The 46,426-nt window shown below is 66.0% G+C and carries 48 protein-coding genes and 1 pseudogene; 28 read left to right on the top strand and 21 right to left on the bottom strand.

The window, feature by feature from the left end:
* Positions 1–150: 150 nt before the first annotated feature.
* From NMQ14_RS18125 to NMQ14_RS18115, 3 genes are all read right to left on the bottom strand, one after another.
* Positions 151–1,059: an alpha/beta fold hydrolase gene (locus NMQ14_RS18125; protein WP_257098272.1), complete on the bottom strand. Its 909-nt coding sequence runs from the start codon at positions 1,057–1,059 to the stop codon at positions 151–153.
* Positions 1,056–2,039: an SLAC1 anion channel family protein gene (locus NMQ14_RS18120; protein WP_257098271.1), complete on the bottom strand. Its 984-nt coding sequence runs from the start codon at positions 2,037–2,039 to the stop codon at positions 1,056–1,058. Before NMQ14_RS18120 ends, NMQ14_RS18125 begins: the two co-directional genes overlap by 4 nt.
* A 73-nt stretch (positions 2,040–2,112) precedes the next feature.
* Entirely contained in the window at positions 2,113–2,757 is a 645-nt protein-coding gene (locus NMQ14_RS18115; protein ID WP_257098270.1) for a peroxiredoxin, read from the bottom strand.
* A gap of 510 nt (positions 2,758–3,267) precedes the next feature.
* On the opposite strand from NMQ14_RS18115, the gene NMQ14_RS18110 reads away from it, so the two are divergent.
* The gene (locus NMQ14_RS18110; RefSeq protein ID WP_257098269.1) at positions 3,268–3,948 is read left to right on the top strand and encodes an MBL fold metallo-hydrolase; all 681 of its coding nucleotides are present in this window, start codon (positions 3,268–3,270) and stop codon (positions 3,946–3,948) included.
* Positions 3,949–3,986: 38 nt separating this feature from the next.
* Complete coding sequence (locus tag NMQ14_RS18105) at positions 3,987–4,403, top strand: hypothetical protein (RefSeq protein ID WP_257098268.1); 417 nt, start codon at positions 3,987–3,989, stop codon at positions 4,401–4,403.
* 70 nt (positions 4,404–4,473) lie between these two features.
* Here the strand turns inward: NMQ14_RS18105 and NMQ14_RS18100 are convergent, their stop codons facing one another.
* Positions 4,474–5,388, bottom strand: coding sequence for a nucleotidyl transferase AbiEii/AbiGii toxin family protein (locus NMQ14_RS18100; RefSeq protein WP_257098267.1), 915 nt, complete (start codon positions 5,386–5,388; stop codon positions 4,474–4,476).
* A complete protein-coding gene (locus NMQ14_RS18095) occupies positions 5,385–6,122 on the bottom strand; it encodes a type IV toxin-antitoxin system AbiEi family antitoxin (protein WP_257098266.1) in 738 nt (245 codons plus the stop codon). Before NMQ14_RS18095 ends, NMQ14_RS18100 begins: the two co-directional genes overlap by 4 nt.
* 561 nt (positions 6,123–6,683) lie before the next feature.
* Between NMQ14_RS18095 and NMQ14_RS18090 the strand changes: the two genes are divergently transcribed.
* The 4 genes from NMQ14_RS18090 to NMQ14_RS18075 all read left to right on the top strand — a co-directional run bounded on the left by NMQ14_RS18090 (position 6,684) and on the right by NMQ14_RS18075 (position 9,042).
* Positions 6,684–7,187, top strand: coding sequence for a Panacea domain-containing protein (locus NMQ14_RS18090; RefSeq protein ID WP_257098265.1), 504 nt, complete (start codon positions 6,684–6,686; stop codon positions 7,185–7,187).
* Positions 7,184–7,561 carry a hypothetical protein gene (locus NMQ14_RS18085; protein WP_257098264.1) on the top strand — a complete coding sequence of 126 codons (378 nt, stop codon included), beginning with the start codon at positions 7,184–7,186 and terminating at the stop codon, positions 7,559–7,561. Before NMQ14_RS18090 ends, NMQ14_RS18085 begins: the two co-directional genes overlap by 4 nt.
* Positions 7,562–7,882: 321 nt before the next feature.
* Positions 7,883–8,683: an HNH endonuclease gene (locus tag NMQ14_RS18080; protein ID WP_257098263.1), complete on the top strand. Its 801-nt coding sequence runs from the start codon at positions 7,883–7,885 to the stop codon at positions 8,681–8,683.
* Positions 8,680–9,042, top strand: coding sequence for a hypothetical protein (locus tag NMQ14_RS18075; RefSeq protein WP_257098262.1), 363 nt, complete (start codon positions 8,680–8,682; stop codon positions 9,040–9,042). The genes NMQ14_RS18080 and NMQ14_RS18075 overlap by 4 nt, the downstream gene beginning before the upstream one ends.
* 58 nt (positions 9,043–9,100) lie before the next feature.
* Here NMQ14_RS18075 and petA read toward each other — a convergent pair whose 3' ends face one another.
* The gene (petA, locus tag NMQ14_RS18070) at positions 9,101–9,724 is read right to left on the bottom strand and encodes a ubiquinol-cytochrome c reductase iron-sulfur subunit (RefSeq protein ID WP_257098273.1); all 624 of its coding nucleotides are present in this window, start codon (positions 9,722–9,724) and stop codon (positions 9,101–9,103) included.
* 303 nt (positions 9,725–10,027) lie between these two features.
* Complete coding sequence (locus tag NMQ14_RS18065; protein WP_257098261.1) at positions 10,028–11,371, bottom strand: sigma-54-dependent Fis family transcriptional regulator; 1,344 nt, start codon at positions 11,369–11,371, stop codon at positions 10,028–10,030.
* Between the two features lie 172 nt (positions 11,372–11,543).
* Here NMQ14_RS18065 and cydP point away from each other — a divergent pair, with 172 nt between their 5' ends.
* The 10 genes from cydP to NMQ14_RS18015 all read left to right on the top strand — a co-directional run bounded on the left by cydP (position 11,544) and on the right by NMQ14_RS18015 (position 18,921).
* Positions 11,544–11,741: a cytochrome oxidase putative small subunit CydP gene (cydP, locus tag NMQ14_RS18060; protein ID WP_257098260.1), complete on the top strand. Its 198-nt coding sequence runs from the start codon at positions 11,544–11,546 to the stop codon at positions 11,739–11,741.
* On the top strand, positions 11,731–13,311 hold the full coding sequence (locus NMQ14_RS18055) for a cytochrome ubiquinol oxidase subunit I (protein WP_257098259.1): 1,581 nt from the start codon (positions 11,731–11,733) through the stop codon (positions 13,309–13,311). The genes cydP and NMQ14_RS18055 overlap by 11 nt, the downstream gene beginning before the upstream one ends.
* 13 nt (positions 13,312–13,324) lie before the next feature.
* Complete coding sequence (gene cydB, locus NMQ14_RS18050) at positions 13,325–14,464, top strand: cytochrome d ubiquinol oxidase subunit II (protein ID WP_257098258.1); 1,140 nt, start codon at positions 13,325–13,327, stop codon at positions 14,462–14,464.
* Between the two features lie 25 nt (positions 14,465–14,489).
* Positions 14,490–14,651, top strand: a complete 162-nt coding sequence (gene cydX, locus NMQ14_RS18045; RefSeq protein WP_257098257.1) for a cytochrome bd-I oxidase subunit CydX — start codon at positions 14,490–14,492, stop codon at positions 14,649–14,651.
* Positions 14,626–14,919, top strand: a complete 294-nt coding sequence (locus NMQ14_RS18040; protein ID WP_257098256.1) for a cyd operon YbgE family protein — start codon at positions 14,626–14,628, stop codon at positions 14,917–14,919. The genes cydX and NMQ14_RS18040 overlap by 26 nt, the downstream gene beginning before the upstream one ends.
* A gap of 48 nt (positions 14,920–14,967) precedes the next feature.
* Positions 14,968–16,323, top strand: a complete 1,356-nt coding sequence (locus tag NMQ14_RS18035; protein ID WP_257098255.1) for an NAD(P)/FAD-dependent oxidoreductase — start codon at positions 14,968–14,970, stop codon at positions 16,321–16,323.
* 10 nt (positions 16,324–16,333) lie between these two features.
* Positions 16,334–16,702 (top strand): hypothetical protein, encoded by a 369-nt coding sequence (locus NMQ14_RS18030; protein ID WP_257098254.1) that lies wholly within the window; start codon positions 16,334–16,336, stop codon positions 16,700–16,702.
* Positions 16,699–17,079 (top strand): rhodanese-like domain-containing protein, encoded by a 381-nt coding sequence (locus NMQ14_RS18025; protein WP_257098253.1) that lies wholly within the window; start codon positions 16,699–16,701, stop codon positions 17,077–17,079. Before NMQ14_RS18030 ends, NMQ14_RS18025 begins: the two co-directional genes overlap by 4 nt.
* A gap of 127 nt (positions 17,080–17,206) precedes the next feature.
* Complete coding sequence (locus tag NMQ14_RS18020) at positions 17,207–17,755, top strand: rhodanese-like domain-containing protein (protein ID WP_257098252.1); 549 nt, start codon at positions 17,207–17,209, stop codon at positions 17,753–17,755.
* A 44-nt stretch (positions 17,756–17,799) separates the two neighbouring features.
* A complete protein-coding gene (locus NMQ14_RS18015; RefSeq protein WP_257098251.1) occupies positions 17,800–18,921 on the top strand; it encodes a glutaredoxin family protein in 1,122 nt (373 codons plus the stop codon).
* Between the two features lie 465 nt (positions 18,922–19,386).
* Here NMQ14_RS18015 and lipA read toward each other — a convergent pair whose 3' ends face one another.
* From lipA to NMQ14_RS17995, 4 genes are read right to left on the bottom strand one after another with little or no spacing between them, the layout of a single operon-like run.
* Positions 19,387–20,349 carry a lipoyl synthase gene (gene lipA, locus NMQ14_RS18010; RefSeq protein ID WP_257098250.1) on the bottom strand — a complete coding sequence of 321 codons (963 nt, stop codon included), beginning with the start codon at positions 20,347–20,349 and terminating at the stop codon, positions 19,387–19,389.
* The gene (gene lipB, locus NMQ14_RS18005) at positions 20,346–20,987 is read right to left on the bottom strand and encodes a lipoyl(octanoyl) transferase LipB (RefSeq protein ID WP_257098249.1); all 642 of its coding nucleotides are present in this window, start codon (positions 20,985–20,987) and stop codon (positions 20,346–20,348) included. The genes lipA and lipB overlap by 4 nt, the downstream gene beginning before the upstream one ends.
* Complete coding sequence (locus tag NMQ14_RS18000) at positions 20,984–21,244, bottom strand: YbeD family protein (protein WP_257079264.1); 261 nt, start codon at positions 21,242–21,244, stop codon at positions 20,984–20,986. The genes lipB and NMQ14_RS18000 overlap by 4 nt, the downstream gene beginning before the upstream one ends.
* Positions 21,245–21,253: 9 nt before the next feature.
* Positions 21,254–22,399 carry a D-alanyl-D-alanine carboxypeptidase family protein gene (locus NMQ14_RS17995; RefSeq protein WP_373457210.1) on the bottom strand — a complete coding sequence of 382 codons (1,146 nt, stop codon included), beginning with the start codon at positions 22,397–22,399 and terminating at the stop codon, positions 21,254–21,256.
* 158 nt (positions 22,400–22,557) lie between these two features.
* Here NMQ14_RS17995 and NMQ14_RS17990 point away from each other — a divergent pair, with 158 nt between their 5' ends.
* The 6 genes from NMQ14_RS17990 to NMQ14_RS17965 all read left to right on the top strand — a co-directional run bounded on the left by NMQ14_RS17990 (position 22,558) and on the right by NMQ14_RS17965 (position 30,566).
* Positions 22,558–22,893 (top strand): hypothetical protein, encoded by a 336-nt coding sequence (locus tag NMQ14_RS17990; RefSeq protein WP_257098247.1) that lies wholly within the window; start codon positions 22,558–22,560, stop codon positions 22,891–22,893.
* Between the two features lie 120 nt (positions 22,894–23,013).
* Positions 23,014–24,237: a TolC family protein gene (locus NMQ14_RS17985; RefSeq protein ID WP_257098246.1), complete on the top strand. Its 1,224-nt coding sequence runs from the start codon at positions 23,014–23,016 to the stop codon at positions 24,235–24,237.
* Positions 24,238–24,288: 51 nt separating this feature from the next.
* Entirely contained in the window at positions 24,289–25,443 is a 1,155-nt protein-coding gene (locus tag NMQ14_RS17980) for an efflux RND transporter periplasmic adaptor subunit (RefSeq protein WP_257098245.1), read from the top strand.
* A gap of 48 nt (positions 25,444–25,491) precedes the next feature.
* Positions 25,492–28,593 (top strand): efflux RND transporter permease subunit, encoded by a 3,102-nt coding sequence (locus NMQ14_RS17975; protein ID WP_257098244.1) that lies wholly within the window; start codon positions 25,492–25,494, stop codon positions 28,591–28,593.
* 56 nt (positions 28,594–28,649) lie between these two features.
* Positions 28,650–28,988, top strand: a complete 339-nt coding sequence (locus tag NMQ14_RS17970) for a P-II family nitrogen regulator (protein ID WP_257098243.1) — start codon at positions 28,650–28,652, stop codon at positions 28,986–28,988.
* 249 nt (positions 28,989–29,237) lie between these two features.
* Entirely contained in the window at positions 29,238–30,566 is a 1,329-nt protein-coding gene (locus NMQ14_RS17965) for a hemolysin family protein (RefSeq protein ID WP_257098242.1), read from the top strand.
* Positions 30,567–30,585: 19 nt separating this feature from the next.
* Here the strand turns inward: NMQ14_RS17965 and NMQ14_RS17960 are convergent, their stop codons facing one another.
* The 8 genes from NMQ14_RS17960 to NMQ14_RS17925 form a co-directional block, all read right to left on the bottom strand.
* The gene (locus NMQ14_RS17960; RefSeq protein ID WP_257098241.1) at positions 30,586–31,548 is read right to left on the bottom strand and encodes a DUF6515 family protein; all 963 of its coding nucleotides are present in this window, start codon (positions 31,546–31,548) and stop codon (positions 30,586–30,588) included.
* A gap of 32 nt (positions 31,549–31,580) precedes the next feature.
* Positions 31,581–32,165: a YMGG-like glycine zipper-containing protein gene (locus NMQ14_RS17955; RefSeq protein WP_257098240.1), complete on the bottom strand. Its 585-nt coding sequence runs from the start codon at positions 32,163–32,165 to the stop codon at positions 31,581–31,583.
* Positions 32,166–32,347: 182 nt separating this feature from the next.
* A complete protein-coding gene (locus NMQ14_RS17950) occupies positions 32,348–33,340 on the bottom strand; it encodes a septal ring lytic transglycosylase RlpA family protein (RefSeq protein ID WP_257098239.1) in 993 nt (330 codons plus the stop codon).
* Between the two features lie 4 nt (positions 33,341–33,344).
* Complete coding sequence (rodA, locus tag NMQ14_RS17945) at positions 33,345–34,511, bottom strand: rod shape-determining protein RodA (protein WP_257098238.1); 1,167 nt, start codon at positions 34,509–34,511, stop codon at positions 33,345–33,347.
* A complete protein-coding gene (mrdA, locus tag NMQ14_RS17940) occupies positions 34,492–36,381 on the bottom strand; it encodes a penicillin-binding protein 2 (RefSeq protein WP_257098237.1) in 1,890 nt (629 codons plus the stop codon). Before mrdA ends, rodA begins: the two co-directional genes overlap by 20 nt.
* Positions 36,382–36,837: 456 nt before the next feature.
* Positions 36,838–37,362 (bottom strand): rod shape-determining protein MreD, encoded by a 525-nt coding sequence (gene mreD / locus NMQ14_RS17935; protein ID WP_257098236.1) that lies wholly within the window; start codon positions 37,360–37,362, stop codon positions 36,838–36,840.
* Positions 37,359–38,273: a rod shape-determining protein MreC gene (gene mreC, locus NMQ14_RS17930; RefSeq protein ID WP_257098235.1), complete on the bottom strand. Its 915-nt coding sequence runs from the start codon at positions 38,271–38,273 to the stop codon at positions 37,359–37,361. The genes mreD and mreC overlap by 4 nt, the downstream gene beginning before the upstream one ends.
* 107 nt (positions 38,274–38,380) lie before the next feature.
* Positions 38,381–39,424, bottom strand: a complete 1,044-nt coding sequence (locus NMQ14_RS17925; protein WP_069038948.1) for a rod shape-determining protein — start codon at positions 39,422–39,424, stop codon at positions 38,381–38,383.
* Between the two features lie 237 nt (positions 39,425–39,661).
* Here NMQ14_RS17925 and gatC point away from each other — a divergent pair, with 237 nt between their 5' ends.
* The 5 genes from gatC to gatB are packed head-to-tail and all read left to right on the top strand — an operon-like array spanning position 39,662 to position 43,763.
* Entirely contained in the window at positions 39,662–39,949 is a 288-nt protein-coding gene (gatC, locus tag NMQ14_RS17920) for an Asp-tRNA(Asn)/Glu-tRNA(Gln) amidotransferase subunit GatC (RefSeq protein WP_257098234.1), read from the top strand.
* On the top strand, positions 39,946–41,418 hold the full coding sequence (gene gatA / locus NMQ14_RS17915; RefSeq protein WP_257098233.1) for an Asp-tRNA(Asn)/Glu-tRNA(Gln) amidotransferase subunit GatA: 1,473 nt from the start codon (positions 39,946–39,948) through the stop codon (positions 41,416–41,418). Before gatC ends, gatA begins: the two co-directional genes overlap by 4 nt.
* Positions 41,419–41,424: 6 nt before the next feature.
* A complete protein-coding gene (locus tag NMQ14_RS17910) occupies positions 41,425–41,745 on the top strand; it encodes a hypothetical protein (RefSeq protein WP_257098232.1) in 321 nt (106 codons plus the stop codon).
* Positions 41,742–42,272: a hypothetical protein gene (locus tag NMQ14_RS17905; RefSeq protein ID WP_257098231.1), complete on the top strand. Its 531-nt coding sequence runs from the start codon at positions 41,742–41,744 to the stop codon at positions 42,270–42,272. The genes NMQ14_RS17910 and NMQ14_RS17905 overlap by 4 nt, the downstream gene beginning before the upstream one ends.
* Before the next feature lie 33 nt (positions 42,273–42,305).
* Entirely contained in the window at positions 42,306–43,763 is a 1,458-nt protein-coding gene (gatB, locus tag NMQ14_RS17900; protein WP_257098230.1) for an Asp-tRNA(Asn)/Glu-tRNA(Gln) amidotransferase subunit GatB, read from the top strand.
* 781 nt (positions 43,764–44,544) lie between these two features.
* On the opposite strand, the pseudogene NMQ14_RS17895 reads toward gatB, so the two are convergent.
* Both NMQ14_RS17895 and NMQ14_RS17890 read right to left on the bottom strand, forming a co-directional pair.
* Positions 44,545–45,346, bottom strand: a pseudogene (locus tag NMQ14_RS17895) (integron integrase); the annotation flags it as partial.
* 104 nt (positions 45,347–45,450) lie between these two features.
* Entirely contained in the window at positions 45,451–45,759 is a 309-nt protein-coding gene (locus tag NMQ14_RS17890; protein WP_257098229.1) for a hypothetical protein, read from the bottom strand.
* 91 nt (positions 45,760–45,850) lie between these two features.
* Between NMQ14_RS17890 and NMQ14_RS17885 the strand changes: the two genes are divergently transcribed.
* A complete protein-coding gene (locus tag NMQ14_RS17885; RefSeq protein ID WP_257098228.1) occupies positions 45,851–46,249 on the top strand; it encodes a hypothetical protein in 399 nt (132 codons plus the stop codon).
* Positions 46,250–46,426: the final 177 nt, after the last annotated feature.

Genomic DNA, 46,426 nt, shown 5'->3' with positions numbered 1-46,426 from the left:
GCTGGCTTGAAAGCATCGAGCCAGACGTTAACAGCCTTCTTCCTTGTTTACAATAACTTGCGTAAAAACAAGTTTATCTGCCAGTGCTAACTGAACGGCATTACCGCTCTGCCCTCGCCGCGATGCGCACTTCGCACTGTGATGGTCACCTCACCGATCGCGACGGGGCCGTCGCTCCCACAGCCCTTCGCTCGTGGTCTGGTCGCGAAGCCATGTCAGTGCGCCCTCGTTGTGGGCGTTCCCACCCGACGCGGCCAGAAAGGCCATCAGCGCGGCGCGCGCGTGTGGCAGGGCGGCGCTCAGGTCATGCTCGGCATCGAGGGAAATCAGCGGTGTGCCGGGCCGCGCGGCCACCAGCCGGTGTGCTTCGCTGATCGGAACGGTGCTGTCGCGCAAACCGTGCGCCAGCAGCACCGGGCAGCGGACTTTTGGCAGCGTGGCCAGCGGCGCGATGTCGTCGAATCGAGCACCGATCACGTGCTGCACGTGGCGCGTGATCAGCGCACCGAAGGGGCGCCACGGAATGCCCATCGCCGAGAGGTAGCGCCGCATCATGTCCTGCGGGTGCGCGAAAGCCGACAGGCTGATCACCGCCTGCGCACGCGGCCGCCGGCTGGCTTCCAGCAGCACTGCGGCGGCGCCGACCGAATGCCCGATCAGCGACAGCCGCGCCGGATCGACGTCATCACGCGCGCACAACCAGTCCAGCCCGGCGGCCACGTCGTCGGCGAAGCGCGGCAGCGACATGAAGTCGATGTCATCGCTGTCGCCGTGGCCGCGCGCATCGAGCAGCAGCACGGCGTGGCCGGCCTCGTGCAGCGGGCGGGCCAGCGGCAGCATCATCGACGCATTGGCGCCCCAGCCGTGCATCACCAGTGCGGCCGGTGCGCGCGGTCCGGCGCCGGCCGGCACGAACCAGCCGTGCAGGCGCCGGCCATCGCAGGCCGTCAGCCATACGGTGACCGCCGGCAGTCCGAAGTCTGCCGGCGTGGTCGCATGCGGCTCGCGGGTGGCCGCAAAGCGTCGCAGCAGCCAGCGGCGCCAGGGCGAGGCGCTCACTCGGGTATGCAGATGCGGCCTTGCAGCGCCGCCTGCACGGTTTTCGTCACCAGTGCGACCAGCACCAGCGTGAGCACCGCAAGCAGCGCAAGTGCCAGCACGCTGTAGAAGCCCTGACCGGTGCGCACGCCCATTTCGAAGGTGGCGATGGTCATCGCTGCCAGCGGAAAGGAATACGCCCAGGCAGAAATGAAGAAGGGCAGGCGGACGAAGCGCAACGCATTGCTGGCCAGCAGCAGCGTCAGGAAAAGGGCGCAGAAGTACAGGATGCGCGCGAACGCATCGACCTCGCCGCTCAGCGCGACATACGACAGGAAGCCGACCGACGGGGGCGCGATCAGGATGAACAGCGTCGGCGCAAGACGTGCCGGCAAGGGTTCGTGAAAGAACAGGCGGTACAGCACCAGCGTCATCAGCACGATCCAGAACACCAGACCGATGCTGAAGAAGAACCAGCTCACATCGGCCGGCGCAAAGCGCACGCCCACGATAGGCACCAGGATGTTGCCGACCACCGGGATGAACCAGGCCGGGTTGGCGTGCTGTATCACGTAGTGCGTGTGGTGCAGCCAGCTGCTCATGACGTACAGCGTGAAGCCAAGCTGCAGCGCGGCACCGATGCGCCACATCCAGCTGGCCGCTGCAGGTGCGTCGGGCGCCCACGCAATCGCCAGCAGGATGAGTCCGATCGAGATGGCCGGAAAGAAATTCAGCCGCACCGGGTGCCGCCGCTCCGCCGCCACCTCCGCCGGATGGCGCGCCAGCTTGGCGGCGTACATCGCGAGCAGGAAGAGGTAGAGCGCCGACGCCACCCAGCGCAGCAGCTGCGTGATCTCGACGGGTGCGCCGAGCGCGTGGTGTGCCTTCATCCACGCGATCGCAAGTCCGGCAGTCCCCATCACGATGGCGAACAGCGACACCGGAAAGTGGGCCAGGCGACCGGCGTGCGCCGCGGTTTCGTTGAAGGTGGCATCACTCATGATTGTTGATCTCCGCGCGTTGATCGTCGGTTCCGGCAGCCACGCGGTGGCTGGTCGGATACCTGTTTTTTGCCTACAGCGTCCTGGTCGAGAAGTACCAGTCCACCGTGTCGTAGCCTTCGGAGGCGCGCTTTTCAGCGGCTTCGGCGGTTTTCGGTGGCGGCACGATGACCGGCTGGCCCGGGCACCAGTTTTCCGGCGTGGCGACGCCATTGGCATCCGAGGTCTGGAGTGCCGTCAGCAGCCGCACGAATTCGTCGATGCTGCGGCCGTTGCTCATCGGGTAGTACACCATCGCGCGCAGCACGCCGTTCGGGTCGATGAAGAAGGTGGCGCGCACGGCCTGCGTGTCGGCGGCACCCGGATGCACCATGCCGTAGGCGCGGGCGACGTCCATCTTCAGGTCTTCGATGATCGGAAACGGAATGTCGACGCCGAACTTCTCCTTGATATTGCGCACCCAGGCGAGGTGTGAGAACAGGCTGTCGATCGACAGGCCCAGCAGTTCGCAGCCCATCCCGGAGAATTTCGGTGCCGCCTTGGCGAAGGCGATGAATTCGGTCGTGCACACCGGCGTGAAGTCGGCCGGGTGCGAAAACAGGATGAGCCACTTGCCGCGGTAGTCCTCCAGCTTGCGGTCACCGTGCGTGGTACGGGCGCTGAAGGCCGGAGCCGGTTCGTTCAGGCGCGGGAAGGTCGATTGCTGGGTGTTGTCCATTTCAGTTCTCCATGTCTCGAATGCATGTGCCGGTGCGGTGTCGTCTGCCCGGCGGATCAGGTCGACCACGCAATGCGCGGCCGGCATGTCGTGTTATCAAGTTGTGTGCCACCTGTCTGGCTCCGATGAATATCTGGAGAAACAAAATAATTTCAATAACTTGAATATATTCCCCAGCGTGTGACAAGGTCATTTCGGGCTGCCAGGGCAGCATGCGGCAGTGGCCCCGACTGCCAAACATGGCGCTCCTGCCCGTCATGTCGGGCACGTCTGCCGTGTCACCGCGGCTGGCGCATCGAAGCAGGATCGGAACGGCGCGACGGCGCGCCCTGCCAACGCCGTCAGTGCGATGGCAGCCTGGCTGCCAAAGGCAGCCGGATCCGCCGGGTGCTGCCGCATGCGCGGCCCTGCATCCCACTGATTCAATGGATGTTCTGCACTGGTGAACGCGGCTGGCACGGCGCTTGATAGGGCAGTGCACGACATCTTTCGCGCACTGCCGAGCCCACCGTGTATTTCCACCCGATCGAAGACCCTGACGCCGGCCAAATCGGTTATCTGCTGGCCGATGCCGGCTCGCTGGACGCGGTCATCATCGATCCGCCGCCGCGCAGCACCGAACTGCTGCTTGCGCTGCTGGCCGAGCGCCGATTCCGGCTGAGCCACGTGCTGCGCACCCATGTCCATGCCAGCCAGCCGCTGAACTGCAGCGCGCTGAGCGAGCTGACCGGTGCCACGCTGGTCATCGCCGATGGCGTCGGTATCAATGCCGCCTGCCCGGCAAAGGTCGAGCGTGCGGTGCACGGCAGCACGCTGGTGTTCGGTCAGGAGGTGCTGCGCGTGCTCGCGACGCCCGGGCACACCGCGCACTGCGTGAGCTATCTGTGGCGCGATCGCCTGTTCTGCGGCGATGCCTTCGATCTGGGCAGTTGCGCCGATGGCGACGATGACGCCGATGCCGGCCTGCTGTACGACAGCCTGACCTGCCGCCTTTTCATGCTGCCGGAACAGACCCTGGTGTTTCCGGCCCATCCGCTGCGCGGGCGCCGCGTGGCCACGCTGGGCGAACTGCGCCTGCGCAGCGCACCGCTGCTCGCCGGCAGTCGCGACGCCTTCATCACCGACATGACATCCAGACGCGCCGCACTGCTGCGGCACGCGCGTCCTTCGCCCCCGGCGAAGCGGCGCTGAAACGCCACGCCTTCCACTCACCACCCGGAGACTCACCCATGAAGAAAGCACTCGTCACCCTCGCACTCGCCACCCTGTCGTCGGTCGCACTGGCCGACAAGCAGGCCGTCACCGTCATCCTCAGCGCCGAAAGCGGCATGACCCAGGGCATGGCCATGGTGCTGGCCAACCAGATGCAGGAACAGGGCGGTCAGGTCGACATCCTGCTGTGCGACAAGGCCGGCGACCTCGCGCTGAAGGGCGCCGGCGGCACGCCGCTCAAGCCCAAGGACGTCACGCCCGCGCAACTGCTGGATGCCGCCATGAAGAAGGGCGCCACTGCCTCCGTGTGCGCGATCTATCTGCCGAACACCGGCCACAAGCCGGACATGCTGAAGGACGGCATCGCGCCGGCCAAGCCGGATGCCATGGGTCGTGCGCTGATGGAGCCGAACCGCAAGGTCGTGGCGTTCTGATCGGCGCGGCGGGCGGTCTGCGACAGGCGGGCCGCCTGCGCCCGCCAGATGTATGGGGGTGCGTCCTTGCTCAGCCGCTCAGCCGCTCGGCGAGCAAGTCAGCCTGCTCGGCAAACTTCTTCGGGTTGGTCTTCTGCAACTGCGCCAGGTTTTGCAGCTTCCACCGTACGCCCGGCAGATGTTCGAGATCGGCGACATCCAGCAGCGCCCATTCGGGCGCGCCAGCCACCAGCGACAACAGGAAGCGCCGCTCGTCATCGTCCAGCCCGCGCTGAATCTCCCGCAGCAGTCGCTCGCGTGTTTCAAGCAAGCCTGCCAGCGGCACGGGCTCTGCTGTCATGCCCTTGAAGTTGTGCTCGAAGTCGTTCTGGATGTTTCGCAACGGCGGGAACAGCACCTCGTGCACCGGCCGGTTGCTGCTGGCCAGATAGACCACAAAGGCGCGCCTGATGCCGGGAGTGATGCCTTCGTGCGCGAAAAGCTGCATCACGTCGAACAGGTCGCGCGGGTGCTGCCGGTCAAGCGCTGCGACCAGCTTGCCTCCGTACAGATCCTCCAGCGATACCAGCGGAATTTCCAGATCGGCCATCAGCACATCGCGCGCAGTCGGCGTCAGCGAGGCACGGCGCACGGGTCTCACGGTGCCCCGCATCACGAAGTTCACTTCGATCTTGACCTGCACGGCGCCACGGCGGACCAGCAGTTTGGTTTCTCCAGCAGCCGCTGCCGGCGCATGGGTCTGGAAGCCCTGCTTCGTCAAACGTTGGGCCGACTGGCGGACAGCCTCGTTGATGCGTGTCAGCGCCTCGTCACGCGGCAATCTGTGGTCAGGGAAGACCAGATCGAGGTCCACCGACAAGCGCGGCATGTCGCGCACGAACAGGTTGATTGCGGTGCCGCCCTTCAGCGCGAAGGTGTCATCCGCGAACACCAGCGGCGCGACTTGCGTCATCAGACGCGCGGTGTCGAGATAAGTCTGGTTCATGCCTTGAGCACCAGCAGGCCGTCGGCTGATCGGGACACCCAGGGCCGGTCGCCGCCCGTCGGCAGCGAAGCGGGATCGAGCGCGGCCGCCCAGGGCATCGAGGCCTCCCGGCCAAGCTGCAGGCACAGGCGTACGGTCTTGACGCTCGTGCAACGCTGCAGCAGTTCGCGCAGCACGTCGGCGCGAAGGCTGTAGCTGCTCTCCACGAGTTCGCGCGCCTCCTGCAGCGGTTGGCGCACGCCCACGTCGCTCAGCAGTTCCAGCAGCGCGCGTTCAGGCGTCGATACCAGCGGTGCCCCGCTGCGCTTCTCGAACGGGCCAGCGTGCAGCAGTGCGTCGGGCTGTTCGTCGAACAGGCGCTTGCGGTGGTACTCGGCCGGGAAGCGCTCGGTGAACCACTCCGGCAGGCGCCCGGCCGCCCAGCCATACAGTTGCAGCACCGGTTGCTGCGCCACGTACTGACGCACGCCGTACCAGTCCAGCGCCGACTTCCCGCCCACGTGCAGACCGGCGAAGCGGCGCTGCAGCAGCAACAGGCTCGGATGCAGCGCCAGCGTGTCGTTCGGGCGGCAGAACACTCCGCGCGTCAAACGCGTGAGCCAGCCTGCGCGCACGTAGTGCACGGCCAAGTCTGCCGAAATGCCCAGACCCGCCAGATCGGCCGAGGTCAGGGGCGCTCCGGACGGCAGGCGGGTATAGAGCGCATTTAGTTTGCTTGTTCCAGTCGTAGCCATACTGCGATTCAAACACTTTATTCAAATGCCCGTCAATTTGATATTTTGAGTTGAATCGTAGTCCGGCTACGGTAGCGATGAACTTTTCAGGCTGCTGGGGGGCGGTATACTGATGTTTGATTGTTGTGTCAGGTATTTTGGTGACAAGGTGCTTGCGCCCATTTGAGCGCACATTGCGTGATCTAGTGGCTGCATACGGAAGGCTTGCCTTCTTTCGCGGCAGGTGGTGCGAGCACCAAACTTACGTCGAAGTGATAACACCACGCATCGGTTCCGGAAGGGCGGGCGGATGATGGCTTCGCTGTGCGCCATCGTCTGACAAGTGTTCAGTGATCTGCGGTAGACAAGTTGCTTACCTATTCCACGATGCGCATACGCGAGAAGCTAGCCGGGCTTTGGGAGTTGCGGTGCCTCTTCTGTTGAAGGTGATGGTAACAAACCTAATCCCGTTGACTGTATAAAAATACAGCTCTATGATAACTGCGTGTCGCGGTTACGGGCTTGCAGCCAGCAAAACCCATGGCCGCACGCGGTTACATGATAAGTAGAGGAGATAGCACCATGCTCTACAGCCCGAAGTCGATAGCGAACTACTTTCTAGATTTGGCGAAGGCAAGTGGGCAGCCCATTAGCCCTATGAAACTTCAAAAGCTTGTGTATTACGCGCACGGGTGGTTTGCCGGTCATACAGGACAACCTCTGATTGACGAAGCCGTCGAGGCTTGGCAGTACGGGCCTGTAATTCCGTCGCTGTACCATGAGTTTAAGCGCTTTGGCGCAAGCGATATCACCGGCAAGGCAACGGACTTTGAAGGTCTTAAGCTTCGAGAGGTGCCGCCTCCCGACGACCCAGCACTCCGCAAGTTTTTGGAGAACGTGTGGAACAGTTATGGGCAGTTCTCTGGCATTCGGCTATCCGAGATGACTCATGCGCCCGATGGGCCGTGGGATCAGACTTGGAAGTCCTCTGCGGGTATGCGTGGTGCTGACATTCCGTTCGATCGAATTGCTGAGCACTTCAAAGCAGCAGCCGAAAGGGTGAAGCAGCGGAGTGCGCAGGCTTGAGCACGATCGATCAGGGGCAGGCGCCGAGCAATGGTGGAATAGGCTCCTTCCCCATCGACCCCAGTGCAGAGCCGCAGCAGAATACTCCAGCCGTAGTAACAGGGCAGGACGAAACCGAGTTCTACAGGCGAACTGGGGCGCAGGAGCGGCTTCGTCACAACGAGCAGAATCTTGGTTACTTGGGGAAGTTCTTTGGCGCGAATTCATCTGCACCCACGAATATCGCGGGCCTTGTGGTGATTTGCTCACTGATCATCTTGGTCATCAGCCTCTTTTTTACAGGCAACAGCGAGATGGCTGAGGCACGCAAGTGGTTGATCGGGCTTATCACTTCCGCGCTTAGCTTCATCTTTGGCGCAGCTTCGAAGCATTAGCCTCACTGGCAGTAGATGCAATTGGCTAGTAGGGATCTGAAACTTAGCTTCATCTCCCCTTACAGCGCTGCTGGTCAATGCGCTGTCTGTACCGCCACGCTGTCAGGCGCACTGCTGTTGCTGGGCATCGTCGTCATCACGCTGTTGCGGCCAGGGTATTGAAGCTTCAGGCGTGGTGGCTTGGTTCGGGAAGACAGCGTCTGCGGCGCGGCGAGCCAAACACTTTGTTGTGTCGATAACCCGCGCCTTGGCTAAACTCATCGCTACGTCATCAGCCCTCGGGAGCCGGCAGCAGCTTCGGTTGCTTTGCCTGAAATCGTCATGCGTGAAGGCCGTTGGACAAGAGATCAACTGAAGCTCGCCTTTCACTTGTATTGCCAGCTTCCATTCGGAAAGCTGCATTCGCGCAATAACGAGGTCATGCAGTTGGCCGGCCAGATCGGCAGAACGCCGTCAGCCGTGGCCATGAAGCTTGTGAACTTCGCCAGCCTCGATCCGGCGATCACGAGTACGGGCCGCAAGGGCCTTGATGGCGCGTCTGCGCTCGATCGTGAGATCTGGGCGGATTTCCATGCTGACTGGGAAAGTCTGGCACTTGAGTGCGAGCGACTGCGCAAGCAATTCGTGGCGGATGCTGCGGTCGACCCGATGGAAGAGGAGACGCTACAGGGCTTAGAGATTCCGGACGATTTCACCGGCGAATCCCGCCGCGTGCTGACCGAACAGCGCATCAAGCAGAACTTCTTCCGCCGCGCTGTGCTGGCCAGTTATCGTGGTCGATGTTGCATGTCCGGTGTTTCCGAACCGCGGCTGCTCATTGCAAGCCATATCGTGCCGTGGAAGGCGGACAAGGCAAACCGGCTCAATCCGGGCAACGGGCTGTGTCTTTCCGCCATTCATGACCGCGCTTTCGACCAAGGGCTCATTTCGCTGAGCGACGACTGGAAAGTCCTGCTGTCGGAAAAGCTGCGCCGATCCGACGAGCCCTTCGTCGAGTCCGTCTTCAAACCGCTCGAAGGCCGCACGATCGAGTTGCCGCATCGCTTTGTGCCTGAGGCCGCTTTTCTTCGAAGGCACCGCAGCGAGGTATTTCTCGACAACCGCTGGGCAGGTTTCGCATGAATGAGTACAGCATTTTCGACTACCTCTACCGCGATGCAGGCAACTACAAATCGTGGCGCAGCCTGTTGCTCGAAGGCCGCGCGACTTCAGCCGACATTGAGGCGGTCAAGGCAAGCCTTGACCGTGGTGAGTTCTTCATCGCCGAACAGCTCGGAATTCCGGCCGCTTATGCGAAGCCGGAGGAAGACAAGAGCACGCCGACTGAGGATGACCACGTCTGGCATGAGTTTTCCGAGCTGCGACCCGCACTGGCAGACGAGATGGCTGGTGAGCCGTGGGGAGCGGTCGCTGAACTCGTGATGCGGTTCAGGTCGGTGACGCGATGGGATGAACGGCTGTCGCCTCATTGGGATCTGTGAGGTCATCCGCAAAAGGGCTGATCGCGCCCACGGCCTTGATCGACTTCGGTCCCCGGCTTCAGGCCGCGATCGCGCCGTCGTCGCCGATCAGCAGCCGCGTATCCGACAGCCACTGGTAGGGCGGCACTTCGAGATTGGTCGGCGCCGGCTGGTTGCGGAACACGCGTCCCGCGAGGTCGAAGGTCGAGCCGTGGCAGGGGCACAGGAAGCCGCCCGGCCAGTCGTCGCCCAGCCCCGAAGTGCTGCCGGTGTCGATCTTTTCGCTCGGCGAGCAGCCGAGGTGGGTGCAGATGCCGATCACCACCAGATAGTCGTCGCGGCGCGCGCGGGCCCGGTTGGCGGCATAGCCGGGCTGCTGGGCCTCGGCCGATGTGGCGTCGGCCAGACGCGCCTCGTGCCGCTCGAGCGCGGCCAGCATGTCGGGCGTGCGGTGTAGCACCCACACCGGTTTGCCGCGCCATTCGACGGTCATCATGCTGCCGGGCGCCAGCTTGCTCACGTCGGCTTCGACCGGCGCGCCAGCGGCGCGCGCCCGATCGGACGGCGCGAAGCTGGACAGGAAGGGGACGGCGGTGGCTGCGACGGCAATTGCGCCGACGCCGGTGGTGGCGATCAGTAGGCGGCGGCGGTCGGCGCACATCGCGTGCGGGAGGAGGGCGGGCAGTTCGGTCGTGTGGGTCATGGCATGGGCTCTGGTGATGCGGAAAGGGACGAAGCCGGCGACCCGGGTCACGGCGGGCATCGGGGCCGCCGCACGGGCTGCGCGCGTGTTGAAGGGCGCGGCCCGCACGGTCGAGCGGGGCGCTGCCTGCCCCCGGTTGCCGGTTTCTGTCACGGGACATTCGCAATCCGCGTGCCACCCGGCCGGTGCGCCGCTGCGCGCCGTTTGCGGCCGATGTACCGGTGGGCATCCACTGCCGCACTGCCAGCGCAGGCAGGGCTGCCTGCCAGCGATGGCGCAGTCGCGCCGCCTGCAGCGCCGCTTTCAGTCCTGCGCGATGCCCAGCGCGCGCAGCCGGCGGTACAGCGTGCGTTCGCTGATGCCGAGCTTGCGGGCGAGCTCATGGCGGCTGCCGGTGTGGTTGCGCACCACACGCGCGAGCATCTGACGCTGCGCCTCTTCCAAATCGACCGCGCCCTCGCCGTCTGCCGGCAGACCGTCTGTCGCGTCACGGCGGGCAGCGCCTGCGCAGCCGATGCAGATTTCCTCATCGAGATGCTGCGTGCCGATCTCTTCGCCGTCGCACAGCAGGCTCGCGCGTTCCAGCACATTGCGCAGCTCGCGCACATTGCCCGGGAAGGCATAGGCCTGCAGCGCGCGCATGGCCGCAGGCGCCACGGTCAGCCGACGGCCCGGTGCGACGCGTGCCAGCAGCGACTCGACCAGCAGCGGCAGGTCTTCGCGCCGTTCGCGCAGCGGCGGCACGACGATGGGGAAGGCGTTCAGCCGGTAGTACAGATCCTGCCTGAAGCGGCCTTCGGCGATCATCTGCTTCAGCGGCCGGTGCGTGGCCGACACCAGGCGGACGTCGGCGCGCATCAGCTCCGTGGAGCCTACGCGGCGATAGGTGCCGGTTTCCAGCAGGCGCAGCAGCTTCACCTGCATGGTCAGCGGAATGTCACCCAGCTCGTCGAGGAACAGCGTGCCACCGCTGGCCGCCTCGACCAGACCCGCCTTGCGTGCGATGGCGCCGGTGAAGGCGCCCTTCTCGTGGCCGAACAGCTCGCTTTCGAACAGCGTGTCCTGCAGGCCGGAACAGTCCACCGCGACGAAGGGGCGGTCGGCGCGCCGGCTCGCGTCATGCACCGCCTGCGCCACCAGTTCCTTGCCGCTGCCGGATTCGCCCTGCAGCAGCACGCTGGCATCCGACGGCGCCACCCGCGCGACCAGTTCGAGCATGCGCTGGAAGGCGGGCGCGCGGCCGATCAGGCCGCTGCGTTCGGATACGCCGCGCGCCACCTTCAGCGGCTCCATCTTTTCGATGAACCACGCGATGTCGCCGCTGCCGTTGCGCACCGGCGTCAGTTCGATGTTCACGTATTCCTCGCCGCGCGGCGTCTGGTGCAGATGCAGCACGCGCTCGCGCTGCTCTGACTCCAGGCTGCGCGCCAGCGGGCAGGCCTCGCCCGCGCGGTCGCACGGCACGCTGTAGTGGTGCGACACGTCGTAACAGGTGCGCCCGACCACGCTGCGCCCGCCGCCGTACTGCGCGCGGTAGGCCTTGTTGGCGGCGATCACGCGGTAGTCGCGGTCGAACAGGATGTGCGGCTCGGGTGCCAGTTCGATGAAGGACACCAGTTCGGGCAGCGGACGCAGTTCGTCTGACATGGCACTGACAGTTCTGACGTGATCGGGCTGTCAGTCTGTGTCGCTGTCAGCCACAAGGTCAAGCACTGCATGCTGACCAATATCACAAGCTACTGATCCGTAAAGAATTTATCAACGCCGGTCCGGCTGGCACGACACTTGATAGGTCATGGCTGTTCAAGCGGAGTGCGCCATGAATCTGGCAGACCGGAAGTTGTTGCGTGAAATCGTCGTGGTCGTCGTCCTCAAGCTGGTGGTGCTCACCGGCCTGTGGTGGGCCTTCGTCCGCGATGCGCACGTGACGGTCGACGCAGCCGCGGTCGCCGCCCAGGTGTCGGCGCCGTCCCGCATTGAATTCCCTTCGACCACCGGAGACCGTCATGGTCAGTGAACAACTCGTCGATCTGTCCCGGCTGCAATTCGCAGCCACCGCGATGTACCACTTCCTGTTCGTGCCGCTGACGCTGGGCATGGTGTGGCTGCTGGTCATCATGGAAAGCGCGTATGTCATGACCGGCAATGTGATCTACAAGGACATGACCCGCTTCTGGGGCAAGCTGTTCGGCATCAACTTCGCGCTCGGCGTCACCACCGGCATCACGCTGGAATTCCAGTTCGGCACCAACTGGGCCTACTACTCGCATTACGTCGGCGACATTTTCGGCGCGCCACTGGCGATCGAGGGGCTGATGGCCTTCTTCCTCGAATCGACCATGATCGGCCTGTTCTTCTTCGGCTGGGACCGTCTGTCGCGCCGCCGGCATCTGCTGGTGACGCTGCTGATGGCGATCGGCACCAATCTGTCGGCGCTGTGGATCCTGATCGCCAATGGCTGGATGCAGAACCCGGTCGGCGCCGAATTCAGTTTCGTCACGATGCGCATGGAACTGACCGACTTCTGGGCCGTGGTGTTCAACCCGGATGCCCAGGCCAAGTTCGTGCATACCGTGTCGGCCGGTTACGTGACCGGTGCCATGTTCGTACTGTCGATCTCGTCCTGGTATCTGCTGCGCGGTCGCGACACCGAATTCGCCAAGCGCAGCTTCCGCATCGCCGCCGCCTTCGGCTTCGCCTCGGTGTGTTCGGTCATCGTGCTCGGCGACGAATCGGGCTACACGGTGGGTGAGGCGCAACAGACCAAGCTCGCGGCGATGGAAGCGATGTGGGAGACCGAACCCGCGCCGGCCGGCTTCAACGTGATCGCGATCCCGAACGAGGCGGAAATGCGCAACGACTACGCGCTGCACATTCCCTACGTGATGGGCCTCATCGGTACGCGCTCGCTGGACAAGGAGCTGCCGGGCCTGAAGGACATCCTGGTCCGCAACCGCGAACGCGTGGTGACCGGCATCGAGGCGGTGAAGCTGCTCGACACCCTGCGCGCCCATCCGGAGAACGCCGACGCACGTGCGGCCTTCGACAAGGTGAAGGCCGATCTCGGCTTCGGCCTGCTGCTGAAGAAGTACGTCGCGTCGATGGACGACGTGACACCGGCGCTGATCGACCGTGCCGCCCGCGACACGCTGCCGCGCGTCACACCGCTGTTCTGGACCTTCCGCATCATGGTCGCGCTCGGCTTCGCCATGCTGGCGCTGTTCGGCCTCGCGCTGTGGTCCTCGATCAAGGGCGATTTCGCACAGCGGCCCTGGTTGCTGAAGTGGTCGCTGTGGTGTCTGCCGATGCCGTGGATCGCGTCGGAAATGGGCTGGTTCGTCGCCGAGTACGGGCGTCAGCCCTGGACCATCTACGGCGTGCTGCCGACCCATCTGTCGGTATCGACGCTCAGTGTCGAAAGCCTGTACGGCTCGCTGGCCGGCTTCGTCACCTTCTACACCGTGCTGCTCATCGTCGAGATGTACCTGATGGTGAAGTTCGCCCGTCAGGGCCCGGGCAGCCTCGGTACCGGCCGCTATGACCACGAGGCGTCCCACGCCACCTCCGCCCCGCCCGCACACGCCTGAACGGAGAACGATCATGTTCGACTACGAAACCCTGAAGATCATCTGGTGGCTGCTGGTCGGCGTGCTGCTGATCGGCTTCGCCATCATGGACGGCCATGACATGGGCGTGGGCACGCTGCTGCCCTTCGCCGGGCGCAACGACGAAGAACGTCGCGTCATCATCAACACCGTCGGTCCGCACTGGGACGGCAACCAGGTGTGGTTCATCACCGGCGGCGGTGCGATCTTCGCCGCCTGGCCGCTGGTGTACGCGACCGCGTTCAGCGGCTTCTACTGGGCCATGCTGGCCGTGCTGTGGGCGCTGTTCTTCCGCCCGGTCGGCTTCGACTACCGCAGCAAGATCCACAACGCGACCTGGCGCAGCACCTGGGACTGGGGTCTGTTCATCGGCGGTGCGGTGCCGCCGCTCATCTACGGCGTGGCCTTCGGCAACCTTCTGCAGGGCGTGCCGTTTTACTTCGAAAACACGCTGGTGTCGCACTACACCGGCAGCTTCTGGCAGCTGCTCAATCCGTTCGCACTGCTGTGCGGCGTGGTGAGCACGGCGATGATCACGATGCACGGCGCCATCTATCTGGCGCATCGCACCGAGGGCGACATCCAGCGCCGGGCGCGCACCGCTGCGCTGCTGTTCGGCCTCGTCATGCTGCTGGGTTTCACCGCTGCAGGCATCTGGATTGCAGCGGGCGATTTCGGCTACGCCATCACGTCGGTCGTCGACGCGGCGGCACAGCCCGATCCGTTGGCCAAGACGGTGGTGCGCCAGCCGGGCGCCTGGCTGGCCAACTACGCCGCCGCACCCGCGACGCTCGTCGTGCCTGCGCTCGCCTATGCCGGCGCGGCGCTTGCCCTGTTCGCCGTGCTGCGCGGTCGCACGCTGAGCGCCTTCGTCGCGTCGTCGTTTGCCATCACCGGCGTCATCGGCACCGCAGGCGTGTCGATGTTTCCCTTCGTCATGCCGTCCTCGACCGTGCCCGGCGCCAGCCTGACGGTGTGGGACGCGGTATCGAGCCAGCGCACGCTTGGAATCATGTTCTGGGCCACGCTCATCTTCATGCCCGTCATCGTTGCCTACACCAGCTGGGCCTACAAGGTGATGGCCGGCAAGGTGACCACGGCGTGGCTGCGCGAGAACGAACATTCGGCCTACTGAGCCCCTGCAATCAAAGGAGATGCACATGTGGTATTTCGCCTGGGTACTGGGCATCGGCTTCGCGGTGCTGCTGGCCATCCTGAACACGCTGTGGGGCGAGAACGAGGCGGCGCGCGAAGAGTCGCGCCTGGATGCCATCCGCGCACGCGGGGAGAACGACCATGGTCGCGACGCACACGCCGGCTGAGCCGACAGCTGCCGGGTCGATACGGCCGCTGCCGCTGCTGGCGGCCATCGCCATCATGCTGGGCATCACCGCCTGGCCGCATGCGCTGGCAGCGCCAGCCGGCGGCGCCGACCACTGGGCGGCGATGGCGCTGTTCTGGGCGATGAGCGCCGGTTTCGTGTCCGGCGTCGGTTTCCGCCCGCGTTTCATTCTTTGGCGAGCAGGCTTTTCGGGTCTGGCCTGCTTCACCGGCATCGCGCTTGCCGTGCTGCGCCTGCAGACCCTTTAGATACTTTCCCAGAAAGCCATACACGGCGGAAAGCCGGGAGGAGACATCATGACAACGCGGATACAGGACGCCACGGTCACGGCGGCGCCCACTGACATCGGCCGGCGGCGCTTCATGCTGCGCGCTTCGGCACTGCCGCTGGGCGCTGCGGCACTTGGCGCTGCAACCTCGCGCCCGGCGCGGGCGGCGGTGAAAACCTCGGCGCACATCGTCATCGCCGGCAGCGGGCTGGGCGGCGTGGCCATCGCCAATCGCCTTTCGCGCGAACTCGACGGCGCGAAGATCACGATTGTCGACCGCAAGGAAATCCACAACTACCAGCCGGGCTACACGCTGGTGGCGACCGGCATCTGGCCGGTGGACAAGGTGAGCGACCGCAACGCCGACCTGCTGCCCGGCCGCGTCGAATGGGTGAAGGACATGGCGGCCGGCTTCGACCCCGACGCCAGCACCCTGATCACCGAAGGCGGCCAGCGCATCCGCTATGACTATCTGGTGGTGGCGACCGGCCTGCACCTCGACTACGCGCAGATCGAAGGCATGGACGTGTCGGCCATCGGCGCCAACGGCCTGACCAGCGTGTATCCCGGTCCGCAGGCGGCGCAGGCGACCTGGCTGGCGATGGATGCCTTCCGCCGGCAGGGTGGCGAGGCGCTGATGACGCTTCCGGCGACGCCGCTGAAGTGCGCCGGTGCGCCGCTGAAGATGACCTTCATGCTGGTCGACCGCCTGCGCGAAGCGGGCAAGCGCGCGTCGTCGAAGGTGGGCTTCCACTCCGCGCTCGACAACATCTTCAGCGTGAAGCCGGTCAATGACGATGTGCTCCGCCGCTGGGCCGACCTGGACGTGCCGGTCACCTTCAACAGCAAGCTGGTCGGGATCGACATCGGCGCGCGGCGCGCCACCTTCCTGACACCCGAGGGCGAGCGCAACGAACTGGGCTACGACTTCATCCACGTGGTGCCGCCGATGCGTGCACCGGACGCGGTGAAGAACAGCCCGCTCGCCTGGCAGGACGGACCCTTCGCCGGCGGCGGCTGGCTGGAGGTGGACAAGGACACGCTGCGCCACCGCCGCTATCCGAACGTGTTCGGGCTGGGCGACATCAACGGCACGCCGCGCGGCAAGACGGCGGCGACCATCAAGAAGAGTGCGCCCATCGTCGCGCGCAACCTGATCGACGTGATCGCCGGCGGCGAGCCGTCGCAGCGCTTCGACGGCTATACCTCCTGCCCGCTGCTGCTGCGCGAAGGCTCGGCGCTGCTGGTCGAATTCGACTACGAAGGCCGGCTGGTGCCGTCATTGCCGATGATCGAGCCGCTGCAGGACAGCTACTTCGCCTGGTTGATGAAATACCGCCTGCTCAAGCCCGCCTACATGGCGGTGGCCAAGGGCAGGGTGTGAGGAGAACGACATGTACGAAATATGGCTGGGCCTGAACATTGTTTTCGAACTCGCGCTGACCGCATTGCCGTGGCTGGGGGGGGCCGCGGCGCTATGGATCGCGCTCATGTCGGCGGCGCTGTTGCGCCGGCACGCCCACTGGCGGGAAGCGCTTCCGGCATCGCTGGTGATCGGCGCAACCTTTGCCGCACTGGCGCTCTGGCTGGTGCCGTTCGTGACCCGGTCCTCGATCAGCGAAATGGGCTACTGGGTCGACTGGGCCAATCTGATCGGGCTGTCGGTGGCTGTCGGCGGTCTGGCGTTCGCTTTCGTCTGGCCCCTGTTGACGGCGGTGTCCGGCCCGCGCCAGGACACGCCCACGTCGGGACAACCCACATGAAAACCGCTCACGATCTGGTCTGCCAGGCGCGCGCGCACATTCGTGAAGTCGAGCTGGAGGCCGCCCCCGCGATGCTGATCGAAGCGGACATCCTGATCGACGTGCGCGAAGCCGACGAATACGCCACCGGCCACATTCCCGGCGCCATCAACATACCGCGCGGCTTGCTCGAGTTCCGGCTGAGCAGCACGCCGGGACTGGAGTCGCGTGCCCTGAGCGTTGTCGTGTACTGCAAGACCAGTGGTCGTGCAGCGCTGTCGGCGGCGACGATGGCGGATATGGGCTACCTGAACGTTCACTCGATCGCGGGCGGCTTCGATGCCTGGGCCGCAGCCGGAAAGCCGGTGGTCAAACCCGCGCTGCCGGATTTCGAATGACACCTGACCGGGCGCTGCCGAAGCCGGACGATGGCGCTGTGCGTCGGTGATCGCAGTCACTGGCAGGCACGCGCGAAAGGCGCACGATGAAACCATGCATCCGCACTGACCCTGGAGAAAGCACATCATGAAAAGACTGTTCCTCGCCGCCGCGCTGTCGCTGGCAACGCTCACCGCATCCGCCGTCGATATCGCGATTTCGGCGGCCGACGCCCACGCCGCCGTGCAGAAGGCCGACAGCAAGGTGCTGCTGGTCGATGTGCGCGATCCCGTCGAAATCATGTTCGTCGGCTTTACCGACGCGGCGCACGTGAACATTCCCTACCTGATCGTCGATCGCACGAAGTGGAATGCCGAAAAGAACGTGTTCAAGACCTTCCAGAACCCCGACTTCGCGGCTCAGATCAAGGCCGAACTGGACAAGCGCGGGCTGGGCGCCGATGCCGAAGTCATCACCATGTGCCGTTCCGGCAGCGAACGCGGCGAGCCGAGCGCATCCTTTCTGCGCGCAAATGGTTTTCCGAACGCGCGCTACGTCGAACACGGCTTTCAGGGCGCGCAGATCAAGGACGGCCCGCAGAAGGGCTTCCGCCTGCAGAACGGCTGGCAGAACTCCGGCCTGCCGTGGAGCATGAAGATGAATCCGGACAAGATGTATCGCAGCGACCGGCCGTAACAAGGGCGCGATAATCGGGCGCTGCTCAAGGCTGCCGTTGCCCGATGACCATCGCCCGCACCCGAATTGTCCTGCTGCATCTGTTGTGGTGCGTGCTGCTGGCCGTGTCCGCGACGGCCGTCCGGGCCGGCGACACGGATGACACGCTGCATGTCTATGTGCAGCGCGGTTGTCCGCACTGCGCCGAGGCGAAGCGCTTTCTTGACGACGTGCAGACCTCGGCGCGGCCGGGGCTGCGCATCGTCTATTACGACGTGATTGCCGATCAGGCGGCACGCGACGAGCTGATCGCGCTGTCGCAGCAGGCCGGCATCTGGCCGCCCGGCGTGCCCACCTTCGTGCTGGGCGGGCGGGTGATCAGCGGTTTCGAGGGCGGGCGGGCGCTGCTCGCCTTCATCGCCGACACCGGCCGGGCCCCGCCGTCCGCCACGCTCCACCTGCCGCTGATCGGCGAACTCGATGTGGCGCGGCTGGGCCTGCCTGCATTCACGCTCGCACTCGGCCTTCTCGACGGCTTCAATCCGTGCGCGATGTGGGTGCTGCTGTTCCTGCTGTCGCTGCTGGTGCGCCTGCAGGATCGCCGACGCATGGCGCTGATCGCCGGCACCTTCGTGCTGGTCAGCGGTGCGGTCTACTTCGCCTTCATGGCGGCCTGGCTCAACCTGTTTCTGGCGGTCGGTCTGACGCCGCTGGTGCGCGGCGCACTGGCTTCGCTGGCGCTGCTCATCGGTGCGATCAATGTGAAGGATTTCTTCGCCTTCGGCCGCGGGCTGTCGCTGTCCATCCCCGAGTCGGCCAAGCCCGGCCTGTATGCACGCATGCGACGCGTGATGCAGGCACCGTCATTGCCGGTGTCGCTGCTGTCGGTGGCTGCGCTCGCCGTGCTGGTAAACCTGATCGAGCTGCTGTGCACGGCCGGTCTGCCGGCGCTCTACACCTCGGTGCTGGCGCAGCATGCGCTGAGCCCGGCGGCGCACTACGGCTATCTGGCGCTGTACATCGCCGGCTACATCGCCGACGACGCGCTCATGGTCGGTACCGCGGTTGCCGCATTGGGCAGCGGCAAACTCACCGAGCGCGGCGGGCGCGTGCTCAAACTGGTCAGCGGGCTGGTGATGCTGGCGCTCGGCGCGGTGATGCTGCTGCGCCCCGACTGGCTCGTCTGATCAGCAACTTCTGCGGGCGCGGCGATCCACGGTTGGCCCTGCATGGCCAACCGGCTCCGCGGGCGGCGGGCAGTGCTCGCCGAAACCCCCGCTCCGCCCTCGCCGCGATACGCACTTCGCACTGCGATGGTCGTTGCACTGATCGCGACGGGGACGTCGCTCCCACAGTCCCTGCGCTTGAGGTTTCGCCGTGGTCTCCGGGCGCGCTGCCCTTGTGGGAGCGGCGATCCACGGTTGGCCCTGCATGGCCAACCGGCTCCGCGGGCGGCGAGCAGTGCTCGCCGAAACCCCCGCTCCGCCCTTGTGGGAGCGGCGGCCTCGCCGCGTTAGGCACTTCGCACTGCGATGGTCACCGCACTGATCGCGACGGGGCCGTCGCTCCCACAGTCCCTGCGCTTGAGGCCTTGCCGTGGTCTCCGGGCGCGCCGCCCTTGTGGGAGCGGCGGCCATCAGTTAAAGGAGCGATCAGCGGCCGATACTTACACCGGCGGCGTGCGCCTGCTGGTCGGCGTGGTAGCTGGAGCGCACCATCGGGCCGCAGGCGGCGTGGGTGAAGCCCATCGCGTTCGCTTCGCGTTCGAACATCGCGAAGCCGTCCGGATGCACATAGCGCAGTACCGGCAGGTGGCCGCCGGACGGCTGCAGGTACTGGCCCAAGGTCAGCATCTGCACGTCGTGCGCGCGCAGGTCGCGCATCACCTGCAGGATTTCGTCGTCGGTTTCGCCCAGCCCGAGCATCAGGCCGCTCTTGGTCGGCACCTCCGGATGCAGCGCACGGAATTCCTTGAGCAGGCGCAGCGAATGCGCATAGTCAGAGCCCGGTCGCACCTGTGCGTACAGCCGCGGCACCGATTCGAGGTTGTGGTTCATCACGTCCGGCGGCGCGGCGTTCAGGATGCCCAGCGCAACGTCGAGCCGGCCACGGAAGTCGGGCACCAGCACTTCGATGGTGGTGCGCGGCGAATGGGTGCGCACTGCGCGGATGCAATCGACGAAGTGCTGCGCGCCGCCGTCGCGCAGGTCGTCGCGGTCCACGCTGGTGATCACCACGTAATTCAGCTTCAGCGCGGCGATGGTTTTCGCCAGCTTCTCCGGCTCGTCGACATCCAGCGGGTCGGGCCGGCCATGGCCGACATCGCAGAACGGGCAGCGGCGGGTGCACTTGTCGCCCATGATCATGAAGGTCGCCGTGCCCTTGCCGAAGCACTCGCCGATGTTCGGACAGCTCGCCTCTTCGCACACCGTGTGCAGGTCGTGTTCGCGCAGGATCTGCTTGATCTCACCGAAGCGGCTGTCCGGGCGCGCGGCGCGCACGCGGATCCAGTCCGGTTTGCGCAGCGTTTCCGCCGGCACCACCTTGATCGGAATGCGGGCGGTCTTCAGCGAACCCTTCTGCTTGTGGGTCGGGTCGTAGGTGGTGTCGGTCATGGCGGTGTCGTGCCTGTCGGGTAGAGGGCGCGCTGTAGCGCGTCGGTCAGTTGCCGGCAGATCGCCTCCGGTGGGAGATCGATGCCGAGGTCGCGCGTCTGTGTCACGCGCAATCCACTGTAGCCGCACGGGTTGATCGCGGCAAACGGTGAAAGATCCATGTCGACGTTGAGCGACACGCCGTGATAGGTGTGGCCGTGCTTCACGCGCAGGCCGAGCGCGGCGATCTTGGCGTCGTCACCGGCCGGGCCGACATAGACGCCGGGTGCGCCGGCGCGCCGCCGGGCGTCGATGCAGTGGCCGGCGAGCAGGTCGATGACCGCCTGTTCGATGCGGTTGACCAGTTCGCGCACGCCGAGGCCGGCGCGTTTCAGGTCGAGCAGCGTGTAGATCACGACCTGGCCGGGGCCGTGGTAGGTGATCTGGCCGCCGCGGTCGGATTCGACCACCGGCACGCCGATATCGTGCAGCAGGTGTTCGCGCTTGCCGGCCAGACCGAGCGTGAACACCGGCGGGTGTTCGACCTGCCAGAACTGGTCCGGCAGGTGTTCCGCGGCGGCGCGCGCGTTGTACGCCTTCATCGCGTCGAACACCTCGCGGTAGCCGGCCCGCCCGAGCGGCACGACCTGCGCCGTCACAGCACCACTTTCACCATCGGGTGGCTGCTCAGTTCGCGGTACAGCGCGTCGAGCTGTTCGCGCGAGGTGGCGTTGATGGTCGCGGTGAGGCTGATGTAGCGCCCGCCCGACGACGGCCGCATTTCCAGGCTGGCCGGCACGAAGTCCGGTGCGTGGCGCAGCACCACATCGACCATTTCCTGCGCGAAGTCGTCATGGCGCTCGCCCATGATCTTCAGCGGAAAGTCGGTCGGAAATTCGAGCAGGCTGTCGGTCATGTCAGCGTGTCACCAGCCGAACCACAGTCGTATCGTGTCCCAAAGGCGGCGGAAGAAACCGCCTTCCTCGACCGCCGTCTGCGCCACCAGCGCCACTTCGCCGACCGGCTGGCCGTCGACCAGCAGCTTCAGCGTGCCCAGTTGCTGGCCGACGGCGACCGGCGCGATCACCGGCGTGGTCAGCACGATGTCGCGCGTGGCCTTGGCCGCCTGGCCGCGCGGCAGCGTCAGCACCACGTCGCTGGCCGGGCCGACTGTGACCTGCGCCGCGGCACCCTTGTACACAGCGGGCTGGCCGAGCGCCTCGCCGGCGGCGGCGAGCTTCGCGTTCTCGTAGGCGTTGAAGCCGTAGTTCAGCAGTGCGCGCGACGATTCGACGCGGCCGTTCTCGTTCGGCGCGCCGAGCAGCACAGATACCACGCGACGCCCGTCGCGCTTCGCCGACGACACCAGGCACCAGCCGGCGGCATCGGTGAAACCAGTCTTCAGGCCATCCACACTGGGGTCGATCGTCAACAGGCGGTTCCGGTTGCCCTGCTTGATGTTGTTGTAGGTGTAGTCGAGCGTCGAATACAGCCCGTAGTACTCCGGAAAGTCGCGGATCAGCGCCCGCGCGAGCAGCGACAGGTCGCGTGCGGTCGTGAAATGTCCGGCTTCCGTCAGGCCGTTGGCGTTGCGATACTGCGTACCGGTCATGCCGAGGCGCTGTGCCTCGCGCGTCATCATCTGCGCGAATGCTTCTTCCGAACCGGCGATGACTTCGGCCAGTGCAACACAGGCGTCATTGCCAGACTGGATGATCATGCCCTTGAGCAGTTCTTCGACGGTGACCGGGCGATCCGGCGCGATGAACATTTTCGAGCCGCCGGTCTTCCAGGCTTTCACGCTGACCGGCACGGTCTGGTCGGGTTTGAGCTGACCGGTCTTGAGGGCCTTGAAAGTCAGATAGGCCGTCATCAGCTTCGTCAGCGAAGCGGGCTCGACCTGGTCGTCCGGCCGCGATTCGGCCATGACGGCGCCCGATTCATGATCGACCAGCAGCCAGGCTTTCGCGTCCGGCTGCGGCGGCGGAATCAGGTCTGCAAGCACAGGAGACGGCATCAGCACGCTCAGGACGGGAAGGACAAATGCAGTGCAGCGCAACAACTTCAGCATGTAAGGTTACCGGTGTGGGAGAACAGCTGACATAGTTTAGCAAAGCTGGCCGGGTGGCCGGCATGGATGCTGCTTGATGCTGTATTGTGGTGCACTGCAAAATCCGCGGCGCGCCAAGGGAAGGAACTTTTGACCGACGCCACGACTCGGAGGCCTCTATGGTTCTCGCACGTACGCTGCTGTTCATCGGCTTGATGTTGATCGCGCTTTCGTCGCTCTGGACGAGCGCGGATACCGCCGTTGACGACAGTTTCGATGCACCGTTCGGGTGCGCAACATGCGCCAGCGTCGAAGCGTCACTCGATGTGCCGCTCGATGCGCACAGTGCGCTGAGCCATTTTCTCAGTATCGCGGGTGACCCGACCGATCCGGTCGCCGCCCACGTCAGCCCCGGCCGGTCCTTCTCTGCGCGCCCTGCGCTGGATAGCGAAGTGTTCGCTCTGCAGCAGCCCGAACCCGCGCAGGTTCTGTTGCGGCCGCCCCGGCTCGCCTGATCGGGCGCCCTTCGGGGATGCCACGCGCCGGGTTCCGCCTGGTGCTCCTGACCGTTTCATGGCTGCGTGGCCGGATGTGCACGCAGCCGGTCCTGTCCATCGAAATCACTACGCAGATCCATGAAAACAAAAGCTATTGCCTTGCTGGCCGTCATTGGCCTTTGCGTGCAGGTGGCGCACGCCGCCGAGCCTTACACGCTGGAACAACTGAAGGCGCTGGCGCTGGAATCGAATCCTTCGCTGGGCGCCGCGCGGGCCGATGTCGACGTCAGTCGCGCCGACACCATCACCGCGCGCGCCTATCCCAATCCCGAGCTGGAAGTGATGGGCGGTGACCGGAACTCGCGCGGCCCCAATCTCGCGCCTGGTTCGCTCGGCACGATAGCGCTGTCGCAGCGCTTCGATTACCCGTCGCAGCGCGACGCCCGGCTGCGCGTGGCCGAGGCCGGCGTGCTGTCGGCGCAGTCCGGCGTGCAGTCGTTCGAGATCGACCTGCTGGCGCAGTTGAAGCAGAACTACTACCTGGTCATCCGTTATCAGGATGAACTGCGCGCCGCGCAGGAAGATCTGGAACTGGCGCGCTCGATCCGCAACCGGGTCGAAGTGCGCGTCAATACCGGCGAGGCACCGCGGTATGAACTGATCCGCGCCGACACCGAACTGCTCACCGCGCAGAAGAATGCTGACGCCGCCGTGCTGCGCATCGTGCAGGCGAAAGCGCGGCTGCGTGCGCTGGTCGCCGGCCAGCTGCCGGAAGATTTCGACCTGCAGGGCGAGCTGGAACGCGACGCCGAGCTGCCGCCGCTGGGTCAGCTGCGCGACGACATGCTGGCGCGCAACCCGGAAATCTTCCGCTTGAAGGCCGAGATCGATCGTTTCACCGAGCAGCGCGAACTGGAAAAACTGCGCCGCATGCCGGACGTTTCGCTCAAGCTGGCGCGCGACCGTGATCCGGAATACGACGCCAATCGCATCGGCGTCGCGGTGACCATTCCGATCTTCGATCGCCGTCAGGGCCAGATCGCCCAGGCCGGCGCGCAGGTCGAGCGCACACGCCTGCAGCTTGAAAACAGGCTGTTCCAGCTGCAGCAACAGCTTGATGCCGCCTATCGCCAGTTCGAACTGTCGCGCAATCAGGTCAGCGCACTCGAAACCGGCATCGTGCGCGAAGCCGAAGCCGCATTGAAGGTGGCCGAAGCCGCCTACCGGTTCGGCGAGCGCGGCATCCTCGACTTCCTCGACGCACAGCGCGTGTTCCGCGCGGTGCGCAACGAACTGATCAGCGCGCGCTACGAACTGAGCGCCGCCGTGGTCGAGATCGAGCGGCTCAGCGCCGCCCGCTGACGCGCTGCCCGCTCCGCTACCCATTCCAATCATCAAGATCCTGGACCGAACATGACTTCAATCACCCGTCCGCTGCTCTACGCCAGCCTGCTTGGCGCCTCCCTGATATTTGCCGGCTGCGGTGAAGCCGACAAGGCCGAACCGACCAGGGCGGCTGCACCGGCCGACCCCAATCTGGTGTCGGCCGGCGAAAACCTGACCCGCATCATCCAGTTGGGTGAAGTGACCAGCGTCGAACTGTCCGACATGCTGCGCGTGGCCGGTCAGGTCGATTTCGACGAACAGCGCATCACCCGCATCGGTGCCACCGTCACCGGCCGCATCAGCGAGCTGCAGGCTATGCTGGGCCAGCAGGTGAAGGTCGGCCAGACGCTGGCGGTGCTCAACAGCACCGAACTGGGCGCCGCCCAGCTGGCCTACATGAAGGCACGCGCACAGGCGCAGCTGAACCAGCGCAGCGTCGAGCGTGCCCGTCAGCTGCTCGACGCCGACGTGATCGGCAGCGCCGAGCTGCAGCGGCGCGAGAGCGAACTGGCCATTTCGCAGTCCGAACAGCGCGCCGCGGCCGACCAGCTGCGCGTGCTCGGCCTGTCGCACAAGGCAATCGAAAAGCTGTCGGAAACCGGCGCCATCAACTCGGTATCGCCGGTCGTCGCGACCATGGCGGGCACCGTGGTCGAGCGCAAGGTCACCCAGGGTCAGGTGGTGCAGCCCAGCGAAGTGCTGTTTTCCATCGCCGACCTGTCGCGCGTGTGGGTCGAAGCCGAAGTGCCGGAGCAGCAGGCCGGTCAGGTGCAGGCGGGCCAGAACATCCAGGTCGAAATTCCTTCGCTCGGCCAGCGCCTCACCGCCAAGCTGATCTACATCGCCGACACCGTCGATCCGGTCACCCGCACGGTCACTGTGCGCAGCGAACTCGACAACAGCGACCGCTCGCTCAAGCCCGCCATGCTGGCCACCGTGCTCATCGAAACCCGCCCGACCAAGCGACTCGCCGTGCCGGGCAAGGCGGTCGTGCGCGAGAGCGACAGCGACCAGGTGTTCGTCGAAGTGGCGCCCGGCCAGTACCGCATGACGCCGGTCAAGCTCGGCCAGGCGATCGGCGAGGTGCGGCCGGTGATGTCCGGACTGACCGAAGGGCAGCGCATCGTGGTCGACGGTGCCTTCCATCTGAACAACGAGCGCAAGCGCAAGGAAACGGATTGATGCCGTCATCCCAGCCTTGTCCCCACTCGCTACCGGATTGGATGAAACATGATTGAAGGACTCGTACGCGGGGCGCTCAAACAGCGCCTCGTGATTGTTGTGGTTGCGCTGTGTCTGCTGGCCTTCGGCCTGGACGCCGCGCGCAAGCTGTCGGTGGATGCCTTCCCCGACGTGACCAACGTGCAGGTGCAGATCGCCACCGACGCGCCCGGGCGTTCGCCGGAAGAGGTCGAGCGCTTCATCACCGTGCCGGTCGAAATCGGCATGACCGGCCTGCCCGGTCTGGTCGAAATGCGTTCGCTGAACAAGCCGGGCCTGTCGCTGATCACGCTGGTGTTCACCGACAAGACCGATCTGTACTTCGCACGCCAGCTGGTGATGGAACGCCTGCTCGAGGTGCGCGACCGCATGCCCGAGGGCGTCGTGCCGGTACTCGGCCCGGTGTCCACCGGTCTCGGCGAGGTGTATCAGTACACGCTGGTGAGGCCGGACGACGGTGACCGCGAACTGACGCAGGCCGAACTGACCGAGCGGCGCACCGTGCAGGACTGGGTGGTGCGGCCGCTGCTGCGCTCGACCACCGGTGTCGCGGAAATCAACTCTCAGGGCGGCTACCAGAAGCAGTACAAGGTGCTGGTCAATCCGGACCGGCTGCGCCATTACGGCCTGACGGTGAAGGATGTGTACGAGGCGCTCGGCCGCAACAACGCCAACGCCGGCGGCGGCATCCTGCCGCAGAACGCCGAGCAGTACCTGATCCGCGGTGTCGGTCTGGTGCAGAACCTCGAGGACATCCGCCTCATCGTGGTGAAGGAGGTCGGCGGCACGCCTGTGTACATCCGCGACGTGGCCGAGGTCGCCTTCGGCCACGCGGTGCGTGTGGGCGCGGTCGTCAAGAACGGCACGACCGAGGCGGTCGGCGGGGTCGTCATGATGATGGCCGGCGGCAACGCCAAGGCCGTGGTGTCGGACATCAAGAAGAAGGTGGCCGAGATCAACGACAAGAACATGCTGCCCGGCGGCCTGAAGATCGAAGCCTATTACGATCGATCCGAGCTGGTCGATGCCGCGCTCGCCACCGTCATCAAGGTGCTGATAGAAGGCGTCATCTTCGTCGTCATCGTGCTCTACCTGTTCCTGGGCGATCTGCGCTCTTCCATCATCGTGATTGCCACGCTGGTGATCACACCGCTGGTCACCTTCATGGTGATGAATCAGGTCGGCCTGTCGGCCAACCTGATGTCGCTCGGGGGTCTTGCGATCGCGATCGGACTGATGGTGGACGGCTCGGTCGTAGTGGTCGAAAACGCCTTCGAGCGGCTCGGCCATGCCAAGGAAGAGGGCGAAAGCCGCATCCGCGTCATCCTGTCCGCGGTGATGGAGGTTGCCACGCCGGTCATCTTCGGCATCGGCATCATCATTCTGGTGTTCCTGCCGCTGATGACGCTGCAGGGCATGGAAGGCAAGATGTTTGCGCCGCTCGCCTACACCATCGCCATCGCGCTGTTCGTGTCGCTGGTGCTGTCGCTGACGCTGACGCCGGTGCTGTCGAGCTATCTGCTCAAGGGCGGTGCGGACCACGACACCTGGCTGATCCGGATGCTGAAGAAGCCCTACCTCCCGATGCTCACGTGGGCGGTGGCCAACAGCAAGAAGACGGTGTCGCTGGCGGTGCTGGCGTTCGTCGGCGCCATCGCGATGCTGCCCTTCCTCGGCACCGCCTTCATTCCGGAAATGAAGGAAGGTTCGGTCGTGCCGGCGATGGACCGGGTGCCCAACATTTCGCTCGAGGAGTCGCTGAAGATGGAGCGCGAGGCGATGCGGCTGGTGATGGAGGTGCCGGGCGTGAAGTCGGCGGTGTCCGGCGTGGGTCGCGGCGAGTCGCCGGCCGACCCGCAGTCGCAGAACGAGTCGACACCCATCGTGTCGCTCAAGCCGCGCGACGAATGGCCGGACGGCTGGACGCAGGAAACCATCCAGGACGCCATGCGCGAAAAGCTGACGGCGCTGCCCGGCGTCAACATCATCATGGCGCAGCCGATTTCCGACCGCGTGGATGAAATGGTGACCGGTGTGCGCGCCGACGTCGCAGTGAAGATTTTCGGCTACGACCTCGACACGCTGCGCGACAAGGGCGCCGAAATCGCGCGTGTGGCGCGCACCGTGCCGGGCGCATCCGAAATCAAGATCGAGCGGGTGACCGGCCAGCAGTACCTGACGATCGAAATCGATCGCCGCACGATTGCCCGCCACGGCCTCAATGTGGCGGACATCAACGACCTGATCGAAGCGGCCATCGGCGGTCGCCACGTCACCGACGTGTTCGAGGGTGAGCGGCGCTTTGCCGCGGTGGTGCGTCTGCCCGAGCGCTTCCGCGACAACATCGAAGCCATCAGCAACATGCTGATCACGACGCCGGATGGCGCGCAGCTGCCGCTGTCCAGCCTGGCGAGCATCGACGTGCGCGATGGCCCGGCGCAGATTTCGCGCGAAACCGGCAAGCGGCGCATCGTCATCGGCATCAATGTGGCCAACCGCGACCTCGGCGGTTTCGTGGCCGAACTGCAACAGAAGGTGGGTGCCGAGGTCCAATTGCCCGAAGGCTATTACTTCGAGTGGGGCGGCCAGTTCCAGAACATGGAGCGCGCGCTGGGTCACCTGTCCATCATCGTGCCGATCACCGTGGCAGCGATCTTCTTCCTGCTGTTCCTGTTGTTCGGGTCGGTCAGGTTCGCCACACTGATCATCACGGTGCTGCCGTTCGCGTCGATCGGCGGTGTGATCGGGCTGTTCATCAGCGGCGAATACCTGTCGGTGCCCGCGTCGGTCGGCTTCATCGCGCTGTGGGGTATCGCGGTGCTCAACGGCGTGGTACTGGTGTCCTACATCCGCAACCTGCGCAACGAAGGCATGGAACTGATGCAGGCGGTCGTGCATGGCGCAAAGATGCGCTTCCGGCCGGTGATGATGACCGCCACCGTGGCGACACTGGGTCTGGTGCCTTTCCTGTTCGCCACAGGACCGGGTTCGGAAGTGCAGCGGCCGCTCGCCATCGTGGTGATCGGCGGCCTGATCACCTGCACGCTGCTGACCCTCGTCGTGGTGCCCGCGCTCTACACCTGGTTTGACGACAAGCCCTACGAGGCCTGATGCAATCTGCCCATTGCGCCGATCAACCCAGGTTCTCAGGTTCAAGGAGTATTGAAATGAAGGAAATCAGAGCTGTCATCCGCCCGAACAAGTTGGCCCGGCTGCGAACGGTGCTGCGCGAAATGCCGGGCTTCCAGGGCATGACGATCAGCAAGGTCGAGGGCTGTGGTTCGCCCAGCGACCACATTCCGCACAGCATCAAGGACGAACTGACCGACTACTCGGCCAAGGTACGCATCGAAATCATCGCGCAGGAAGAACTGGTCGATGAAATCGTGCGCCGCATCGTCAGCGTCGCCTGCACCGGCCAGACCGGTGACGGGTTGGTGTGGGTGGTGTCGGTCGATCGCGCGGTGTTCATCAACAAGACGACGGTGGGTTCGCCGCACGGCTGAGTGAGAGCAGGCTTCCGTCGCGGAGAGCGGCCGGCGCGCGGCCGACTTCCCGACGGGTATGCAACACGGTCCGCACGCGGACAGTGTTGCAATGTCATCGGGGCCGCACGGGTGTGGGAACGAAACGGAACGGAGCGCGCGACCTGCATCCCTGAAACAGCGCGATCCATCCACATCGAAAGTTCGCCGGCCTGTGCTGGACACCCGATACATGTCCGGTCCGGGCGGCTTGCGCGGGTAGCCTGATCCATGGACATCGCACTGCTTTTCGCCCTGATCCTGTTGAACGGCGTTTTCGCCATGTCGGAAATCGCCATCGTCTCTTCGCGCAAGGCGCGCCTGATCGGCCTCGCCGATGACGGCAACCGTGGCGCCCAGGCGGCGGTCCGCCTGCATGAAGATCCGTCGAATTTTTTTTCCACGATTCAGGTCGGCATCACTTCGATCGGCATTCTGAGCGGGGCCATGGGTGAAACCGCGCTGGCCGATCCGCTCGCGGTCTGGCTGGCCGGCTTCCCGCTGATCGAGCCCTATGCGCGCACCATCGCGCTGTCCATCGTCGTGGTGGGCATCACCTATTGCTCGGTGGTGGTCGGCGAACTGGTGCCGAAGCGCCTGGCGCTGCTGGCGCCGGAAACCATCGCCTCGCTGATTTCCCGTCCGATGGTGCTGCTGGCGCTGATCGCCCGGCCGCTGGTGGTCGTGCTGTCGGCGTCGAGCAACACCCTGCTGCGGCTGGCCGGTGCGCGGAAGACCGAAGAGCCGCCGATCACCGACGAGGAAATCAATGTACTGATGGGTCAGGGGGCCGAAGCGGGCGTGTTCCACCAGAGCGAACAGCAGATCGTGTCGAACGTGCTGCGGCTGGACGAACAGCGCGTCGGCGCCATCATGACCCCGCGCAAGGACATTTTTGCGGTCGATCTCGATGACCCGGAAGAGGACATTCGTGCCCGCATCGCCGACAGCCCGTACAGCCGCGTGCTGGTGTGCCGCGACGGCGTCGAGCACGTGCTCGGCGTGCTGCAGACCGGCAGCCTGCTCAAGCGCTCGCTCGCCGGCATCACGATAGACCGCGCCAGCATCGAGGCGCTGCTGACGCCGCCGCTGTACGTGCCCGACACGGTCAGCACCGCGCAGTTGCTGGAAAACTTCCGGCGCACGCGCAAGCACCTTGCGCTGCTGGTCGACGAGTACGGCGACCTGCAGGGCCTGGTGACGGTGAATGATGTACTGGCCGCCATCGTCGGCGATATTTCGGTCGAGGACATCAACGAGGTGCAGGAAATCGTGCAGCGTGAAGATGGTTCGTGGCTGGTCGATGGCAGCACGTCGATCAGCAAGCTCAAGTCGGTCGTCGGCCTGGAAGAGGAACTGCCGGGCGAGGAAAGCGGCGGCTTCCATACCGTCGGCGGTTTCGTGCTGCACGTGCTGGGCCGCATTCCCGTGCCGGCCGACTATTTCGAGATGCCGGGTCTGCGGATCGAGGTGATGGACATGGATCGCAACCGCATCGACAAGGTGCTGGTGCAGCAGATTCGTGCCGAACCGTCGGACGCGCCGCCCGACGCCGGCTGACGACGCCCGGCAGCCGGCGTCAGCGCACCGTGTAGTTGCGCGCCTCCAGACAGGCGGTCATCGCGCGCAGGTAGGCCGCGCGCGCCGGGGCGGCGTCTTCGGGCGGCACGCCGCCGGACACCCGGGTCGGGTCGTAGCCGGTCCGGGAGGTCGCCCAGTCATGACATTCGAAGCGGTCGGTCGCCTGCTGTTCCGCGCTCTGGCCGGCGGCCGGATAGACGAACAGCTCGTCCGGTCCGGCGGGCTCGCTGTCGGCGTACCGGCCTTCCGGCGGCTCGACCACAACATAACCGTCGTCGCGCCGCGCGTAGTACACGTCGTCGTAGCGGTAGTACGGGCGTCCACCGTAGTCGATCACCGAGTAACCCCAGGGCAGTACCGTGATGAAGGCACCGATCGGCGGGCCGACCACCGAAAACCAGGCGCCACTCGGCCGGTACCACGCGCCGCTCGAACGGTAGTACGGCCGGCCGTGGTAATGATGGACATGCACGTCGCGCGGCAGTCGCTGCACCACGGCGCCGCGGCCCGGGTAGTGCGCCGGATGCCGGCTGTGCACAGCCGGGTGGTAAGCCTGCGGGACGTGCCGCTCGATGCGGTTCTGGTAGGCGGCGCGCGGCACGGCGCGATCGCCCCGCCGGTCGTCGCGCGGCCCGGCGTCACTGCGGCGTTCGCCGCGGTTGTCGCCACGCATGTCGCTGCGACCAGCGTCGCGTCGTTCGGTGCGCTCCGGGCTGCGCTGCGCGTTGCGTTGTCCGTCGCGCTGAGCTTCGCGGGGCGCCCGGGCGCCGCGGTCTTCGCGCGGTCCCTGCCGCTCGCCGCGCGATTCCTGACCCTGGCGTGCGCCACCGCGATCGCCCCGGTCACCGCCGCCTTCCTGCGAAAACGCGGCGCTGCTGCCCAGAAGCAGCAGCGCAACGAGGGCTGCGCCGGTGCGGCCGAGCCGGGTGTGACGGGTGTACTGCGTGTCACCGTGTTCCATGATGCGTCGTCCCTGTGGTGAATGCGGTGTGATCAGCGCACGGCGTAGCCGCGGCCTTCGAGGCAGGCGATGAGCGCGCGCCGGTAGCGGTTCGCCTGTTCGCTGCCGGCAGCGTCGCGCTGTGCGGCGCGCTGCGCATAGGCGTCCTCGACTCGGGCGGCACGCGCTTCGCGCGAGGCGTCCGATGCCGCACCGGCGGCCGCGCCGACCACGGCACCGATCGCCGCGCCCTGCCCCGTGTGGTACGGACTGCCGACCGCGGCGCCGATGACGGCACCGGTCACCGTGCCGGCCGCCAGCCCGTAGCCGGACGGCGGATCCGCCTCGACGCGCGGGACCGGTGTCGGCACGGTGCGGTGGGTCGCCGGATCGAAGCCGGATTCACCGACCGCCCAGGCGTTGCATTCGTAGCGGTCGCGCCGCTGCGTGGTGGCGTTCTGGCCGCGCGACGGATAGACCGACAGATCGGTCACCGCCTTCACCGGCGGTGGCCGCGGCGACCCGGTGTAGGGTGCCGGCCGCGGCGGCGAGGCGCAGGCGGCGAGCAGGCCGGCGCACAGGGCGGCCGTCAGGCCGGATCGCCAGACAGGCTGAAGGCAATTGCGGGGGGAGGACATGGCGGACGCTGCCTGCGAAATGCGGTCACCGGAGCGGGACCGCGACGCATGCAGTGTTGCAGGCGGATGTAGCAAACTCTGTAATGGCTCGTATGCAGGTGTTACGGCGCGCTGCGAGCCTTGCTCCCGGTGCGATCAGTGCACGATCGGCGGGACAGCCGACGGAACGATCGGCGGAACAATCAGCGTGTGATCAGCAGCGCTTCCAGGCCGAGCTGGTCGCGCAGCGCGCGGGCGGCGCCCTGCGCCGCGTCGCGGCTCCCGAACGGGCCGGCGCGCACGCGGTGGCGGTCGCCGTCGCTCGATACGCTGATCCGGTCGGCCAGATCACCGAGCGCTGCGGCGATCCGGCGCGACAGCGCCTGTGCGTTGTCGAGCGTGCTGAAGGCGCCCAGCTGCAGCCAGTGGCCATCGGTCGGCGCGTCGGTCGCGCCGTCGGCGGCCAGCGCGGCGATCACGTCGTCGGCGGGCGCTGCCGGCCCCGGTGCGGGGCGCGCGATCTCCGGCTGCCCGGCGGCGCGCCGGGCCAGCAGGTCGCCGGCGCTGCCCGGTGCGAACACCGCCTCGACCTCGACCTCGGCGCTGCCGTCGTTCACATAGCCGAGCTTGGCGGCTGCGGTCCACGACAGATCGATCACGCGGCCGGGCTTGAACGGGCCCCGGTCATTCACCCGCACCACGACCGAGCGGCCGCTGGCCAGATGGGTCACCCGCGCATAGCTCGGGATGGGCAGGGTGGCATGGGCGGCCGTCATGCCGTACATGTCGTACGGCTCGCCGCTCGATGTTTTCTGACCGTGGAATTTGCGGCCGTACCAGCTGCCGCGCCCGCGCTGGCGGAAGGGCCGGTGTTCGGTCAGCGGCACGAAATTCAGGCCGAGCGCGCTGTACGGCCGGTTGGCGAAGCGGTGCAGCGGCTCGTCGCGCGGCACGGCGTCGGGAATCGCGGCCAGCGTCTGTGCATCGGGGGCGTTGTCGCCCGGGCCGTCGTCGAGGTAGAAACCGCCCGCACGCGGTTTGCCGGAGGGCGCAGGGGCGGCGACCGGCGCGGTGCTTGTCGCGGGTGCGGAGCGGGTGGGGGCGGAGGAGGTCGGCGGCTCGCTGACCGGTACGCCGGCGCAGCCGGCCAGCGCGGCGCACAGCGCCACCGGGCACAGGCTGCGGACGGCGATCATCGGCTCAGCGGTCGCGCCGGCGGGACCGCCGGTGCGCCTCGATCGACATCAGCAGGCCCAGACCGATGCACAGCGTGACCAGCGCGGTGCCGCCGTAACTCACGAAGGGCAACGGCACGCCGACCACCGGCAGCACGCCGGTCACCATGCCCATGTTCACAAAGGCGTAGGTGAAGCACGACAGCGAAATCGCCCCGGCCAGCAGGCGCGAGAACAGCAGCGGTGCGCTGGCCGCAATCATCAGGCCGCGGCCGATCAGCAATATATATATGGCGAGCAGCACGAGGCAGCCGAGCAGGCCGAACTCTTCCGCCATCACCGCAAAGATGAAGTCGGTGTGGCGCTCGGGTACGAATTCGAGGTGGGTCTGCGTGCCCTCCTTCCAGCCCTTGCCGAACACGCCGCCGGAGCCGATCGCAATGCTGGACTGGATGATGTGGAAGCCGCTGCCGCGCGGGTCGGCGGTCGGGTCGAGCAGCGTGCACACGCGCTGGCGCTGATAGTCCTTGAAGCCCGGCCACTTGACGCCTTCGGCGCACAGCGCGTCGCCCTCGACCGCCAACGTGGTGATCGCCACCACGCCGATCACCAGAACCGGAATGATGAGCTTCCAGGACAGCCCGGCGAAGAAGATGACGAACACGCCGGCCGCCAGCACCAGGATGGCGGTGCCCAGATCCGGCTGATGGAAGATGAGGCCGACCGGAATGATCAGGATGACCAGCGCGACCAGGAAGTCGCGTACCCGCAACTGCGATTCGTGGCGGTGGAAATACCAGGCGAGCATCAGCGGCACCGAAATCTTCAGCATTTCCGAGGGCTGGATGCGCGTGAAGCCGATGTCGAGCCAGCGCTGCGCGCCCTTGGACGTTTCACCGAACAGTTCGACGCCGATCAGCAGCACGACACCCAGCAGATAGAACGGCAGCGCCAGCTGCATCAGGCGCAGCGGCGGAATCTGTGCCACCAGCAACATCACCGTCAGGCCGGCCGCAAGATTGACCAGATGGGCGTCGAAGCGGAAACCGAAGTCGGCCGTGGCGCTCGCCATGACCAGCGTGGCCAGCGCCAGCAGCGTGCCCGCGATGATCACCAGCGGCAGATCGAGCTTGCCCAGCACGTTGCCCAGCGTGCCGCGCAGCCACAGCCACCTATTCGCTGTCAGTTGCATCCGTGTCCTCTGGCGCCGGGCCGGCCGGCAGGTTGCCCAGCAGATAGTAGTCAAACACCTGGCGCGCGATCGGCGCCGCCGATTGCGAACCGAAACCTGCGTTCTCGACCAGCACGGCCAGCGCGATCTTCGGGTCGTCGGCCGGTGCGTAGGCGATGAACAGTGCGTGGTCGCGCAGCCTTTCCGTCAGCTTGCTGGTTTTCAGGTCGCCACCGCGCAGCGAAAAGGCCTGCGCCGTGCCGGTCTTGCCGGCCGCGACATACGGCGCGCCGGCAAAGGCGCGCGCGCCGGTGCCGACGCGGTTCACGTCTTCCATGGCGCGCTTGATCACGTCGATATCCGCCTGCCTGAGATCGACCCTGCGCACCGGTTCCGGTTCGATCAGCTGGATGGCGCCGGTGCGCGAATTTTCGATCTGGCGCACCACATGCGGCCGGTACACGACCCCGTCGGCGGCCAGGATGGCGGTGGCGTGCGCCAGCTGGATCATCGTGTAGGCGTTGTAACCCTGGCCGATGCCGACCGAAATGGTCTCGCCGGCATACCACTTCTGCTGGTCGGGCCGCTTGAAGCGCTTCTTCTTCCACGCCCGCGACGGCAGCACGCCGGTCGATTCGCCGTCGATGTCGATGCCGGTGCGGCTGCCCAGCCCGAGCTGACCCATGAAGTTCGAAATGCCGTCGATGCCCCAGTCGGCCGCGAGCCGGTAGTAATAGGTGTTGCACGACACCACGATGGACTTGTGCATGTCGACCGAGCCGTGGCCGCCCACCTTGTCGTCGCGGAAGCGGTGGCCGCCGAAGTCGAAGTGGCCCGGATCGGCGATGGCGAATTGCGGTGTGCGCTTGCCGGCGGTCAGCGCACCGAGTGCCATGAAGGGCTTGAAGGTGGACCCCGGCGGGTAGGCGGAATAGATGGCGCGGTTGAGCAGCGGATGGTCAGGCGAGTTGTTCAGCGCGTCCCAGCTGGTGGTGTCGATGCCATCGACGAACAGATTGGGGTCGAAGGTCGGCTTGCTGACCAGCGCCAGCACGCCGCCGGTCGACGGCTCGATCGCCACCAGCGCACCGCGTCGGTCGCCGAACGCGGTTTCGACGACGCGTTGCAGCCCCGCGTCGAGCGTCAGCCGCAGGTTGTTGCCCTGCTGCGGCGGCGTGCGCGACAGCACGCGCACTGCGCGCCCGGCGGCGGTCACCTCGACCTGCTCGACGCCGGTCAGACCGTGCAGCTCTCGTTCATAGTGCTGTTCCAGCCCGCTCTTGCCGATGTGGTCGGTGCCGCGGTAGTTCGCCGCGTCGTCCGATTCCTGGATGCGCTCGGCGTCGCGCCGGTTGATGCGGCCCATGTAGCCGAGCACGTGCGACGCCAGTTCGGCGTTCGGGTACTGGCGGAACAGCCGGGCGCGCACCTCGACGCCCGGGAAGCGATAGCGCTGCGCAATGAAGCGCGCCACTTCCTGGTCGTTGAGCCGGGTCCGGATGGGCAGCGAATCGAAGTTGCGTGATTCGTCCATCAGCTTGCGGAAGCGCTTGCGGTCGCGCGCCTCGATATGGACGATGGCCGCCAGCTCGTCGATCGTGCGGTCGAGGTTGTCGACGCGCGACGGCTGTATCTCAAGCGTGTACGCCGAATAATTGCGCGCCAGCACCTCGCCCTTGCGGTCGACGATGAGGCCGCGGTTCGGCGTCACCGGCAGCAGCGCGATGCGGTTGTCTTCGGCGCGCGTGCGGTAGTAGTCGTGCATCACCACCTGCAGCCAGACGAAGCGCGCCAGCAGCAGCGAAAAGCACACCAGCACCAGCGCGCCGGCGAACAGCACGCGGCGGCGGAAGCGCACCAGCTGGATTTCCGGGCTGTGCAGATCGTTCATCGTCGCCCAGCGAACGCGGTGAGCGTGGGGGCCGAGCGCCGCCCGCCGGGCCGCCCCCAAGGGCGAGCGCAGCCCCCTCGGTGGGGGTGAGACAGGGGTTTCGCAGCGCATGGCGCTGCGCCTGTCGAACGGGCCGGCTGTGCAAAGCCGGCCTCCGTTGCAAGGGGTTTCGCAGCGCAAGGCGCTGCGAAACCCCTTGCGACGGAGGCCGGCTTTGCACCGCCGGCCCGTTCGACAGGCGCAGCGCAAGGCGCTGCGCCTGTGGAACGGGCCGGCTGTGCGAAGCCGGCCTCCGTTGCAAGGGGGTTCGCAGCGCATGGCGCTGCGCCAGTCGAACGGGCCGGCTGTGCAAAGCCGGCCTCCGTTGCAAGGGGTTTCGCAGCGCATGGCGCTGCGCCTGTCGAACGGGCCGGCTGTGCAAAGCCGGCCTCCGTCGCAAGGGGTTTCGCAGCGCGCTCAGATTGGCCGGTTTTCATCCTTGTCCTCCGGCCGGTACTGCGGCAGCAACAGCACGAAGCTGATCGGATGCCACAGCAGCGTGGCGATGACGCTGCCGGCGAAATAGCCCAGACCAGGAAATTCCGCGTCGGTCGACAGGCGCACGCACAGCATGACCAGCTGCGTGCCGACCAGCATGGGCAGCACGTGCAGCGACTGCTGCAGCGGTCCGAACCACAGGATGCGGCGCGAAAACGTACCGGCGGTGTAGGCGAGCAGCACATAGGCCAGCGCGTGCTGGCCCATCAGGCTGCCGTGGCCGATGTCCATCAGCAGGCCGAACACGAAGCCCGCGCCCATGCCCGCGCGCAGCGGCTCGCGCACGCACCAGAAGCACAGCACCAGCGCCACCCAGTCGGGCAGCATCGGCGTGCGGCCGAGCGGCATCAGGTTGAGCAGCAGCGCGAACATCATCGACAGCCAGATGAACCACGGCCGGACCGGGCGCAGGATGCGACGCGAACTGAAGCTGGGCTGGTTCATGGCTTGACCGCCTTTTCCGCGCGGGCGCTGCCGGCGGTGGCCGCCGCGTCGTCTGCCGGCAGCACTGGCTTGCCGGGCGTCATGATGAGCACCGTGGAATGCGATTCGACGCCGGCCAGCGGCACGCACAGGATGCGCACGAAGCCGCCCGAGCCGTCGCGGTCGACCGACTTGACGCGCGCCACCGGCAAACCGGGTGCGAACACGCCGTCCAGCCCCGAGGTGACGATGCGATCGCCCTCGCGCAGATCGACGTCGGTTGCCAGGTAGCGCAGTTCAAGCGCGCCGCTGCCGGCGCCGAACATCACCGCGCGCACGCCGGTGCGGGCGATCTGCACCGGCAGCGCCTGGTCCTTGTCGGAAATCAGCGTGACTTCGGCGTTCAGCGGATAGACCCGCGTGACCTGGCCGATCACGCCGATGTCGTCGACCACAGGGCTGCCCGGCTCGATGCCCTGGGTGAGGCCCTTGTCGACCACCACGCGGCGCGAGAACGGGTCGCGCACGGCATAGATCACCTCGGCCACCTGGGCATTCACCTGCACCCGTTCGCGCATGTCGAGCAGCGCGCGCAGGCGGGTGTTTTCGAGATCGAGCTGTTCCTGGCGCAGCCGTATCGTGCCCAGCGCGACCTGTTCGCGGCGCAGGTCCTCGTTTTCAGCCTGCAGCCGGGCGAGGTCGGCGAAGTATTCACCGGCCGAGCGCACGCCGGTGACCGGCATGCCGGCGGCGACCTGCAGCGGCGTGGTGACCACCGACAGACCCTGGCGCAGCAATTCGAGGTAGTTCAGGCGGTGATCGACGACGATCAGCGTGAGCGCAGCGCTCACCAGCACCACCAGGCGGGCCAGCGGAGCCGGGCCGCGCCGGAAGAACGGGGGCGGGGAATGTCCGGCGACCGGAGAAACCATGAATCAGGAAACCGAGGGGGTCGAAGCAAGCCCGCGGCGCGGGCGGTGCCGGTCCCGCGGCACCGTCGAGGCGGCGGGCAGGGACCGGTGAGCCATCATGCGGCGTGTCACTCGTTGGCGAAGATGCTGCCCAGCTGATCCATCTTTTCCAGCGCGGTGCCCGAACCGCGCACCACGCAGGTCAGCGGGTCGTCGGCCACCACCACCGGCAGACCGGTTTCTTCCATCAGCAGGCGGTTCAGGTCGCGCAGCAGCGCGCCGCCACCGGTCAGCACCATGCCGCGTTCGGCGATGTCGGCGCCCAGTTCGGGCGGCGTCTGTTCGAGTGCGCTTTTCACCGCCGACACGATCTGGTTCAGCGGCTCGGTCAGCGCTTCGAGAATTTCGTTGGACGAAATGGTGAAGCTGCGCGGAATGCCTTCGGCAAGGTTGCGGCCTTTGACTTCCATTTCCTTCACTTCGGAGCCAGGGAAGGCGGAGCCGATTTCCTTCTTGATCGCCTCGGCCGTCGTTTCGCCGATCAGCATGCCGTAGTTGCGGCGGATGTAATTGATGATGGCTTCGTCGAACTTGTCGCCGCCGACGCGCACGCTGCCGGCGTACACCATGCCGCCGAGCGAAATCACGCCGACTTCGGTGGTGCCGCCGCCGATGTCGACCACCATCGAGCCGGTCGCGTCGGACACCGGCAGGCCGGCGCCGATCGCCGCGGCCATCGGCTCCTCGATCAGGTACACCTGACTCGCGCCGGCGCCGAGCGCCGATTCGCGGATGGCGCGGCGCTCGACCTGGGTCGAGCCGCACGGCACGCAGATGATGATGCGCGGGCTGGGTGAAAAAAGACGCGAATCGTGCACCCGCTTGATGAACTGCTTGAGCATCTGCTCGGTCACTGTGAAGTCGGCGATCACGCCGTCCTTCATCGGCCGGATGGCCGTGATGTTGCCGGGCGTCTTGCCGAGCATGAGCTTGGCCTGCAGGCCCACCGCCTGGATGGTCTTCTTGGCGTTGGGGCCGCCTTCGGTGCGGATGGCGACGACCGACGGTTCATCCAGCACGATGCCCTGGCCGCGCACGTAGATCAGCGTGTTGGCGGTGCCGAGGTCGATGGCCAGGTCGTTGGAAAAATAGGAACGCAGGAAACCGAACATGAAGTGTCTTATGTGGAAGCGACCGCAGGCGGTCTGTACGGGTTTGGGCCGGATCAGTCTTCACCCGGGGGTGACATCGAGCTGCCTCAATGCGCCGGGCGCGGCCGGAGGTGTTTGCAGCGGCCGGGCGGGCAGCCTGAATAGTTCATAATGATAACCCAACACACCCCGACCCCTTGAACAGAAACATCTTTGTCCGCGGGTGCCCCGGCATCCGGCAACCCACACAGCCCCGCCATGTCCCTGACCGACCAACAAGTCCGCCATATCGCGAAGCTGGCGCGCATCGAGCTCGCTGACGGCCAGCTCGAACGCACCCGCGACGCACTCGGCTCCATGCTCGGCCTGATCGAGCAACTGCAGGCGATCGACACCACCGGCGTCGAGCCGATGGCGCACGCCACCGATCTCGTGCTGCGCCTGCGCGACGACGCAGTCAGCGAAACCGACCACCGCAGCGCTTACCAGGCGGTCGCGCCGGCGGTCGAGAACGGCCTGTATCTGGTGCCGAGGGTGATTGAATGAGTGATCGAACGATGGACACCGTCAAGCAGCTGTCTGCCCGGCTCGCGGCCGGCGAAGTGTCGGCGGTCGAGCTGGCGCAGGACTATCTGGCGAAGATCCAGGCCGCCAATCCGGCGCTGAACGCCTTTGTCGAACTGAACGAGGCGCAGACGCTGATTGAGGCGCGTGCCGCCGACGCGCTGCGCGCCGAAGGCCGCGCGGGCCCGCTGACCGGCGTGCCGATCGCGCACAAGGACATCTTCTGCCAGACCGGCTGGCATGCGCGCTGTGGCTCGAAGATGCTGGAGAACTTCGCCGCGCCCTACGACGCCGGCCTGATCGAGCGCGCGCGCGCGGCCGGTCTGGTGACGCTGGGCCGCACCAATATGGACGAGTTCGCGATGGGCTCGACCAACGAGTCCAGCCACTACGGCGTGGTGCACAACCCGTGGCAGCTCGACGCCGTGCCTGGCGGCTCGTCCGGCGGTTCGGCGGCGGCGGTCGCGGCCGGCATTGCGCCGGCGGCCAGCGGCACCGACACCGGTGGCTCGATCCGCCAGCCGGCCGCGTTCTGCGGCATCACCGGCATCAAGCCGACCTACGGCATCGTGTCGCGCTGGGGCATGATCGCCTACGCCTCCAGCCTGGACCAGGGCGGTCCGATGGCGCACACCGCGGAAGACTGCGCACTGCTGCTCAACGCCTTCGCAGGTTTCGACACACGCGACGCCACCAGCCTCGAACGCGCGCCGGAAGACTACACGCGCGCGCTCGACGCCCCGCTGGCCGGCCTGCGCATCGGCGTGCCGAAGGAATTCTTCGGCGAAGGCATGTCGGACGACGTGCGTGCCGCGGTCGAAGCCGCGCTGGCCACCTTCCGCACGCTCGGCGCCCGCACGGTCGAGGTCAGCCTGCCGCGCTCCGGTTACGCCGTGCCGGCTTACTACGTGATCGCGCCGGCCGAAGCCAGTTCGAACCTGAACCGCTTCGACGGCGTGCGCTACGGCTACCGCGCGCCCGAGTACCGCGACCTGAACGACATGTACGCCAAGACGCGCGCCCAGGGTTTCGGCGAGGAAGTGAAGCGGCGCATATTGATCGGCACCTATGTGCTGTCGCACGGCTACTACGACGCCTACTACCTGCAGGCGCAGCGCGTGCGCCGGCTGATCGCCGACGACTATCGCGCGGCTTTCCGCGACTGCGACCTCATCCTCGGCCCGACCACGCCGACCGTCGCCTACGGCATCGGCGACAAGGCGGACGATCCGCTGTCGATGTATCTGGGCGACATCTACACCACCTCGGTCAATCTGGCTGGCCTGCCCGGCATGAGCATTCCGTGCGGCTTTGGCGCCGGCGACCGGCCCGCGGGTCTGCCTATCGGTCTGCAGATCGTCGGCAACTATTTCGACGAGGCGCGCATGCTGGGTGCTGCGCACCGCTTCCAGCAGGCGACCGACTGGCACCTGCGCACGCCACCCGGGTAAGCCACCATGAGCACCTCGCAGCGTTACCGCTACAGTACCGAACAGCTCAAGCACATCCTGAACCAGGCGGGCATCTACATGTGCGCCTGCCCGGCTCAGGTCGCCACCCAGATGCTCGAACTGCGCAAGCTGCACCAGTACCAGCTGACCTGCATGGACGAAATGCCGCAGCTGGCCGACACGCACCGGCGCATCGCCGAGGCGGCCGAGCGCGCCCACGCGGTGCTCGAAGCCGCGCTCGACGACGTGCTGCGCATCGAAGGCTGGGACGAGCAGTCGCTCACCATGCCGGACGGCCTGCGCGCACTGCGGGACAGTCTGCTGTGAGTCGCCGGTGGCTGCGCGGACTGCCGCTCGCGGCCGCGCTGACGGCGGCGCTGGTCGCCGGCTGCGCGCAGTTCGCGCCGCAACCACCGACCGCGACGCGACCGCAGCCGGCGCCGGCGCCGGCGAGCGCACCGGAAGCCAGACGGCCGGCGCCGCCGATCAAGAGCACCAAGCCGCTGCCGATCCCGGAGCGGCCGCTGGCGGTGAAGACCGAATGCAGCTACCGCGACGACGTGGGCACCGAAGGCCGGCTGGTGCTCGACGTGCAGGCGTCGCGCGTGCAGCGCTTCTGGTCGCAGGTCGACATGGGCAGCAAGGGTCGCTGCAGTTTCGACCTCGCGGCGTTCCGCCAGACCGCCTTCATGCCGACGCCGACGCTGGTCGCCGGCGCCTGCACGGTGCGCATGTGGGAACAGGGTGACCAGGTCACGGTGTCGTACCAGAACTGCGCCAGCCAGTGCTCGCCCGGCGCGCACGAATACCTGTGGCCCACCCTGGTGAGCCGCAAGACCGGCACCTGCCGGTAACCGCAAGACGGAAAGACACGGAAAGAGAACGCGATGAGCAGAGCCAACTGGGAAGTCGTGATCGGGCTGGAGACACACAGCCAGCTCAACACGACCTCGAAAATCTTCTCCGGCAGCCCGACCGCGTTCGGCGCCGCGCCGAACGTGCAGGCCAGCGCGGTCGATCTGGCGCTGCCCGGCGTGCTGCCGGTGATGAACCGCGCTGCGGTCGAGCGCGCCATCCGTTTCGGTCTCGCGGTGGGCGGCGAGGTCGCGCAGCGTTCGGTGTTCGCGCGCAAGAACTACTTCTACCCGGATCTTCCGAAGGGTTACCAGATCAGCCAGTACGAACTGCCGGTGGTGCAGGGCGGCGCGCTGACGATACGCGTCGGCGACGGTGACAAGGCGTACGAGAAGGTGGTGCGCCTGACCCGTGCGCACCTGGAAGAAGACGCCGGCAAGAGCCTGCACGAAGATTTCCATGGCATGTCGGGTATCGATCTGAACCGCGCCGGCACGCCGCTGCTGGAAATCGTCAGCGAGCCGGACATGACGTCGAGCGCCGAAGCGGTGGCCTATGCGCGCGCGCTGCATGCGCTGGTGCGCTGGGTCGACATCTGCGACGGCAACATGCAGGAAGGCAGCTTCCGCTGCGACGCCAACGTGAGCGTGCGCCGCCCGGGCGAGCCGCTCGGCACGCGGCGCGAAATCAAGAACCTGAACAGCTTCCGCTTCATGCAGCAGGCGATCGACTTCGAAATCCAGTGGCAGATCGAGCAGATCGAAGACGGCCACAAGATCCAGCAGGCCACCGTGCTGTTCGACCCGGACACCGGTGAAACCCGGGCCATGCGCAGCAAGGAAGACGCGCACGACTACCGCTACTTCCCCGACCCCGACCTGCCGCCGCTGGTCATCGCCGCCGACTGGATAGCACGCGTGCGCAGCGAAATGCCCGAGCTGCCGGTCGCGCTGTCGGCCCGGCTGCAGGCCGACTACGGCCTGTCGCCCTACGACGCCGCCGGCCTGACCGCCAGCCGTGAAATGGCGCAGTACTACCTCGACGCGCTGACCGTCGTCGGCGCGGCGCAGGCGAAGCCTTTGGCCAACTGGGTCATGGGCGAACTGGCCGCGCGGCTCAACCGCGAAGAGCGCGACATCGCGCAAAGCCCGGTCACGCCGTCGCAGCTCGCCGGCCTGGTCGCGCGCATCGCCGACGGCACCATTTCGAACAACATCGCGAAGAAGGTGTTCGAAGCGCTGTGGAGCGGCGAAGGTCAGACTGCCGACGCCGTCATCGAAGCCCAGGGCCTGAAACAGGTCACCGACGTGTCGGCCATCGAACCCATCATCGACGAGGTGCTGGCCGCCAACCCCAAATCGGTCGAGGAATACCGCGCCGGCAAGGACAAGGCCTTCAACGCGCTGGTCGGCCAGGTCATGAAAGCCAGCAAAGGCAAGGCCAGCCCGGCGCAGGTGAATGAACTGCTGAAGAAGAAGCTCGCCGGCTGACCCGCCTGACGGCTTTGATCCGCTGNGCAAAGGCAAGGCCAGCCCGGCGCAGGTGAATGAACTGCTGAAGAAGAAGCTCGCCGGCTGACCCGCCTGACGGCTTTGATCCGCTGTGGAAGCGATGAAGTTGTGGGAGCGATCCATTGATCGCGAATCCGGTGCGCCAAGTCGCGGCAGGCATCTGATCAACGCGCCATTCGCGATCAATGGATCGCTCCCACGACACAACATCGCTCCCGCTCCCGCTCCCGCTCCCGCACCCGGCTCACCGGCCCGATCGCCGGCGCGACGAAATACCCAACGGAACCCCACACCATGCGCGTCCTCTTCTTCTTCGCCGCCCTCGCCTTCGCCATCGTCGGCATGTCCGGCATCACGCTGAGCCTGGTCAATGTCATCGATGACAGTCACAACGGCGGCTGGCCGCTGTGGCAGTCCCTGCCACTGGCCCTGCTTGGCGTGGCCGGTTTTCTGTTCTGCCTGGTGAAGGTGATCCGCGGCGTGCATGAAGAGGTACCGCGTACGCCGGAGTGATCGCCCGCCTGCCGCCTGCGCACTTCAGGGCGACAGCCCCAGCGCAGGCAGCGCATCCATCGGGCTGCGCACCCCGCCGCCGGCTTTGAACCGCTGTGGAAGCGGTGAAGTTGTGGGAGCGATCCATTGATCGCGAATGGTGCGTTGAGCAAATGCCGGCCGCGACTTGGCGCACCGGATTCGCGATCAATGGATCGCTCCCACAACCCAGCACGACTTGACAGCACTCCCGCACCCGGCTCACCGGAGTGCACCACCGCCCGCTTGAAAGCGCGCTGAAAGGTCTGGTCATACATATGGTGGCGGCGCACCACGCCGCTGCGCGGATCAACCGACACGTCAGCCTGCGGAAACACCCAGAACCACGCCCACGATGTACCCGCGCGCGGGTATTTGCGAGCCAGCGCATCCGGCATCTCCACACCCTCGCGCCCGCGTCGACGGTCGTCGTTCCACAGCACCCGGGCGCGCGCCAGCTGCTCGCGCAGCGGCCAGATGAGGCACTCAGGCAGCATCACTGCGCGGTCCTTGCCGCCCTTGCCTTCACGGACGATGACCGTAAGACGCTCGAAATCGATGTCCTTTACGCGCAATCGCAGACCTTCGTTGATGCGCATGCCGGTACCGTACAGAAGCTGAGCGAGCAGGCGATGCTCGCCCGCAATCAGGCAGAGCAGACGGGCCACTTCGTCGGGTGTCAGCACCACCGGCAGGCGACGTTTCGTGCGCGGCCGGCCGATATCGTTCATCCACGGCAGGTCGATGCCCAGTACCTTGCCGTAGAAAAACAACAGCGCCGACAGTGCCTGCTTGTGTGTCGATGCCGACACCGCCCGCTCGTCCGCCAGCCAGCCCAGAAACGCCTCGATCTCGGCGCGCCCCATCTGCGCCGGATGTCGCAACCGATGGAACCGGATGAAGGTGCGCACCCAATAGACATAGGTCTTTTCCGTCCGTAAGCTGTAGTGCAGATACCGAATGCGTTCCCGCAACTGGTCAAGTACTCGCGTGGCACGAAGCGGCGGCAAATCCGAAGTGAGGTTTTTCATGGCGTTTTAATGCTGTATGAATATACAGCATAGTGCGCGAAAACCAATACTGCAAGGGCTCTACAGCCGATTGCACAACAGGAGTTATCCGGCAGTGAACTTATTCATTCGTCAAAACTGCTGTAGAAATCAACGTTGGGCATCACCGGTGCTGTCGTCGCAGGCAGCAGGTCAAGGTTGAAGCGAATCACGAAGTCAGCCACCAGGCCGAGTCGCGGATCGAAGTGCATCCGCCTGGCAGGCAATGTGGCGCCCCTTGTTGCGCCATGCCCGTGTGCAAGTGTTTCGAGGCATTGAGGGCGGCAGCCGGTAGCAAGGGCCGTGCTGCCGTTTAAGTTCAGTTCAAGGTGGAAAGGTAGCGGCTTCGCTATGCACAACGCACGTTCGTTCCAGTTTCCGGCGATGTCCAACATCTCGGTCGAGAGGACCGCCCAAAGCTGCGCTTTGGGTACCCTGCGCGGCTGTGCCGCTCCGGCGTCCTCTCACCTACGGCGTTAGGCGCTTATGACGATCACGCTAGCCACTCCTCACATTGCTGTTGGCGCAGAGATCGACGAGGCCGTTGCCGTCTTGCAGCGTTTTGGTCGCCCCACGCGCGAGGACTCCGAACGGGAATATTGCTATCGGGTTGAAACACCGCTGTTCGGGCTAGCGGTCTATCCGCAAGGCGTGATCGTCCGGTCTGTCTGGTACGACGACCCCACCGGACGAGAAACCGAACAAGGGCGAATCAACAAAGTGCACACCTATCTCACTCGCTATGGCCCACTCACTAACTGGGAACTTCGCCTTGATAACGGCTGGATGCACTACTGGTTCAACCCTGTCGATCACGCCCAGATGGTCTACGGGCTACACAAAGATGTCATTCGCTTCAATCAGTATGACGAAAGCCGCGCCTAACATGGCGCTCAACCTCGCTCCCTTCGGTCGCTGGACGCTGCGCGATAAAGCCGCGCAGCGCCGGTTAGCTCTACGTTGAGGCTGTAGAAAAACCCGTTTCATCGTCCGTTTACATGCCGTTGTTATGATCGGTCATCGCTTCAACGGAGCCCTGCGATGCCGCGCTTCAAGACGCCC

It is taken from the genome of Methyloversatilis sp. XJ19-13, from assembly GCF_024580155.1.
Lineage (GTDB): Bacteria > Pseudomonadota > Gammaproteobacteria > Burkholderiales > Rhodocyclaceae > Methyloversatilis.
The sequence above is the reverse complement of the archived record's forward strand: the minus strand, read 5'-3'. Positions and strand labels throughout refer to the sequence as shown.

Bases quoted from the DNA above. Each gene is read 5' to 3' on its own strand.
- NMQ14_RS18120 (WP_257098271.1), bottom strand. From the start codon at position 2,039: ATGAGTGATGCCACCTTCAACGAAACCGCGGCGCACGCCGGTCGCCTG.
- NMQ14_RS18115 (WP_257098270.1), bottom strand. From the start codon at position 2,757: ATGGACAACACCCAGCAATCGACCTTCCCGCGCCTGAACGAACCGGCT.
- NMQ14_RS18105 (WP_257098268.1), top strand. From the start codon at position 3,987: ATGAAGAAAGCACTCGTCACCCTCGCACTCGCCACCCTGTCGTCGGTC.
- NMQ14_RS18100 (WP_257098267.1), bottom strand. From the start codon at position 5,388: ATGAACCAGACTTATCTCGACACCGCGCGTCTGATGACGCAAGTCGCG.
- NMQ14_RS18095 (WP_257098266.1), bottom strand. From the start codon at position 6,122: ATGGCTACGACTGGAACAAGCAAACTAAATGCGCTCTATACCCGCCTG.
- NMQ14_RS18090 (WP_257098265.1), top strand. From the start codon at position 6,684: ATGCTCTACAGCCCGAAGTCGATAGCGAACTACTTTCTAGATTTGGCG.
- NMQ14_RS18080 (WP_257098263.1), top strand. From the start codon at position 7,883: ATGCGTGAAGGCCGTTGGACAAGAGATCAACTGAAGCTCGCCTTTCAC.
- NMQ14_RS18075 (WP_257098262.1), top strand. From the start codon at position 8,680: ATGAATGAGTACAGCATTTTCGACTACCTCTACCGCGATGCAGGCAAC.
- petA (WP_257098273.1), bottom strand. From the start codon at position 9,724: ATGACCCACACGACCGAACTGCCCGCCCTCCTCCCGCACGCGATGTGC.
- NMQ14_RS18065 (WP_257098261.1), bottom strand. From the start codon at position 11,371: ATGTCAGACGAACTGCGTCCGCTGCCCGAACTGGTGTCCTTCATCGAA.
- cydP (WP_257098260.1), top strand. From the start codon at position 11,544: ATGAATCTGGCAGACCGGAAGTTGTTGCGTGAAATCGTCGTGGTCGTC.
- NMQ14_RS18055 (WP_257098259.1), top strand. From the start codon at position 11,731: ATGGTCAGTGAACAACTCGTCGATCTGTCCCGGCTGCAATTCGCAGCC.
- cydB (WP_257098258.1), top strand. From the start codon at position 13,325: ATGTTCGACTACGAAACCCTGAAGATCATCTGGTGGCTGCTGGTCGGC.
- cydX (WP_257098257.1), top strand. From the start codon at position 14,490: ATGTGGTATTTCGCCTGGGTACTGGGCATCGGCTTCGCGGTGCTGCTG.
- NMQ14_RS18040 (WP_257098256.1), top strand. From the start codon at position 14,626: ATGGTCGCGACGCACACGCCGGCTGAGCCGACAGCTGCCGGGTCGATA.
- NMQ14_RS18035 (WP_257098255.1), top strand. From the start codon at position 14,968: ATGACAACGCGGATACAGGACGCCACGGTCACGGCGGCGCCCACTGAC.
- NMQ14_RS18030 (WP_257098254.1), top strand. From the start codon at position 16,334: ATGTACGAAATATGGCTGGGCCTGAACATTGTTTTCGAACTCGCGCTG.
- NMQ14_RS18025 (WP_257098253.1), top strand. From the start codon at position 16,699: ATGAAAACCGCTCACGATCTGGTCTGCCAGGCGCGCGCGCACATTCGT.
- NMQ14_RS18020 (WP_257098252.1), top strand. From the start codon at position 17,207: ATGAAAAGACTGTTCCTCGCCGCCGCGCTGTCGCTGGCAACGCTCACC.
- NMQ14_RS18015 (WP_257098251.1), top strand. From the start codon at position 17,800: ATGACCATCGCCCGCACCCGAATTGTCCTGCTGCATCTGTTGTGGTGC.
- lipA (WP_257098250.1), bottom strand. From the start codon at position 20,349: ATGACCGACACCACCTACGACCCGACCCACAAGCAGAAGGGTTCGCTG.
- NMQ14_RS18000 (WP_257079264.1), bottom strand. From the start codon at position 21,244: ATGACCGACAGCCTGCTCGAATTTCCGACCGACTTTCCGCTGAAGATC.
- NMQ14_RS17995 (WP_373457210.1), bottom strand. From the start codon at position 22,399: ATGCTGAAGTTGTTGCGCTGCACTGCATTTGTCCTTCCCGTCCTGAGC.
- NMQ14_RS17990 (WP_257098247.1), top strand. From the start codon at position 22,558: ATGGTTCTCGCACGTACGCTGCTGTTCATCGGCTTGATGTTGATCGCG.
- NMQ14_RS17985 (WP_257098246.1), top strand. From the start codon at position 23,014: ATGAAAACAAAAGCTATTGCCTTGCTGGCCGTCATTGGCCTTTGCGTG.
- NMQ14_RS17980 (WP_257098245.1), top strand. From the start codon at position 24,289: ATGACTTCAATCACCCGTCCGCTGCTCTACGCCAGCCTGCTTGGCGCC.
- NMQ14_RS17975 (WP_257098244.1), top strand. From the start codon at position 25,492: ATGATTGAAGGACTCGTACGCGGGGCGCTCAAACAGCGCCTCGTGATT.
- NMQ14_RS17970 (WP_257098243.1), top strand. From the start codon at position 28,650: ATGAAGGAAATCAGAGCTGTCATCCGCCCGAACAAGTTGGCCCGGCTG.
- NMQ14_RS17965 (WP_257098242.1), top strand. From the start codon at position 29,238: ATGGACATCGCACTGCTTTTCGCCCTGATCCTGTTGAACGGCGTTTTC.
- NMQ14_RS17960 (WP_257098241.1), bottom strand. From the start codon at position 31,548: ATGGAACACGGTGACACGCAGTACACCCGTCACACCCGGCTCGGCCGC.
- NMQ14_RS17955 (WP_257098240.1), bottom strand. From the start codon at position 32,165: ATGTCCTCCCCCCGCAATTGCCTTCAGCCTGTCTGGCGATCCGGCCTG.
- NMQ14_RS17950 (WP_257098239.1), bottom strand. From the start codon at position 33,340: ATGATCGCCGTCCGCAGCCTGTGCCCGGTGGCGCTGTGCGCCGCGCTG.
- rodA (WP_257098238.1), bottom strand. From the start codon at position 34,511: ATGCAACTGACAGCGAATAGGTGGCTGTGGCTGCGCGGCACGCTGGGC.
- mrdA (WP_257098237.1), bottom strand. From the start codon at position 36,381: ATGAACGATCTGCACAGCCCGGAAATCCAGCTGGTGCGCTTCCGCCGC.
- mreD (WP_257098236.1), bottom strand. From the start codon at position 37,362: ATGAACCAGCCCAGCTTCAGTTCGCGTCGCATCCTGCGCCCGGTCCGG.
- mreC (WP_257098235.1), bottom strand. From the start codon at position 38,273: ATGGTTTCTCCGGTCGCCGGACATTCCCCGCCCCCGTTCTTCCGGCGC.
- NMQ14_RS17925 (WP_069038948.1), bottom strand. From the start codon at position 39,424: ATGTTCGGTTTCCTGCGTTCCTATTTTTCCAACGACCTGGCCATCGAC.
- gatC (WP_257098234.1), top strand. From the start codon at position 39,662: ATGTCCCTGACCGACCAACAAGTCCGCCATATCGCGAAGCTGGCGCGC.
- gatA (WP_257098233.1), top strand. From the start codon at position 39,946: ATGAGTGATCGAACGATGGACACCGTCAAGCAGCTGTCTGCCCGGCTC.
- NMQ14_RS17910 (WP_257098232.1), top strand. From the start codon at position 41,425: ATGAGCACCTCGCAGCGTTACCGCTACAGTACCGAACAGCTCAAGCAC.
- gatB (WP_257098230.1), top strand. From the start codon at position 42,306: ATGAGCAGAGCCAACTGGGAAGTCGTGATCGGGCTGGAGACACACAGC.
- NMQ14_RS17890 (WP_257098229.1), bottom strand. From the start codon at position 45,759: ATGTTGGACATCGCCGGAAACTGGAACGAACGTGCGTTGTGCATAGCG.
- NMQ14_RS17885 (WP_257098228.1), top strand. From the start codon at position 45,851: ATGACGATCACGCTAGCCACTCCTCACATTGCTGTTGGCGCAGAGATC.